Origin of the sequence: Chloroflexus sp. MS-CIW-1, assembly GCF_030444705.1 — a bacterium.
In the GTDB taxonomy this organism is placed as follows: Bacteria; Chloroflexota; Chloroflexia; order Chloroflexales; family Chloroflexaceae; genus Chloroflexus.
The window spans coordinates 3181103-3238773 of the sequence record NZ_JAUBWR010000001.1 but is presented as its reverse complement, the minus strand read 5'-3'; the positions used below and the strand labels follow the sequence as shown (position 1 = coordinate 3238773).

Sequence of the window (57671 nt, the reverse complement as noted above, 5' to 3'; positions counted from 1 at the left end):
ATCGGCAGTCTGAGTTAGACATCACTAGCCTGACCGGTTCGCTCATAAAGATGTGCTATCATAGCTCGGAGGCGATGCAGACGGAGGTGTGTCCCATGAGTGATAAACAGGAACGGCAGGCCGGTGCTACCGATCCACAATCGGGAAGAGGTGCAGTTCGTCAGCGTGAAACACCGCGTACTGAACGTCTGGATGCGACATCAGCTTCTCCGGCGTGGCGACCATCACGGCCCAATCGGGGTATGATTAACCGGAATAATGTGTGGCACGTCGTTCCCCGTTGGCTACAGCAACGGGGCTGGCCGTATGTCATTGCTGCATTTGTGCTCCTGGTATTGATTGTTTTCCTCTTTCTGTGGTACCTGCGCGATGATCGGCGTGAAGTGCCTCTTGGGACACCGACAGATACATCCCTCCAGCCTGGCATCATCATTCCGACCCAATCAACGGATGAAACGAACACTTCCGCTCTATCACCGTCACCAACACCGGCACCGCGTTTCTTTGTGGTCGTTAATACCGGTGGTCAAGGATTGTTCCTGCGACCAGAACCAAATCGGAATAATCAACCGATTACTACTTTACCCGATGGAACCCGACTTGAGCAAATCGGTGAAGATGTTCCCGGCCCTGATTTTGTCTGGCGTCCAGTACGTACTCCTGATGGTCTGGAAGGGTACGTTGCGGTCGATTTTCTTGCGCCGAGTCAATAATTCTACCATTTGTCTCCTGAAGAAAACTTCTGAAGAGGCGGGCCACCTGCCCGCCTACCTCACTCCCTGCCCTATAGCCGAACTGCTATCATCCGGTTATCACGCTTCGTCTTCGCCTGCTACCTGCCGCTCAGCCGCCTTTGCCAGATCGGGTGCAGCAATTGAGAGAAAGAGATCAACCAGGTTTGGATCAAAATGCTTCCCTTTTTGATCGCGAATGTACTGATAGGCCTGCTCGCGACTCCACGCCTTGCGGTAAGGACGATCATTGGTTAGCGCATCCCATACATCGACGAGGGCGAAGATACGGGCGGCCAGCGGGATTTGCTCTCCACGTAACCCACGCGGATAACCGGTTCCATCCCATTTCTCATGATGACAGTAGGGAATATCGATGGCAGACCGCAGATAGGCAATCGGTGAGAGCAGTTCATAGGCGTAGGTGGTATGGCAACGCATAATTTCCCATTCCTCTTCGGTCAATGGGCCTGGTTTGTGTAAAATGGAGTCGGGCACCCCAATCTTGCCAATGTCGTGCAGCATAGCGCCGCGCCACATATTGATCTGTTCTTCTGGCGGAATATTGAGGGCTTGGGCAACAGCCAGAGTGAGTTGGGCGACACGTTGTGAATGTCCTTCAGTCTCTTTATCGCGCAGATCGAGTGCACGTGACCATCCGATCAACGTCTGATCATACGCCTCAGCAACAGCCTGCGCTGCCTGTCGGGCCTGTTCGGTCAGTAAGCGTTCCTGCGCGGCAGCTCGCTCGCGTTCTTCAATAAGGCGTCGATAGCGATTAATACGTTGCATTGTGCGCACACGCAGACGGAGTTCGCTTAATTCAACCGGTTTTGAGAGAAATTCATCGGCGCCTGCTTTGACTCCTTCCAGCCGCGATAATCGATCATCAAGTGCCGTGATCATAATGATAGGTACTTCAGCCGTCAGTGGATCATCACGCAACATTCGACAGACGCTGAACCCATCGAGATCGGGCATCATTACATCGAGGAGGATCAGATCGGGCAATTCTGCGCGTGCAGCAGCGATCCCGCTCAGACCTGATTCTGCGGTGTGCACTACACAACGTTCGCGTTTGAGTAGATCGCTTAGAATGTCGCGCACGTTCGGGTCATCATCGATGACCAACACATGATACGGTTGACCTTGCATAGTCAATGACGCTTTCCGGCTTAACGGTTGTCGGTGCTATGGTGTTTATTCTAGCACGGATACGCTACATAGTTCGGTACAAGCGTTCATATCGGCTCTGTGGCGTGGCGGAATAGCAAGGGTCCCCTGTTCTAACCTGCGCTTGTTATCCTTGCTCCGCGTGTCCTTTGCTATATTAAAGTGTGACCATTACCACAAAAGAACTCCTGCTCCTCAGATGGGGTCATCCTTTTCCTTGCGCTTTGAGGTGTGCTGATAAAATCTTGAGTACCGGATCGGTACGTGCTAGCGATATATGTCCTGCCCCAATCGGTGCGTTGACGGGCAGCATGCGCGAGAATCGCTATAACCCTGGCCGTTGTGCAATCGGCCAGGGAAAGGCACGGCAAGAGTGGCAACAGGCAATCGTCAGCTTGTCAAGTTGGCAGGATGTTTCGGACAATTGCTAGACAGCGACGACCTTTTCGCGTACCAGTTGTTCACTAAACTCCCACAGTCGTCTGGCGAGGGCCGCATCCTGAGCAGCGGCTGATGGTTGGGCTGGTTTTTTGCGTACAAAGTAGACTCCACTGACACCTGCAACTTCTGGTGATGACGCCAGATAGATCGATGTTGAAGCCCCCTGTTCTGGTGAGAGCATGAAAGGTCGGGCAAGTCGGAAGAAAAATGCAAACAGACCACGTGCATCAGCGGCAAAGTTGGTCGCAACTGCACCCGGATGGAGACTATTTGCAGTCACTCCGCTCCCTTGCAACCGCCGTGCCAGTTCGTTGGTGAAGAGGATGTTGCACAACTTCGAGTCGCTGTAGGCCTGGGAGATGTTTGGTCGTTGGGGAGAGGCGATCTGCGGAATCGCAATTTTGCCTGCTACGTGGGCAAAGGAAGAGACGTTGACGATGCGCGCTGGTGCGCTGGCAACAATGCGGTCGAGCAACAGGTTGGTGAGCAAGAACGGTGCCAGATGATTGACGGCGAAGGTCAATTCGTAGCCGTCGGCGCTGGCAAGCGGTTCTGAAACGAAGATGCCAGCATTGTTGACCAGGACATCAATGCGAGGACAACGTTCAAGCAACTCACTGGCTGCCCGACGCACGGAGTTCAGTGAGGCGAAATCAGCCAGTACCAGTTCCGGCGGCGCTCCGGTAGCTTCCTGCGCGATACGCTGACGGGCCGCTTCACCCTTGCTCTGTGAGCGGCAGACCATCATCACTCGTGCTCCCATTTTGGCCAGCTCGCGTGCCGTGACATACCCGATTCCAGAATTGGCGCCGGTCACGATGACGGTTTTTCCTTGCATGATCTGTTCCATAATTGATAGCGGCAGCGACTGTCGTCTTCAAACGACAGCGAAAGCCACGTACTCCTTTCTGCTGCGATGAGATTCTTGACACAAATTGGACGATGTATTTGTTCGCTAAGCTCCCGTGCGCTAACTCCTTACTCACAAGAAAGCCCCGGTGTTTAAGCCGGGACTGTTGCATGTCAGGTGCATTCCTTTTGTACTATACCACAGGAATGACCATCACTTCGTGCGAGTTTGAGCATCTCACTTACTAGCCCGACGCTCGCTCGACGTCCTTTAATCGCGCAATAATTGCCCGTTCTTCCGGTGGACATTCTGTCGCAAACCAGGCATCGAGGATTTCACGGGCTATCTCCGGCGTAGTTGTCCGCAGGCTAAGGGCCAGAACGTTTGCGTCATTCCACTTGCGGGCACCGGCTGCGGTTTGGGCGTCGTGGCATAGCGCAGCACGCACCCCAGGTACTTTGTTAGCAGCAATACTGACACCGGTACCGGTATAGCAGCAAACAATACCCTGGTCGGCCTGTCCGGTAGCAACGGCTTCGCCAACGGCTCGCCCTACGTCAGGCCATGGATCGGCGTTGCCAGCGAGCGGCCCAAACAGGATAAGTTCATGACCACGCTGTTTCAGTTCGGCGATCAAGGCGTCGGTAACGTAGTTCTGTTCATCGCTCCCTACGGCAATCCGCATAGAACCTCCTTGCGTGCCAACCATCATCGATCAAGCTACACCTGTCATGTTTCGGTACTGGTCGATCCGGCTGCGCAAACGAGTTGTCAGGTATGGACTTGCCGGGCTAAGTGTGGTGAGGATCAACTCAGCTTCTGTGCAGTAAGCACTAATCCGCTCTGGCGACCAATGGGCAGGAGGTGGAGTTGACAGGTTGCTGATCCGATCGGCGAGTTTCACCAACCAAACCTCACGGGGTTGCTGTTGAATACGACGCAGACTATCGATCATTCGTTCATCCGATGGGAGTGACGGATCTTTGGTAAGAGCACGAACACCACCAACAATCGCTGGCCCAAAATGAGCTTCCAGCGTTGCCTCATCGATGTTCGTATCTTCAAGCACATCGTGGAGCAGGGCACAGCAAAGGGCTAATGTTGGATCGTACCCTGGTTCGACCATCAATGTGGTTGCAACTTCGAGTGCGACATCGCTCAGATGCACGAGATAAGGCAGCGTACTACCAGGTCGAAGCTGACCATTGTGGGCCTGCGCAGCAAAGAGAAGAGCTTTGTTGACAAGGTCGGATGTCTGCATACCGCTTATGGAGTCGATGGTATTTATCGCTTATCCAGCCGGTTGTGGCTCACGTTCTTTGGTAATATCGCGCAGCGTACTCAGGTCACGAATTCGTTCAGTAAACAAAATGCCGTGTAAGTGATCGACTTCATGTTGGATCGCCCACCCCAACAAATCATCGGCGCGGCGTAACCGGTGATGTTTGCCATTTAAATCCTGAAATTCGACGGTCACCCATGTCTGGCGCGGTACCAATCCATACCAACCTGGTAGACTGAGACACCCTTCGTCGCGCATCACCTCTTCATCGCTCATCTTGACGATCCGCGGGTTGATAAGAACGTATGGTTTTGCCGGAGCTATCTCAACAACACTGCCGTCTGGATGCTCCTCATATTCGGCAGGAAGCTCGATGATACAAAGCTGAATGGGAATACCGATCTGCGGTGCAGCCAGTCCTACGCCGTGCGCAGCGCGCATGGTCTCGAACATGTCAGCTACCAGTTGTTTGAGGTTGCGGTCAGGGAGCTTGACTGGACGGCATTGCATTTTTAGAATCTTGCGATCTTCGGCGTCGTCAATCCGTAAAATTCTTCGAATAGCCATAAACTCGTGTTTCCTTGCCCTTCAGGTGCGTATCAGTTGCTCTTTCTATTGTACGACAGCGGATGGTTTGGGGCAAGGGAGCGCCCATAAAAGAGGAGTGGGGAAAGAGAAAAGAGAGCAGAAGAGTGGGCAGTAGTGGCGAGTTCATCATCCTGCTCCCGCGAGCGGAGTGATGCGCCGACCAATGGATGCCAACCATACACTGCACCCACTTCCACCGTGCTTCTTCTACTCCCCAGGCAACCTCGTGTACCTACCGATGATCCTGCTCGAACATCGTCGCATTTTCATCTTGTCGGGAAAGGTGCTGAATGCAGGTTCAGCTTCACTGCGTGCCCGCTCATCAAAACGCCGATTGCGCAGCAAGATTTCAGCCTACGCAAGCCCCAGCTACGGCAATCTGACCGAATGCCAAGCCACCATCGTTAGGTGGCACTAGCCGTGGGATGAGCACAGTAAAGCCATCGTTGCGTAACAACTCGGTGAGTAGTTCGAGCAGAAGCACATTCTGAAACACTCCCCCACTGAGCGCAACGGTTGTCAGACCATACTCATCACGCGCCCGCCGGCAGGCCAGCCATAAGCCGTAAGCAACCCCCTGATGAACCCGCCCGGCAATGACTGCCGGAGGAACATTCTGCCGCAGATCGTCAACCAGCGCCGATAGCATTGCCAATCCATCAAGAGTAAATGGAGCATTGGCCGTTGCCGACTCGGCGATTGGCATTGGATAAGGGGGGTGTTGCCAATCGGCGATCTGTTCAAGCAATATTGCCAGCTCACCTTCATAACGGGCAACTAGACCGAGTCCCACCAAAACTGCCGCTACATCGAATAATCGTCCCAGACTTGAGGTTAACGGGCTATTTAGTTTTCGTTCAATCATTCGCGCCAAGATATTCCAGGCAGTTCGATCTAATTGTCGCGTTAACGGTATATCCATCTGCCAGAAATCGGGGCCGTACATCTGGAAAAGGGCCGCTGCTGCAACCCGCCACGGCTGACGTACCGCCTGTTCACCGCCCGGTAGGATCAAATGCCGCACATGACCAACTCGCCGATACGTAGCGCAGGTCGCGATCAGTACCTCGCCACCCCACACTGTACCATCGGGTCCGTAGCCACTGCCATCGGCTGCCAGCCCAATAACCGGTCCATCCAATCCGTATTCTGCCAGAACAGCAGCGATATGTGCGTGATGGTGCTGGACGCCAATCTTGCGCTCTATCGGCATTGCTAATGCTGCCTGGGTAGCCAGATAGCCCGGATGCAGATCGTAAGCAACAACCTCTGGAGTTATGCCGAATAATCGTTGAAAATGGACGATCCCTTCGTGGAATGAGCGCAATGTGGGGAGATTCTCCAGATCACCAATATGGTGACTGAGGAAGACCTCACGACCGCGTCCAAGCGCGAACGTGTTTTTGAGATGACCACCGCAAGCAAGGATCGGGCAGGGCAAGGCTGTAGCCAATGTGATCGGTGCCGGTGCGTAGCCCCGTGAGCGACGAATGATGAGCGGCCCACCCGCGGCTATCCGCACCACGCTGTCATCACAGCGGATATGGATGGGTCGGTTGTGACTCAGAAAGGCATCGGCAATCGGTGCCAGTCGGGTGAACGCATCATTGTCCTCGTAAGCGATTGGTTCATCGCTCAGATTACCACTGGTTAACACAATTGCTGCAACCCGCCCTGGCGCGATAATCTCGGCGTATTCGTTAAGTAAGAGATAGTGCAGTGGCGTATAGGGCAACATCACACCCAATGTCTGCATCCCCGGCGCAACTGATGGTGCAACTGGTGCAGTTGGTCGGCGGGGAAGAAGCACAATCGGGCGCGCCGGGCTGGTAAGTAAGGCGTGAGCTACCGGATCGATCTGGCAGAGCTGCTCTGCCACCGTTTCATCACGGACCATCAGTGCCAGTGGGCGCGCCTCACGTTGCTTCCGTTGTCGTAACCGACTCACCGCCGCTTCATCGTCGGCAGCGCAGGCCAGATGGTATCCGCCCAAACCTTTGATTGCCACGATCTGCCCGTGTGCAATTGCCTCTGCCGCAGCAGCGATTGGATCGTCGGTATCACCTGCTGACCACTTAAGGCGAGGGCCGCAAGCCGGGCAAGCGGTTGGTTGGGCATGGAAGCGCCGGTCACGTGGATCGTTGTATTCCGCCTGACACTGTTGACAGAGCGGAAAATTGCGCATCGTGGTATTGATGCGGTCGTAAGGCACATCAAGAACGATTGTGAAGCGGGGGCCACAATTGGTGCAGTTGGTGAAGGCATAACGGTAGCGACGGTCATGCGGATCGGTGATCTCACGCAGACAATCGGCACAGGTGGCTGTGTCCGGTGCAATGAGCGTGCGACGCTGAGGTTGGGCCTGACTAGCGGTAATCACAAACTCCTTGTCGCCAACCAGAGCCATTGGTTCGACCCGCAATTGCTCTATCCGAGCCAAAGGCGGCGCTTCGGTACGTAACGCCTGTACGAATGACTGTAGCGCCTGCTCTTCGCCTTCTACTTCTATCGTGACCCCGCTACTATCGTTACGCACAAAACCGGTTAACCGCCAGCGTTCGGCCAACCCAAACACGAATGGCCGAAAACCAACTCCTTGAACAATCCCGTGGACGCTTACCCGCCAGCGTCGTTGCTGGGGAGGTGCAGTTTCGCCTTTCATGGTGTCTACCTATCAATTGTATGCTGCCAGTGTACTGTAACATATATTCGTTTCCCATGTGCTTCGAATCAGCCTATGCTGAGCCACCGCAGAACGTAATGGTGGATGGGTCGAGGATCACTAGCCGTTGTCAGCATTCCGTTGCCATCGCTTCCCGGTCATCATAACCAGAAGTTGTGAAAATACCACTTGACGTTGTCGATTGATGACCATTATGCTTTGTTCAAGCATGCACATAATTTCTATCAAGACTTCATATTGCCATGAAGCAACAACCGTGTATCCGCTATCGTAACTCAGGCGAGGAGCGCAATGACTAGTAACGGCGCTACAACCACTAGTCGCACTGATCGTTTGCTGAACGCCAGTGCGTTACTCGAACGACTCAACGAACCGCAGACGGCTGCTGCCCTCCATCTCCTGCTCGACAAAGCTGAGCTTCTAGCTTTCTCGGTGAGCGCAGTTGATAGCCTGTTACAACGTGGTGAAACTATCGCCGACAATGTGGCCGCCAGTGTTCACGAGTTGCGCGCCGCTGATGACCATTATACTTTGTTCAAGCATGCACATAATTTCTATCAAGACTTCATATTGCCATGAAGCAACAACCGTGTATCCGCTATCGTAACTCAGGCGAGGAGCGCAATGACTAGTAACGGCGCTACAACCACTAGTCGCACTGATCGTTTGCTGAACGCCAGTGCGTTACTCGAACGACTCAACGAACCGCAGACGGCTGCTGCCCTCCATCTCCTGCTCGACAAAGCTGAGCTTCTAGCTTTCTCGGTGAGCGCAGTTGATAGCCTGTTACAACGTGGTGAAACTATCGCCGACAATGTGGCCGCCAGTGTTCACGAGTTGCGCGCCGCCTTGCCTGAAGATGGTGGTCATCTGACGACGCAGCTTATCCGATTGTCGCGCACGCTTCCCCAACTTACCGATACCGTCGAGCAGTTGGCTGCACTGACAGCACAACCTGCGTTTCAACGTCTTCTGACGACTCTGACCAAACCTGAAGTTCTGGCCGCACTCGAGCGCCTGCTGACTCACAGCGAGTTACTCTCCTTCTTGGTAAGCGCCCTCGATCACCTGTTGGCCCGTGGTGATGAGCTGACCGAAAATATCCGCAGTTCGATTGAAGAGATGCGGAACGTTATGGTAGCCCAGTCGGTGACGCCGACCCAACTTATCGATGCAATGGTTACCTTCTTGCCCTATTTCCCCCGGTTAGTCGCCGTGGCGCCGAACTTTATTGAGGTGATTGAGCGCATCGAACCATTTATTGCGTCCGAAGAATTCGATGCCCTCCTGGATTCGGGCGTGTTCGATCCAGAAACGGTGCGCCTGGTGGGCGAAGCAGGCGATGCCTTCGTTGCCAGTCGCAAAGAGTTACGGCAGTCGCCGAAAGCGGTAGGTGTGTTTGGATTGCTCAAGGCGCTCCGTAACCCCGATGTCCAACGCGCTGCTGCGCTGATTGTCGAATTCGGTCGTCGCTTTGGCCGTTCGCTGAAGTAAGTTCATGCACGAATTATCGATTGCATACAATATCGTCAATATTGCTACCAAAGCAGCTCAGGAAGCCGGTGCTGAACAGATCAGTGCTGTTCATGTACGTATCGGTGCGTTATCTGGTGTAGTTGCCGATGCCTTGCGCTTCAGTTTCGCTATTGCCGCCGAGGGTACCCCACTGGCGAACGCCGAACTGATAATCGAAGAGGTACCAGTCGTAGTTTTTTGTCCTAACTGTCGTACTGAAGTGACATTACCCAATCCGCGACTGTTTCGCTGTCCATCCTGTCATCGTCCTTGTGGGCAGATCGTTCATGGCCGTGAATTGGAACTGGTTGCTCTGGAGACGCTATGAGTTACGAAACAAAACGCTTAATCGAGATACGTCAGGGTGTGTTGAGCAAGAATGATCAGCTCGCTGCCGAGTTACGATCTCGCTTCCACGCTGCGGGTGTGACGGTGATCAATCTGCTTTCTAGTCCTGGCGCAGGTAAGACCAGTCTGCTTGAGGCGACGATGCGGGTGATGCTCGCCGAGTGTCGTGTTGCCGCCCTGGTCGGTGATCTCGCGACTGACAACGATGCCCGACGTTTGGCGCGCAGTGGTGGTCTGGTGCGTCAGATTCAGACCGGTGATATGTGTCATCTAGAAGCCGACATCGTGGCCCGTCATTTGGCCGACTGGGATCTCAGCCAGATCGATCTGTTGTTTATCGAGAATGTCGGTAATCTTGTCTGTCCTGCCGGTTACGACCTCGGTGAGGCGGCACGGGTGGTGTTGTTGTCAACTACCGAGGGTGAAGATAAACCCTTGAAATACCCGGCGACGTTTGCGACTGCTGATGCTGTGTTGTTGACCAAGATGGACCTGGCCGGGCCGGTTGGGTTTGATCGGGCAATGGCTGAGGAGAATATTCGGGCAGTTAACCCATTGGCGCCCATTATTGCTACCTCGGCCCGCAGTGAAGCCGGTTTGCAGGAGTGGATAGCGTGGTTGCGCGAACAGATGCAAGCGCGAGCCAAGGGTTCCAAGACGATTGCATAGCGTAACCGGATAGATAGGCGGCTTGTTGTTTTGATGAGGATGAAGGAGACGCATTCATGGCAACATTGCTCTGGCTACAGGGTGGCGCTTGTAGCGGCAACACGATGTCATTCCTCAATGCCGAGGAACCCAGTGCATGCGATCTGGTGACCGATTTTGGGATTGAGATTTTGTGGCATCCGTCGCTCGGTATGGAGTTGGGTGAGAACGCGAAGCGCATTTTTCACGATTGTGCCAGTGGTGCCCGTCCACTCGACATTTTTGTGTTTGAGGGTACCGTGATCCAGGCGCCAAACGGTACCGGACGCTACAATATGTTTGCCGACCGACCAATGCAAGAGTGGGTCCGCGAACTGGCGGCGCAGGCCAGTATTGTGGTTGCTATCGGTGATTGTGCGTGTTGGGGAGGTATTCCGGCTATGGCTCCCAACCCCAGCCAGTCAACCGGCCTGCAATTCCACAAGCGCGAGTTAGGCGGTTTCCTCGGCCCCAACTGGCGTTCTAAGGCCGGTTTGCCGGTGATTAACATCCCCGGTTGCCCGGCACATCCCGATTGGGTGACGCAGATTCTGGTTGCTGTCGCCAGTGGTCGGGCGGCCGATATTGCGCTCGATGAGTTGCAGCGACCACAGACCTTCTTTACCAGCTTCACCCAGACCGGCTGCACTCGCGTTCAGTTTTTTGAGTACAAGCAATCAACGCTCGAATTCGGTCAGGGCACGCGCACCGGCTGTCTCTTCTACGAATTTGGCTGTCGCGGCCCCATGACTCGTTCACCCTGTAATCGCATTCTCTGGAACCGCCAGTCGTCGAAGACTCGTGCCGGTATGCCGTGCACCGGCTGCACCGAACCCGAGTTTCCGTTCTTCGATCTGGCGCCTGGTACTGTGTTCAAGACGCAGAAGATTAGTGGGGCTATTCCGAAAGAAGTTCCAACCGGTACTGATCCGATCAGTTATATGGCACTGGCCGCAGCAGCCCGTGTAGCGGCACCCAAATGGGCTAAGGAAGATATGTTCGTCGTTTAGCAATGGGAGAAGCTGGCAATGGTTAATATTATCGAAAATCCGGCAACACTTACCGGTCGCGATCTGCGGATTAGCCCCCTTGGTCGCGTTGAGGGCGATCTCGACTTGCGGGTTACCATTCGCGATGGTGTTGTAACGAGTGCGTGGACCGAGGCCTCGATGTTTCGCGGCTTTGAGATTATTCTGAAGGGAAAAGACCCGCAAGCCGGTTTGATCGTGACGCCACGCATTTGTGGTATCTGCGGTGGGAGTCATTTAACCAAAGCGGCTTACGCTCTCGATACCGCCTGGCAAACCGAACTACCGCCAAATGCGACTCTCATTCGCAATATTGCACAGGCTTGTGAAACGTTGCAGAGTATTCCACGCTGGTTCTACGCCCTTTTTGCGATTGATTTGACGAACAAGAAATACGCCCATCTCCCCGAATACGATGAGGCGGTACGCCGTTTTGCTCCTTTCGTCGGCGTCAGCTACGAGCACGGGGTAACACTCTCGAATAAGCCGGTTGAGATTTACGCCATTTTTGGTGGGCAGTGGCCTCACTCGAGTTTTATGATCCCCGGTGGGGTGATGTGTGCACCGACGTTGGCCGATGTTACGCGCGCCATCGCTATTCTTGAGTATTGGAAAGATGAATGGCTCGAGAAGAAGTGGCTTGGCTGTTCGGTCGATCGCTGGCTGCAAAACAAGAGTTGGGCCGACGTGATGGAATGGATGCACGAAAACGAACGCCATTACAACTCAGACTGTGGCTTCTTCCTGCGCTTCGCGTTGGCCGCCGGTCTTGATAAGTATGGCGCTGGCTGGAATAACTATATTGCTACCGGTACCTATTTCCATCCCGAACGGTATGCGCGTCCGACCATTGAAGGGCGTAATGCGGCCCTCATTGCCCGGTCGGGGGTCTATGTTAATGGTCAGTTCTACGATTTCGACCAGGCCAATGTGCGTGAAGATGTGACCCATTCCTTCTATGAGGGTAGCCACGCTCTCCATCCGTTTGAAGGTCGAACCGAACCCATCGATCCGGCTGTGGGGCATCGTCAGGGTAAGTATTCGTGGGCAAAGGCACCGCGCTACCTGATCCCTGGCGTTGGCAGTCATCCGGTCGAGGCTGGTCCGCTGGCCCGTCAGGTGATTGCCGGTCGTCCGGGGGCTGCCGACTGGCAAGATTACGATCCGCTGTTCCTTGATGCAGTAACGACCGTTGGCCCAAGTGTGTTGGTGCGGGTGATGGCTCGCATGCACGAAGCACCCAAATATTACAAACTGGTTCGCAAGTGGCTTGATCAGATCAATCTGCACGAGAAGTTTTACATCAAACCGAAAGAGCTTCCCGAAGGACGTGGTTTCGGTTCAACAGAGGCTGCCCGTGGGAGCCTCTCGGACTGGATCGTGCTCAAAGACGGCAAGATTGAAAATTATCAGGTAGTGACGCCAACGGCCTGGAATATCGGGCCACGTGATGGCCGTGAAGTCAATGGGCCGATGGAGCAGGCGTTTATCGGCGCACCGATTGCCGATCCGAACGATCCGGTTGAACTCGGTCATGTAGCACGGAGCTACGACTCCTGTCTGGTCTGTACTGTTCACGCCTACGACGAAAAGACCGGCAAGGAGTTAGCACAGTTCCGCATTGGGGAAGGCGCGTAGCAGGGGCAAGCGCGCAAGGATGTCTGCACCGGTGTCTGATGGGATCATCGGTGCAGACGGAATGTATCTTGCTTGCCCTGAGCTGGAAATAGACGGTGTATGTCTGAACAGTTGCTCATTGTCGGTTGTGGGAACCTGCTACGCGGCGACGATGCCGTGGGACCGGTGTTGGTGCGGCGATTGCTTGAACTGGGCTTACCGCCCGGTGTTGGCGTCGCCGATGCCGGCACCAGCGGGATGGATGTTGCCTTTCGGATGCGAGGGGTGGAGATGGTGATCCTGGTTGATGCCGCTCGCACCGGTGCTGAAGCCGGAACGATTTACTCTGTACCTGGTTCGATCGTCGAACAATTGCCACCGCTCACCGGGATCAACCTGCATGCGTTTCGTTGGGATCACGCACTGGCGTTTGGGCGCTGGCTGCTCAAAGATGAATACCCACGTTCAATCCAGGTGTATCTGATTGAAGGGGTCAATTTCACAATTGGCGCCCCGCTTAGCCCCCCGGTCGCGGCTCGTATGGAGGACTTGGCCCACCATCTTCACCATAACCCATGGCAACCATATCCAGGCTATGCCAGAGTGGTTGATAACAGTAGTGATCATCATGGAAACGTGGCTGCTTGAGCTGACAGCACAGGGCTATCTTCATCTACCGGCGACGCTGGCCCAACGTTATTTTCCGACCGATCTCCTGGTCGTGTTGCCGCGTGGAGATGAGGTTTGGCTGGTTCCACTCTGTGGTCCAGCAGCCGGAGGCTTACTGCTCAAGCAACGTAATGCACGTGGTGATCGGAGTGTCTTAATTTGGGAAGCATTACCGCCCGATGTAGTGCCCGGTTGGCGGCGGGCAGTGTGGGATGCAACCAATGGCGTTCTGCGCATGACGTTACAGCCAGTTGCCGAGGAAATGGCATGAGCTATCTGACAATTCGTCCGCAACCGTTAGGAATTTTTGCTCTACCGGCCGGTTATCTTGTATTGCCGCCAACTGACGAACCCTGCGCTGCAACTGCGCTAGCTGCTTTGTTGCGCGGGGCAACCCCAACCGAGTGGCCAACTGCATGGCAGTTTTACGCTCATGCCCTGGCGGGTAATCTCTCGGTGGCTCTGGCCGCCTTGCCACCTTTTCCGCAACCGATTGCGGCGTACAATCGGTATGTCTTGACCGGCTCAGCCGATGCTGATCTGCTGCTGTACGTGCTGCTCGATGAGGAGTTGGCCTGTTTGTACGAGATTGCTGCCTTCACAATGGGCCATCGTCACGAGTTGCCATCACTCGCTGCGGCAACCGGTGAAATCCGGGCACTTGGCTTGATCACATACGCCGCTGCTGCTATCGAACGCGATGATCTGTCGGCTGCGGATCACTACTTTGCGGAAGCCATCACTGCGGCTCTGCCTGTTTCACCGCCGCTGGCTGGTCAGATATATATTAACCGGGCCGAGCTGGCTATCCAAACCGGTGGCGAATTGACGGCGATCACGGCGTGGTTGCAAAAAGCACTTGATCTCATTCCCGCCGATGGTCTTGTTGAAGTACGTGCCCGTGCCGCGATGCAATTGGGCCAGATTTTACAAGAGCGTGCCAATGGTCAACGCAGTTTGCTCCAGGCCGTCGTGCGCTGCTATCAAGAGGCGTTGCGTTTCTTCCAGCGAGAGACCCACCCGCTGGAATTTGCGTTTCTACAGAACAACCTGGCTCTGGCATACCTGGCAATGCCGATGACCGAGGCCGGTGATCGTCTACGCGGTGCGATTGCCGTACAGGCATTGCGGGCAGCGCTGAGTGTGTACGATCCACACCAGCATCCGCAGGAATGGATGAGTGTGCGCATGAATCTGGCGAATGCCCTGCAATATGTGCATTCAGCGCACCCTGCCGATCATCTTCTGGAAGCGGTTTCCATCTACGAAGACCTGTTATCACGACGTGACCCGGTAGCCGATCCGGCGGGCTATGCCCGGTTGCTGGCAAACCTGGGGAATGCACTCGCTCACCTTGGTATCTTCGCCGAAGCCCGCGCACGTCTGATGCAGGCTGCCACTCTTTTTGCGCAGATTGGTGATGAGGGAGCCGTGGCAACGATTCACGAACTGCTGGCAAACATCGATCACCATGAAGCAGTGGTGAACAACGCGAGAGATTGAGTTCACGGCTTGGATTGCGTGCGGCACATTCGCGAGTGAATTAGCGTGGGTTATCGAATGCTATGAACATATCTGCCCTGAGTGGTAGCAGAGACAGAGAAACCGTTTGCCAGACCTATGGAACTATACCAACGTCAACAATTTGATCTGCTTATAATGATGGCCGTTGATCGCTTTGTTGAGCGCATCGTCCAACGTTGTGCTGGCGCCGAGACTGCTCTGGCCCGCCTGCGTAGCGATCCGCAAGGTGAAGGGGTCTGGCTTGATCAATTTGTCGCCGCAATGTTTCAGGATTTTCTGCTCGATAATCATGCCGGTGCCTGTTTTGTTTTGCAAGCGGTTGCAGGGCGAACCCTCCCTGCGTTACCTGCCGGCAAAATCGAGGATACGCTACAGATCATGGCACGCCGTGCATTTGCCGACATACTTGTGATGCGCAGTGAAGAAGTGCTGGAGCGTATGATCAGTTACGGTGAATGAGAGAACGAGATAGCTATGACCCAATCGCACACTGTCGCCGATGAACTCGAATCAGTAGCTGCCCGTGTTGATGCAGCGGTAGCCGCCGTAGCCAAACTGAAACCGTCGGCCCAGGCCGTTGCACTTGAGTTGAAACAGGCTATTGAGGCATTTCATAAGCTGGCACTCACTACGATGGTGCGCCATCTGAAGCAAGACCCGCGCGGCAAAGAGTTGTTGCTGGAATTGGTTGCCGATCCGGCGGTGTATGCGCTGCTGATAATGCATGGGATCATGCGCGCCGATCCGCTCACTCGTGCTCGACGTGTGCTCGACAATGCCCGGCCTTATATGCAGTCACACGGTGGTGATGCCGAGTTAGTTGATGTCCGGGACGGTATTGCTTATCTGCGTCTGCATGGATCGTGCAACGGCTGCTCGCTATCGGCGTTTACGTTGCGTAAACACGTTGAAGAGGTGTTGCTACGCGAAGTACCAGAGATCATCCGGCTTGAGGTACTCTCCGATCAACCGGTGCCAGCGATATTACGATCAGATGCGCAGACGCCACCAGATGAGAGCAGAGGCTGGGTGCGTGGCCCGGCAGTGTCGGCTGTGCCGTCTGGGCAGATGATCAGTATTCCGACCGAGCGCGGTAGTGTTCTCATTGTCAATGTTGCCAATCGTCTGAGTGCTTTCCGCAATGCATGCGCCCATCAGGGTCGTCCGCTGGATGGTGGAATGCTCGATCCAGAACATGGCACACTCACCTGTCCGTGGCATGGCTTCTGTTTTGATGTCGCGAGCGGTGAATGCCTGACGGCGCCCCAGGCCCAGCTTGAACCATTTCCGTTGCGTGTCGTGGATGGCTTTATTTGGGTGCGACCACAATGAGCACGTTCCACCCTGTACGCTGGCTTGGTGCGCCAGCACCCGGTGGGCTGGCCCTACCGGCGGCGACGGCTACCCCAACCAATCTCTACGCACCACGCGGTGTGTATCTCGATCACGAACGATTGATCGTGGTAGATACCGGTAATCATCGCGTGTTAATCTGGCATGGTCTACCGGCAACCGATCATCAACCCGCCGATCTGGTACTCGGCCAGCCTGACTTCTATCACGAAGGACCACGGGCAGCCGGTCGTGGCCCAACCAATGGATTTCACGTACCTACCGGCGTAACGGTAGCCGCAGATCGACTATACCTTGCTGATGCCTGGCATCATCGTGTATTATGTTGGCATCGGATACCAGAACGGTCTGACACGCCGCCAGATAGTGTGATCGGTCAGGATTCGCTGTGTGACATCGAGCCAAACCGTGGCGGTGCGGTTGGCCCGACAACGCTCTACTGGCCGTATGGAGTAGCCTGGATCGCGGGGTGGTTTTACATTGCTGATACCGGTAATCGACGGGTCCTGGGATGGCAGGGTCTCCCGGAAGCTCATCAGCCGCCCGATCTGATCCTCGGCCAGGAAGATGGGTTTCAGAATGCTGAGAATCGTGGTGGCCACCTAACTGCTTGCAGCTTTCGCTGGCCGCACGCGATCGCTGGCGATGGCAAAACACTTTATGTCGCCGATGCCGGTAATCATCGTGTGCTGGGCTGGACACCGCCGCCAACCGATGACCGTCCTGCCGATCTGGTCTTGGGGCAGGCTGATATGCAGAGCGCCTTTGAACAACCGCACGTGCCACAGGGTGCGCAGCGCCTGCGTTTCCCTTATGCGGTGACCTGCTCAGCCGACCGATTGCTGGTTGCCGATACCGCAAACAATCGCATCTTGATTTGGCAACCGCTGCCACGGGTTGGTCTGGGTTTGTCGGCTAATGCCGTCTACGGTCAGCCTGATTTTGCCGCGAGCGGTGAAAATCGCTGGCAGGCTGTTGCGCCAGACTCACTCTGCTGGCCTTACGGTTTGTATGCGTTCGCGCAGTGGCTGGCCATTGCCGATTCGGGCAATAATCGTGTGATCGTTGCCCAGTATCGGCCATGATAGCCCGTATCTCACAGCCGAAGCGAAAGTTTTATCCGTCATCTGAAAGGAAAGATTGTATGTGTCTTGGCATACCCGGTCGCATTATTGAAATCTACGACAACGGCCTCACCCGCATGGGCAAGGTTGATTTCAACGGGATCGTCAAAGAGGTCTGTCTCGCTTACCTGCCCGAATTGCAGGTTGGCGATTACACCATTGTTCATGTCGGATTTGCCATCACCCGGCTTGATGAAGAGTCGGCTCGTGAGACGCTTGCCCTCTTCCAATCGCTCGGTGTGCTTGAAGAGGAACTCCAGCCCAACACGGAGGATCGCCATGAAATATCTTGATGAGTTTCGCGATCCCGAACTGGCCCGACGGATGTTCGACCAGATTCGCCGGATCACAACCCGATCCTGGGCGATTATGGAGGTTTGTGGCGGTCAAACCCACTCGATTATTCGCAATGGTATCGATCAACTCCTTCCGCCAGAGATCGAACTTATTCACGGTCCCGGCTGTCCGGTCTGTGTGACGCCACTGGAAATTATCGATAAGGCCTTAGCTATTGCGGCTCGACCTGAAGTCATCTTTTGTTCATTTGGCGATATGTTACGGGTTCCTGGTAGCCGCAAAGACCTCTTTCGCGTGAAGAGCGAAGGTGGTGATGTGCGCGTTGTCTATTCACCACTCGATGCAGTCAAACTTGCTCAGCAGCATCCCGACCGTGAAGTAGTTTTCTTTGCCATCGGCTTCGAGACCACTGCACCGGCCAACGCAATGGCAGTCTATCAGGCAGCCCGCCTCGGTCTCAAGAATTTCTCGATGCTGGTTTCGCACGTTCTGGTTCCTCCGGCCATTAGGGCTATCATGGAATCGCCCTCCAATCGTGTACAGGGTTTTCTAGCTGCCGGTCATGTGTGTAGTGTGATGGGTACTGCCGAGTACCAGCCGTTGGTTGAGAAATACCGCGTCCCGATTGTTGTTACCGGCTTCGAGCCACTCGACGTACTAGAGGGTATCCGACGAGTAATTCTGCAACTTGAACAGGGTAGAGCTGAACTTGAGAATGCGTATGAGCGAGCTGTGCGGCCTGAAGGAAACGTCGCTGCCAAACAGATGTTGGCCGATGTCTTTACCGTTACCGACCGCGCATGGCGCGGCATTGGTGTTATCCCGCGCAGTGGCTGGCGGTTGAGCGACCGTTACGCCGCATTTGATGCCGAGCGGCGGTTTGATGTAAGCAATATTCAGACCACCGAGTCGGTATTGTGTCGAAGCGGTGAGGTGTTGCAGGGACGCTTGAAACCGAATCAATGCCCAGCATTTGGGAAGGAATGCACGCCACGAACCCCGCTGGGGGCAACAATGGTTTCAAGCGAGGGCGCCTGTGCGGCTTACTATCAATACGGTCGCTTTATTCCGACTGCAAGCGTTGGGGTAAGCGGGTAAAATATTGGCGTGGCATCCGCGTGCTATCTGAGGTACATGGGATGCTGGCTCACGACAGGCGAAGAGTACTCTGTACGTTGGGGCACTTGTACCACTGCAAGTGCGTCTGAAAGATGCGCCTCTCGCCGGCGAGTGCAGCTCTTTGGCTCCACCTAATGACGTGATAGTAAGCGGGATGTCATCGGTATAGATCGCTATCCTGTAATATTAATACAAACGCTGGATACCACTATGAATGAACCGCTTGACTTTAGCAATTGGACCTGTCCGACGCCACTGCGTGACTACCCCACCGTTGTGATGGGGCACGGCGCTGGTGGTAAGCTGTCGTCCGAACTGATCAATTATCTCTTTCTGCCAGCTTTTGGCACGCCGCGCAGCCCACTAACCGATGCCGCTGTGACCGAAGTCGGCAACAGCCGAATCGCTATCTCGACTGACAGTTTCGTTGTTCGTCCGTTGTTCTTTCCAGGTGGGAATATTGGTGAACTGGCCGTGAACGGAACGATCAACGACATTGCGATGATGGGAGCACAGCCGATAGCCTTGACTGCCAGCTTTATTCTCGAAGAGGGGATGCCGCTCGACCAACTCGGTATTATTGCTGAGAGCATGGGACGCGCTGCCCGGCAAGCCGGTGTTCACCTGATTGCTGGTGATACGAAAGTGGTAGATCGTGGTCATGGAGATGGTGTCTACATTACTACCACCGGCTTTGGTTTAATCCCAACCGGTATCAACATTGGCCCCGATCAAGCCCGTCCTGGCGATGCCATTATCGTCAGTGGACCAATCGGGTTACACGGTGTAGCGACTCTGAGCGTGCGCGAAGGTATTGAATTTGGCGCACCGGTTGTTTCAGATACTGCTGCCCTCCACGAACTGGTTAGCGTTATGCTTGCCAGCGGCGCACGTATTCATGCGATGCGCGATCCAACACGTGGCGGAGTAGCCGCAGCTCTTAATGAGATTGCCCACGCTGCTGGTATTGGCGTTGAGATTGTTGAACGCGATATTCCGGTACCTCCTGCTGTACAGGCAGCCTGTGAATTGCTCGGTATGGATCCGCTGCACATCGCCAATGAAGGGAAATTGATTGTATTTGTAGAGCGAGCTGATGCTGAGCTGTTACTGACTACAATGCGTCATCATCCGCTAGGCCGTGAGGCATCGTTGATTGGTTACGCAACTGCCGACCATCCCGGAGTTGTTGTTGCTCGTACCGGTATTGGTGGTACTCGTGTCGTTGATACGTTGATCGGAGAACAGCTCCCGCGTATCTGCTAGAGCATCTTCGCAAACCAATGCTCTGCCCCGCGTCACGTGGTGATATTCCTTATCTTCCCTCAGCCTCCTCCTCTCCCTCACGTGGAGAGAAAGGAGAGCTGAGGCTAGATAAAATACCTTGCTTCTACCGGTGTACTGAGGGTAACGAAAACCAGGCTTCAGCGTAGCTGTCCTCCTGCCGCTTGATCGAGCATCCAGATAACTTGCCCCTGGGTTGGTCTGACCAGACGGGTAGGTTGTGCGAGCGGATCACCTGTTTCGGCCAGTGCTGCTGCCACCGCTGCCGCCTTATCGGCGCCGCTCACCACAAACAGCATCAATCGCGCTGTACTGAGGGCTGCCGGTGTCAAGCTCAGACGTAACGAGGGTGGCTTCGGTGCATCGGGTACGACAACTGTCAACGTATTAGCCGTGATGCGCGTCAGCGATGGATGATGCGGAAAGAGTGATGCGGTATGACCGTCTGGACCCATCCCCAACAACGCGACATCGATCTGACCGTCGTGCGCATCCAGTAATGCCCGTACCTGTTGTTGGTAGATCATTGCCGCCTGCTCGGGGTCGCGATAGTAGGTTGGTATTGGGAAGATGTGATCTGACTGTACCGGAACATGATCGAGGAACGTTTGACGGGTAGCGCGATAGTTGTTCTCGACATCATCGAATGGTACATACCGCTCATCGGCAAATACGATGCTCACGACCTGCCAGTCAATCTGTTCACGGAACGGCTGCCCGGCAAGCAACGGATAGAGACGTGTTGCCAGACTACCACCGGAAAGGGCAATCAATGCCCGCCCACGCTCATCGATTGCAGTACGGATGTGCCTGGCTGTTACAGCAGCGGCTGCCCGATAGAGATCATCGGTATGCTCGTATACCTGAATTGATGGTTGGTTCATAGCTGTTCCTCTCTTCCTACCTGGCATCCCCCGCTGGTGAGAGGAAGTGGCGATGTTACTTCTCCCTTGCCGCGTCATCACCAAGAATCACTACGATCTCAGCTTCACTACTGATCCCCACCGGACGACCGACGATTAATTCGGCATTGAGGAATTGGGCTAATCGACGGGCAGTGAAGGGTGTGTTCCCAACCTGATAGACAACCGTGTGCGGATAATTGCCTGGTGGTGCATCGGCGGGTGCAAGAACCGTAAAACCGTTTGTTTCGAGCTGCGCGCTGGTACGACGGGCCAGACCCACCACACCGGTGCCATTGAACACCTGTACATGGGCCTGTTCGTTCGCTTCACTCGGTGGAGTCAGCCAACGGTTAACTATGGCCGCAACATCGCCATCGTTCCAGATCAGGTTGGTACCGTTTGTCTGTACCGCCACACTCCTCGGTTCGATCCGGTAACGGCCAATCAGTGCCGGATCAAGACTCCCCGCCAGTCGTGCCATTGCCAGCAACGAATCGAACCGATCAAACGGCAACGTTGTCAGGATAGCCGGAGTCTCACCGGTTCTGGCGATGGCATCACGCAGGCGTGGCAAAAGCAGGATGCGCTCTACCCAGTTACGTTGCTGAATCTCATGCACGATAGCCTGTACGACTTGTTGCTGCCGTTCGGTGCGCCCAAAATCGTTGTCGGCGTGACGAGTACGGGCATAGATCAACGCCCGTTCGCCATCCATACGCTGCGGGCCAGGTTCAAACTCTACCCGCATCACCCCATAATCGGCAGTCGGGTAGTTTTCATCTACAATACGTCGTGGCACATCGATAGTGATGCCACCAAGCGCATCTATCAGCGCTGCGAAGCCATCAAAATCGATCTGTACCACATAATCGACCCGCATGCCGCGCTGTTCAAGGTTGAGAAAGCGGCTAACTACATCAGCAGCGTAAGCCATGCCTGCCTGTTCTGGACTAACCCCGGACCCATAGAGTTCAGCAGCGTGACGATACCCGTAAGCATAAGCGGCGTTGATTTTGCTCGCCCCAAGTGCAGGTATATCGACTTGCGTGTCGCGTGGAATTGACAGTAAGTTGATCCAGCCTTCCATACCGTCAAACCGCACGAGTAGCAGTGTATCACTGCGTATCCCTTCTTCCGGGCGATCACGGCGTATATCAACGCCTACCACCAGAATGTTGGCGCCCAGCCAGGGCGAGGCAAACGTTGCTCCACGTGGATCACTGACGACAATCTGCTGCGCCAGTTGCCGTACCTGCCAGTAGCTCAGACCAATCACCAGGATGATCAAGCCAACCAATCCTAACAATATCCAGCCGATTGGCCAGCGTCGTCGTTTAGGATTGGCGTGATGGGGCGACGAACGATTCAGGTGGCGCATCACTCGCGTCTCGCCAGTATAAGGAACACCACCAGAGGGTGAGGATATATTTCGCTGTGGTGTAGAGTTTGACATTCGGTTGCTCCTGCAACAACATTGATCGCTGAACCCATTGAATTGTATCATCACGATCATCAGAGGGGAGTATAATGCCTGTGCAACAATTGTCAATACACCTACCTGCTTTGAATAATCAAGGAGCATATCATGGAAGTAGGTCTGATCGGTCTTGGACGTATGGGTGCCAACATGGCGATTCGTTTGCGACGAGGCGGGCACCGGGTGATTGTGTACAACCGCACTGTTGAAAAAGCACGAGCGTTGGCAGCCGAGCACGACATGATTGCCGCTGAAGAGCTGGCCGATCTGGTAGCAATGCTCACTCCACCACGAGTAGTCTGGTTGATGTTGCCAGCCGGTGCGGCTACCGACGAGCATCTGGCCGCTTTGACTCCACTCCTTTCGGTAGGCGACATTGTGATCGATGGCGCCAACAACAACTACAAGGCCAGTATTGCCCACGCTGAACAGTTAACAGCCCAGGGCCTGCGTTTTCTCGATGTCGGCGTGAGCGGAGGCATTTGGGGCTTGCAGGTAGGTTATTGTCTGATGGTCGGTGGTGATGAGGCTACATTCCGTCATGTTGAGCCGCTCTTGCAAACACTTGCGCCACCGGAAGGCTATTTGCTGTGTGGACCTCACGGTGCCGGTCATTTCGTAAAGATGATCCACAACGGGATCGAATATGGGATGATGCAGGCCTACGCCGAAGGCTTCGAGATCCTCCGCCAATCGCGATACGATTTCGATCTGGCGAAAATTAGTCATCTCTGGAATCAAGGGAGTGTTGTACGCTCATGGTTGTTAGAACTGGCCGAACGAGCATTTTCCGCCGATGCTGATTTGTCGAGTATCCGTGGCTACGTTGAAGATAGTGGTGAAGGTCGCTGGACAGTGCAAGAGAGCATTGATCTCAATGTGCCGGCGCCGGTTATTACACTGTCGTTACAGATGCGTTTTCGTTCACGCCAGGAAGATAGTTTCAGTATGAAAGTTCTGGCGGCCCTACGCCAACAATTTGGTGGCCACGCAGTAAAAAAAGTGGAGTGAGTTGACGTGACAATGGCTTTCCTGGACAATCCACTACGCACCGGGTTACGTATGGGCCGTACCCCTGAACCATGCACAATGGTCATCTTCGGCGCCAGCGGTGATTTGACCAGACGCAAGTTGGTACCTGCGCTGTACAATCTGGCCCGTGAACGTCGTTTACCGGCTGGCTTTTCGGTGGTCGGCTTCGCCCGTCGTGATTGGACCGATGACTCTTTTCGCGATCTCCTTCGCGAAGCCGTCGATGCGAACTCTCGCTCAGGGCCGGTTGATCCGGAATTGTGGGCCAGTTTTGCCCAGGGCATTTATTACCATTGGGGCAATTTTGACGATGCTGATGCGTATCGTCGTCTAGTCGAACGACTGGCGGCGATTGATAGAGAGTGTGGTACCGGTGGTAACCGCGTCTTTTATCTGGCAACCCCACCGGAAGCCTACCCAACCATTATTGCCCAATTGGGCGCCCACGGTTTGGCTCGCTCGTCTGGCTGGACGCGCATCATTATTGAAAAGCCATTTGGTCACGATTTGACCAGTGCCCAGGCCCTCAACGCCGAAGTTCTGTCAGTTTTCAATGAAGATCAGGTCTACCGGATCGACCATTATCTCGGCAAAGAGACGGTACAGAATATCTTGATCTTCCGCTTTGCCAACGCCATCTTTGAACCAATCTGGCATCGGAGTCATATCGATCATGTGCAAATTACTGTTGCCGAAACCATAGGTGTTGAAGATCGCGGTGGCTACTACGACACCTCTGGCGCCCTGCGTGATATGATCCAGAATCACCTGATGCAATTGCTGTGTCTGGTGGCAATGGAACCACCATCGGTATACGACGCTGATGCGGTGCGTGATGAAAAGGTGAAGGTCTTACGCGCCATACGTCCAATTGCGCTGCATGATACTGTACGTGGTCAATACGGGCCGGGCAGTGCCAATGGCCGACCGGTGCGCGGTTATCGCGAAGAAAAGGGTGTGTCACCGACGTCGCAGACCGAAACCTATGTGGCGTTGAAACTCTTCATCGACAACTGGCGTTGGGCTGGGGTACCGTTCTACTTACGCAGCGGGAAGCGCTTACCACGGCGGGTTAGCGAAATTGCCATCCAATTTAAGGCTGCCCCGACGATGATTTTCGCCGATACACCACTGAACGACCTTGAGCCGAACGTTCTGGCAATGAAGATACAACCCGATGAAGGGATTTCGCTCAAGTTTAGCTCGAAAGTACCCGGTCAACCGCAGATTCGCCCTGTCACAATGGATTTTCGGTATGGAGCATCGTTTGGGGTCACTTCACCGGAAGCATACGAACGTCTCTTGCTCGATTGCATGCTCGGTGATGGCACCCTCTTTACTCGTCGTGATGAGGTTGAAGCTAGTTGGACATTGTTGACGCCAATCTTGCGGGCATGGGCCGAAGGTCCACCACTGCCGTTTCCAAACTATGAAGCCGGAAGTTGGGGGCCTGTAGAGGCTGATGAGTTTATCGCTCGTGATGGTCGATCCTGGCGGCGATTATGAAATGGTGGAGTAGATATGAGCCAGACGGCAATCGATATTGATGCCATCGAGCGCGAATTACGTCAGATGTGGCAAGAACAGGCCATCCATCCCAACGCTGGTGGTCAGGCAGTTATCCGAGCTTTGACCCTGAACCTGATAGCACGGGCGCCAGACGATGCCTGGGCAGAACAGATTCTCTCAGTTGCCCCAGGGTTGACTGCACAGCATCCCAATCGCACGGTGATAGTGATCGACCGTCCTGGTACAACTGTCGAAGTGCAAGCGCAGGTGCAAGCGCTCTGTACGCTTACCAATGCTGGCCGTACCCAGGTGTGTGGTGAACAAATTACGATCAGTGCGCGAGGGACGCCAGCCGGGCAACTGGCCGGACTGGTATTGCCGTTGTTGGTTCCTGATCTGCCGGTTGTCCTATGGGCGCCCGGTCCTCAACCGTTCGCCCAACCATTGGTACAACGCCTGTATCGGTTGTGTGATCGAGTCATTGTCGATTCAACGACGTTTACCGAACCACTGACAGAACTGGCTGAGCTGGCAACCTTTGAGCAAAAGGCAAAGGGTGCGCCAGCAGTGAGCGATCTGGGGTGGACTCGTCTGACCCCCTGGCGTGAGTTGGTGGCCCAGTTCTTCGACAGCCGTACCTTTTTACCGCACTTGCATCGGATCGATGAGATTGTGATCGAATATGCTGCCGGTACAGTAGTGAATCCGGTTGCTGCTCTCCTCTTTGTCGGCTGGCTGGCCAGTTGTCTGAAATGGGCACCGCTGGAAGAGGCCGTTGGTATCGAAGGTGAGACAATTCGGTTGTACCTGCGTCGGCCTGCGGTCGGCGTTGGGCCGGCAGCTATTCGGCTGGTGAGTGTGGAAATACGACCATCGTTATCTCCGGCCAGAGCAGGTCTGGCGAGCGTTGTGCTACGGGCCATCGATAATCAGCGGGCTGAGTTTGTGGTTGCGCAGACCGACGATGCAGGGCATGCCCGCACACGGGCAACTGTTGCCGATACTCCCCCGATTGAACGAATGGTAAAAGTTGATCCTGTGACGCTAACCGATCTCCTGAGTAGCGAGTTACGGCTCCTGAGCCGTGATCGAACCTTCGCGGCAGCGCTGAACTTGGCCGGTAGCCTGGCCCGGCGTTTAACAAGTTATCACAATGATCCACTATAATGTCGGTCTACGGTCAGTACGGCGTATTGTCTAAAGGTTGAATCAATGTTTCCCTTCACTGAACTTCTACTTAGCCCGATAGGTGTTGGTCTGCTGATCTTGATGCTGCTGTTGGAATGGCTGACGCTGGTGCAGATCAAGTGGCAACCGCTGTTCAGAGCCTTGGGGGATGCAGCGATTGCCAGTACAGTTTCATCGGTCGTCATTGGATTGCTCAGTCAGTTAATACTGTCCCTAGAGAACCCCCTGGTCGTGATCGTGGCAGCGTTTGCGCTAGCTGTACTGGTTGAGGGGTTCGTGTTTATGCTGATTCGCAAACGGAAAGCCTCGGCTTGCTATTTGGCGGCACTCCTGGCCAATACGGTGTCGTTTATCTTCTTCTTGATCTTTTATCTGTCTTTCTTCGCGATGTAATTTGGCGAAACTGTCGGGAAGGTACAGGGTATGATCAGGGGCGGGTACACAACCCGCCCCTTCGGCACTGATGGCTGCCATCCGAAGTCATCGCTTTTTACCGCGTGGCACTGCCGACGGTTGCCGGCCACGTGGTGGTGTGGTAGTGGATGGGAGTTGCCCACTCTCGATGGCAGCCCGAATCCTGGTTGCTTCTTCGGCGACTGTTGAGCGAGTAGACTGGGCTGCTGGTGCCGGTCTGCCTGCTGGTTCTGCGTTCATCAGAGTCGCCAGCTCGTGCTCACGTCCGAGATGGCAATGTTTGAACTTCTTGCCACTACCGCATGGACACGGATCATTACGACCAATCTGAGGTGTCGTCCGTCGCTGTGGCTTACGCGATGTGTCGGTGCTACCATTATCGCTTGTGCGGGCAGTTGCCAGGCGGCGTGCCTGCTCTTCGGCAATCTGGCGCAGATACGCCTCGTATTGGAATGTGGCCGGAATGATATTATAAACAATATCGCGGGCAATATTTTGCTTTAGCTCCTCAAACATACGGAACGATTCACGCTTGAATTCAACCAGCGGATCACGTTGCGCGTATGCTTGCAGCAAAATATTTTGCCGCAGCTCATCCATTGCTGTCAGATAATCAATCCACTGTCGATCAATCGCGCCAAGCATGACCCGTCGTTCAATAGTACGCATCACGTCGGGGGTAACTGCCTTCTCGCGCTCGGCATACGTTGTCTCAAGATGATCAAGCAGGTACTGCTCGATCTCCTCTTTCGTTTTTCCTTTTAGCGTTTCAGCCGTGACCGAGGGTGGTAATGTTGGATTAATACGTCGGTAATCACGTAGCAGATTGGTCAGGTCTTCGTCGTCAAAGCCTTCTACCAGGTGTTCATCGATGCGCTGTTGGATCTCTTCAGCGATCAGATCAAGCACACGCTCACGCATGTCCACTTCATCGAGAATCGCCCTGCGGTCAGCGTAGATGATCTGCCGCTGCTTATTCATCACATCGTCGAATTCGACGGTGTGCTTGCGCACATCGAAGTTATACCCTTCAACGCGGGTTTGTGCGCTCTCGATGGTGCGGTCGAGCAGACCAGCTTGCAGGGGAATGTCGGAGTCGACGAAGCGTTCCATCAAACGCTTAATCCGATCCACTGGTCCGAAACGACGTAGCAGTTCGTCTTCGAGCGAGAGGAAGAAGCGTGACGAACCGGGATCACCTTGCCGACCAGCACGACCGCGCAACTGGTTATCGATCCGGCGGGCTTCGTGTCGTTCGGTGCCGATGACGTGCAGACCACCGAGCCGACGCACCTCTTCACCTTCCGCTTCAGTCTGAGCGCGGGCTTTCTCCCAGGCTGCCCGCTTCTGTTCCGGCGTAGCAGTTTCAAGGGTAAGACCTTCTTTGCGCAGAAACTCTTCAAGCAGGCCATCAGGATTCCCACCGAGCAAGATGTCTGTACCACGCCCGGCCATATTGGTCGCGACGGTGACGGCACCCTTTCGGCCAGCCTGGGCTATGATGGCAGCTTCGCGTTCATGGTGCTTGGCATTGAGCACGTTATGCGGGATGCCGGCCTGTTTCAACATCGCACTGAGGCGCTCGGATGTCTCAACTGACGTGGTACCGATGAGAACCGGACGCCCAAGCTCGTGCATTTCTTGCACTTCACGCAACACCGCTTTGAACTTCGCTTCTTCGGTTGCGTAAATCTGATCGGGCAGGTCTTCGCGAATCATTGGCTTGTGAGTCGGGATGACCACAACCTCAAGATTGTAAATCTTGGCAAACTCCTCGCGCTCAGTATAAGCGGTACCGGTCATACCGGCCAGCTTTTTGTACATACGAAAATAGTTTTGGAAGGTAATGGTGGCCAGCGTGACATTTTCGTTCTTAATAGGCACCCCTTCTTTGGCCTCGATTGCCTGATGGAGGCCATCACTCCAGCGTCGTCCTGGCATTGCCCGCCCGGTGAATTCGTCAATGATCACCACTTCACCGTTTGGGGTAACCATGTAATCGCGATCACGCTGGTAGATAAATTGCGCTTTGAGCGCATTCTCAATATAGTGCATCTTTTCGTAGTGTTCAGGGTCGAACAGACTTTCACCTGCTGGAATACGGAGTAGCCGTTCGAGCTTCTCGATCCCCTTTTCACTCAGGTAGATGCTCTTCGTCCGTTCGTCAATGAAAAAGTCGCCGTCCGGCTCCAAACCCTCTTCTTTCACCTGTTTAGCCGATACCGAAGAACGACGCAACTGGCGCACGAGTTGGGCCATCTGGCGGTACAGATCCGAAGATTTCTGGGCCGGGCCAGAGATAATCAACGGTGTACGTGCTTCGTCGATCAAGATGTTATCTACTTCATCGACAATGGCGTAATGCAATTCGCGCTGCACGAGCTGCGACTTCTCGTAGGCCATATTGTCGCGCAGGTAGTCGAAGCCGAACTCGTTGTTGGTACCGTAGGTGATGTCAGCCAGGTAGGCTTCGCGGCGCGTACATGGCCGCCAGTGAACGAGACGCTGATCTTCAGGATTGGCATTGGGGTCGATATAATCAGGATCGAACAGCGCACTCTGATCATGGGCGATAAACCCCACCGAGAGACCAAGAAAGTGGTAAATTGGCCCCATCCAGCCTGCGCCAACTTTAGCCAGGTAATCGTTTACTGTCACCAGATGGGCCCCTTTCCCTTCCAGCGCATTGAGGTACAGTGGAAGGGTGGCAACCAGTGTTTTACCTTCACCGGTCTTCATCTCGGCGATCTTGCCCTGATGCAAGACAATTCCACCGATCAATTGCACATCATAGTGGCGTAGCCCAATCGTGCGTGCGGCTGCCTCGCGCACGGTTGCAAACGCTTCAGGCAAAATATCATCAAGCGTCTCACCATCGGCCAGACGTTTGCGAAACTCATCAGTCTTGGCGCGCAATTCAGCATCGCTGAGTGCCGCAAATGCTGGCGCGAGCCGATTGATCTCATCAATAATTGGTTGCAACCGGCGCAGCTCCTTTTCGTTGCTGTCGCCGAGCAGACGCCGGAGAAAATTCAGCATATCAACACCTCACGACAGGCAGTAAGGCTGCCTGGTACGAAACACGACAAGCGCTTGCCCGCAAGGGCCAGCGATAGATATTCACTTCATTATAGCATTGCTGCCGATTTCGGTGATGACCTGTTCAAATACCTCGACCACTCGTGGATCGAAATGGCGCCCGGCTTGTTCGCGAATGTAAGCAAGTGCCCGTTCCTGTGACCAGGCTGCCCGATAGGGACGATCACTCGTTAAGGCATCGTAGACATCGACCACTGCAAAGATACGGGCAGCGAGTGGAATTTCTTCACCGCGTATCCCACGTGGATAACCAGTACCATCCCATTTTTCGTGATGGCACCATGGAATGTCGAGAGCAGGAGCGAGGAACGTAATCGGTCGTAAAAATTCGACCGCCAGCGTGGGATGAGTCCGCATAATCGCCCATTCTTGCTCATCGAGCGGGCCAGGTTTAAGCAGGATCGCATCGGGAATCCCCATTTTGCCAATGTCGTGCAAGAGCGCACCGCGACGGATATGCACTAGTTCTTCTTCGCTAAAGCCCATACGGGCTGCGATGCGTATCGTCAACTCGGTTACGCGCCGCGAATGTCCTTCTGTCTCACGGTCACGCAGGTCAAGCGCACGCGACCAGCCTTCAATTGTCTCGTCGTAAGCCGCACGCAACTCGGCGTTAGCCGCACGAAGCTGCTCGAACAGATCGGTACGATGCAGGGCATTTGCCGCTAGTTCGGCAATGTCGCTGAGCAGTTTCATTTCAAATTCGCTTAGGGGGGTTGCGCGTGTAAAAAGCAGTGCACCGATCTGGCGGTTGGCAGCATTCAGGGGAACACCAAGTACAACTTTCGTCGATGTTCCAAAAATATCGGTAAGTTCTATTGGCGCATCGGTTCGACTGAGCCGTTCGGTCACCACTGCGAGCAGGGCAGGTTGTTGTTCGAGACTGGCCAGACAGTCGAGCGCCAGATCGATCTGGAGTATTGATTCGGTTGAACGGAGCAGCGCAATACTCTCGGCCTGCATGACCTCGCGCACTTGTCCAAGCAAAATTGGCGTGAGTTCTGACCATAATTGAGCCGGACGTAATGAGGCGCCAATAGTAGCGATGATTGCCCGCCGTTGTTCACGGGCAACTTGATCGGAAATATCTTGTTTAATAGCAATGAAACGATAAATCTGCCCATGCTCATCGGCAACGGGCGTAATGGTCATCTCTTCGTGGTAGAGGCTGCCATCTTTCCGCCGATTGATGATCCGCCCTCGCCACGGTTTACCCGACAAAATCTGCTCCCAGAGTTCAGTGTAGAATGCTCGATCGTGCTTGCCAGAGCGCAGAATCCGCGTCGAGCGGCCAATCACTTCGCTGACCTCATAGCCGGTAAGTGTCGTGAATGCTGGATTGGCCCACTCGATAATACCATTCCGATCGGTGATGACGATCGTGTTGGCTGCATCGTTGAGGGCTTGCGCCTGCAACTGGAGACGGCGGTGTTGCTGATAGAGTTGAGTACGGTAGTGCGCATTTTCTATGGCAATTGCCAGTTGTCCGAGGAACCCTTCACGTTTGATGATATAATCGGCTACCCCCAGCCGCAGCGCTTGAAGTGGAAACTCTTCATTGCCGGGCTGAGCCATCACAATGATCGGCTGACTGAGTTGGCGAAACTGGAGTAGTTCCTTGACCAGATCGAGCATTGCTAGCGTAGGTTGGGTGCAATTAATCAGCACAACATCACCAACCTGGTGACCGCGATCAAGTTCGTGGCGAAGCGCGTTCCAGCCACGGATATGCTTACAGTGGATATGGGGTGCCGTGCGTTGCAGGTATTGAATAGTTGTTTCAGTATCGGTCGGTGAAAATTCAATTACCGTTACCTGAATAGCCATACTCCGTCGCGCCTGTTGCGAATGGAAACGTAGGCATGCCTGTTCAATAATTGCACCAATGCGGTCAAGATAATCATCACGCTTGATTACATAATCATCGGCGCCAGCCTTAAGGGCACTAATAACCATATGATCGCCACCGCCGCCGGTCAAAATGACGACGGCAAGCGGTAAGTTTTGCGACCGGATCAGAGCTAGTAGATCAAGTCCATCGCCGTCACGCAAGTGCAGGTCGAGTACGACCCCTTCGTATGGAACATCGGCAGGTGATAATCCCTGCACATGTTCGTATGCTGCGTGATATGAAGAGATATGATTGATAGTCGCTGCGGGATTAAACTGTTGCATTGTACGCCGAAAGAGATCGGCGTCGAATGGATTGTCTTCAATCAGTAGGAGGCGAAGAGGATGCGTTGGCATTTGGTATCTCCAGATAAAAGGTTGCCCCAACACCGGGACTGCTTTCCGCCCATACTCGCCCACCCATGCGCTCTACCGCTTTGCGTACAATTGCCAGCCCAATACCTGTGCCAGGGTAGGCTTCCTGTGGATGTAAACGCTGAAAAATAGTAAAAATGCGGTCATGATCACGCATGTCAAAGCCGATACCGTTGTCTTTCACCCACAATCGTACCGCGTTATGCTGAATATCACAGCCTATCGTCAGTCGTGGTTGAGGAACATGCACGCTGAACTTGAGCGCGTTGTCGATCAGATTACGTAGTGCAATGGTTAAGCCGGTTGCATCGACATATAGGCGAGAACAGCGCAAGTCGCGCTCGACAACAACACCACGATCGATAATTTGCTCGGTGTATGGGGCAAGAATTTCCTGAAGTATGTTGTCAAGATCGATAACGGTATAGTGAAGTGGTTTACGCTCAATGTGGGTGTATGCCAACAGATCATCGATCAACTGATTCATCTGCTTGATCGCGGCTCGAATGTTCTGTACGCACTGGCGGCCATCTTCATCGAGATGGCTGGCGTGAAAACGGAATAATAGTTGACTGTATCCATCAATCACCCGCAGCGGAGCTTTCAAGTCGTGTGAGACGATAGAGGTGAATGTTTCGAGTTCCTGGTTAAGTTCACTCAACTCTTGATTGGCTGTCTGCAAGGGTGCTATGTGTTCAGCAATACGCCGTTCGAGCGAGGCATTAAGTTCCTGGAGTTCCGCATTTGCGGCGCGGAGTTTGTCGTTGATCATCTGATTATGCGTGAGCGTTCGCCAGCGCTCAATGCCTAGCCAGATTGCCATAATGGCAACGAAAACCCATCCCTTAAGCGTCTGCCAGTTTGTCAGGTCTTCGGCGTTAGTCGCAATCACACGTAACAGGCGATCAGAAACGATGATCCAGCCCCCAGCGATCAGAACATACCAGATAGCTAACCGAATAGCACTGGGGATTGGATCGGCACTACGCCAGAAATACCGGATCGATGCAAGCGACATAGCTTTATCCCGCCATGAGTTGTCATGTGCGAACATCTGGAGGAGTCATCAAACGGGGATGTGCTCTTACCGGAATTACTTTGTTTATCATAGCACACTCCTATAACCAATGCTAGATGATAAGCCAATGCGGTAAGTAGCAATGGTGTCGGTGCCGGTGCTGCAAGGTGTGTCTGGCGCCCTCGCTTTCCCCTGCGTCCTTCCTCTTCTATCAGAGCTGCGCATGGGTGAGGTAGGCTCTCTCCCCTCTTTTTTTCTTGCCACCGCGCAGTAGCGACGGGTTCCACTCTATCATCCCTTCCTTGCGGAAGTGCTACGTCAGTCAATCCCTTTCTATTACCAACTGCTCGACTCAAGTCAGCGGCCCGCGTTTTTGGGAAAACGGTGTGCAGGTCGGGAATTGCTGTGAGAGAAAGGGGCACAGGCAGTACAATACGGAAGAATGGTTCGTTTGGTACGCAGAGTATGATCAAAAACCTGGGCTTTTGATGAGGCTCGACTATAGCATCGTCAGAATGGTGAGAGAAATGTTGGCGGGCAACTGGTATCCTCACCTTCCCCCCAGACCCTTTTCTCTTCCGCACGAGGCGAGGAGGGGGAACCTCACGCAATGGTCGCACAGGTACGGTACGTGCCCAATGAGAAAGCCGGGTTGTTGATCAGGCTCTCAGAGTATCCGATTGCGTAACACTCAATCATAGAGACTCTATCTGGTTCGTCAAATGAGCAAATATGGCATAAGATGTTGGTGTAACGTGTTTATGGTGGCCGAAGAAAGGCGGCCTTCCGGGCCTGTTGTAAAACGGGTTCGGTAAACCAGACAATATGGCAAAAGCAGGAGTGCTTTACGTTGGTACCGATAATGGCCTTTATGTGTTTAGTGATCCGGGTGGCGTAGGACGCTGGCGGTTGTTGCCTGATGTTTCCCTTCCTGGTGAGCAAATCATTGGTCTGGTCGCAGCCGACTCGCTGAGTCTGGTTGCCGCCACGAAGCAGGCCTTTTGGCGGAGTGATGATGGGGGGCGGCAGTGGCGTGAAGCCGATGCTGAAGATCGCTTACTCTTTAATTTCCTGAATAGTAATCAAATTCCTGTCGCCACAGTTCAGGGGATGGGTGTCTGGCGTCAGACTGAACCTCCCCTGGCCGATTGCTCACTGTTAGCCGTGCTCTCTGGGAAGCAAGAGGTGCTTTTAGCCGCGAATGCTGATGGAACACGTCTGCTGCGGAGTGATGATGGTGGAAAAAACTGGCAACAGGTGTCGGTAAGCTGGGATGGTCGGTTGAGTGCATTTGCTCCAAGTAGTTACCATATTGACGTTGTTTGGCTCGGAACCGATACCGGCCAGATCTGGCGTAGCGATGACCGTGGTCGCTCGTGGCAATTGGTGGGGAATGTTCCGCACGCCGTGCGCTGCCTGGCAGCGGCACGAGTGGCGTAAGCACGTACCTAAATAATCGGGATGGTACAGTGCTTTCCCTTCTCGGATAGCACAGAGAAACCAGGAAAAAGAGGCAGGAATGAATGAGAAGCTGACTTCCCAACCCGCTTGCAGTGCGTGCGAAGGCGTGCAGCTTCTCGTTCTGACGGCCCTCTCGATGACGATCCGGTTGGCTCGCTGATGATGTCTGCCACCGAAGTGGTGTGCTGGGAACCAAACTCGTCTTACGTTTCCCCTTCCTCTCCGCCAGGACGAGAGGAAGGGGATTGGGAAGAAGGCGAGGGATTCGCCGCGTTCTGCATCACGCGAACGAGTGGCCCACCCACCCAGGATCGAAGGAGACCCGACGCTGAAATTGCTGAAAAGGTCACGGGTGCTGTCTAATACCCATAAAAGTCGGTGTACCCTTCCCGGTCGAGTCGGGCAATCATTTGCGCAAGGCGAGTCGCGCTGCGAGGTAGTTTCCCAACACAAAGGGTTTGTAATCTGCTGAGGGCGTGACGAAACCGCGGTGTATCATCGCCGCGCAGACGCGGTAAGAAACGTTGCAAGAGCTGAAGATCGAGTGCCTCCAGAGTCGTCATGTCACTTGCTTGCGTTATGAACACGAGTGTCTCGCGCAATGCCCGGTAACCCGCTGGTCGCCCTGCTTCGCGAAAGAGAGTCTGTACCTCGCTCAAAATGTTCCATATCTGCTCATCTTCGATCTGGTACATTACACGCAGTGCCTGTACGTCAACCGAACCTAGCTCAATCAGATTAGCCCGGTCGAGAACTTTATCGCTCAGGGTGAAGGTACTTTCGTCGACGTTAACAGTGCCGATTAGACGCAAATTGATCGGTAACCGCAACGGATTATGCACGATTCCGCCGCCAGCCAGTGGTGTTTCGGTGAGTGGTGTACCCAGATCGATCAATCCCTCGGCCGTCTCCATCGCCGATAGTATCGGTGCCAGATAATATTCTGGTCGCGCCAGATTCATCTCGTCGAGACAGACAATATAGGTCTGATTGGGATCAGCCGCTGCCTTCAACACATGACGCAAAAATGGCGTTGGTTGGTATAGCCCGGTCAGGGTGTTGTAATAACCAAGCAGATCGCGGGCACTGTGCCAGTCAGGTTGAACTGCTACTAGGAGGTAGAACGGGTTGGGCTGACCTTCATCAACTCCTGCTAAGGCGTCGGCGTAGAGGCGGGTCAACCAGGTCTTACCACTGCCACTCGGCCCCGCCAGGATGACCAGTGGCCGCACCTGAACGGCGAGATGAAAAGATTGCAAGATATGGTCGTCAATGACCATACCACGCCGACGAACGATCGTTGCGATCTGAGCGACCGATGGCGCGCCGGTAACGTAGCGTTCTGGCGTTTCGCGTAACGTATGGGAAGACACCAGATCGATTTCGGCCTGCTCCATGAGCGCCTCATTTAGCGGGAGAAGGGTACAAATATCTTCGATCACCTGCTCTGCCGACGGCAGACGATCCCAAGAGTACACAAAACCGGCCCAAAGGTACTGCGCACGACGACTGAGATAGTGGTCGATCCAGCGCATTCCTGGTACCGGCAACCGCCGACCGGCAAAACGGGCCTGACCTTCACGCTCAATCCGATCAATCAACGCTTCCCATACCGGTCGTGCGGTACGCCAGAGGTGAGCTAGTTGTGGGCGGCGTACCCCCCACAGTTGCAGTCCAACCGCAAGAGTGCGTTCAAGGCCACTCACGGTAACCATAACACCAGCGCCACGTGGTGGCCGATCGAAGGCAAACCAGTAGTCTGCAATCGGATCGCGACGACCACTCCCACGGTCAATTGCCCGTCGTGACTTAAAACTCAATTCGTAGAGCGGCCATTGTCGTGGTAAAAGCAGGGCCGCCCGTTCGGCTGCCTGCTGGGCCAGTGCCAGCATCTCTGGATGCAACAGCCGTTGTATGGCATGCCAGCGCTCGCTCACGCCAGGTTGTAGCAATGCCTGGAGTGCAAGAGATGAAAATGGCATCAGGCAATGGGTGGACGTAAATAGAGCTGCGGATCAAGCCCTGGCTCGTCTGGGTCGGCAGGGAAGGCGGTGTAGAGCCGCGGTAGCATCTCGTGCAGCTCATCGGCTATCGCAGTTGTCGCTTCTTCAACCAGATCGAGTTCTAAGCGAAGGATTGGGAATTGGCGCGTGACGGTTAATTGGGTTAGCATCGGCTCCTGATCAACACCGTAACGCATCACAGCGTTGATAGCGAGGTTGTTGTCAATGTCGAATTGATCGGCAAACAGATCAATGACCTTTTCGGTCTGAAATGACAGTTCGGCTGCCGCTTGCTCGGCCTGACTTAATGGTAGATAGTAGGTTAGCTCAAACCCTAACAGGTGTTCTTGCTGTAATTCCCGACGGCGAGCAACGAGTTGATTGAGCATATCGATCATCGGTTGCCCATGCAGCGAGACAACTGTTAGCTCAGCCGGCCATTGCAAACTGATGACCGCCCGCAAGGGAGGCCGTGTCCAGTTACCGTGTTTGTCAACGTTTGGGGCCAAACAAGTGACATACAGGCTTCGCCCCATTGTGTGTACATCGACCAATTCTTGCGTGTGCACAATGTTGATCTGCTGCTGTTCGAGAGCTTCAATGAGCAGTGAAATCAGTTGCTCGTAGGTGAGCATAGTGATGTCCTTAAGAGCAGACGATGATACCTGTGTGGATTATACCATTGTCCGCGCCGATGAGGAACGTCTTACTCTGGTATAATATCATTTGCGGTGCAAATCGATACCTGGAATCGGTGATGGCAGCTCAATCTCTCTACCGGAAATGGCGTTCACAGACCTTTGCCGAGCTGGTCGGGCAAGAGCACGTGGTGCAAACGCTGCGTAACGCGATTGCTGAAGACCGGGTTGGTCACGCATATCTGTTCACCGGTCCGCGTGGTGTCGGTAAGACGACAATGGCCCGTCTGTTGGCCAAAGCGGTGAATTGTCTCCATCCTGATCGGTCAGCTCGCCCGTGTGGTGTCTGTGAATTATGTGTTGCGATTGCTGAGGGTCGGGCTGTTGATGTGATCGAGATGGATGCCGCCTCGCACACCAGTGTTGAAGATGCCCGCGAGATTATCGAGCGCGTGCAGTTTCGTCCGAGCGTGGCGCGTATGAAGGTCTACATCATTGATGAGACCCATATGCTCTCGACGGCGGCATTCAATGCGCTGCTCAAGACACTGGAAGAACCGCCCGATCACGCGCTCTTTATTCTGGCAACCACAGAGGTTCACAAAGTACCGGCAACCATCTTGTCGCGTTGCCAGCGCTTCACCTTTGTCCGACATAGTGTTGCGGCAATGGCGGCACATCTCCGCCGGATCGCTGCCGCCGAAGGTATCACTCTTGCCGAAGGTGTTCCAGAGGCAATTGCTCGCGCTGCCACCGGTAGTATGCGTGATGCGCTCGGTATTCTCGAGCAACTGGCGTCGTTTGTCGAAGGCCCGATCACGTTGCAACAGGTGCAAAGCCTGCTCGGTATGACGGCGGCGGCTGAGATTGATGCCCTGGTCACTGCACTCCTCAGCGCCGACGTGACGGCCGCGTTACGGGCAGTCTATGCCGTGGTACAGCAGGGGGCCGACGTGCGTCAGTTTACCCGTGATCTGGTGGAGCGACTGCGGGCAGTGATGTTGTTGAAGGCCACAAACGATCGCACGCTCCTCGATGTGGGTGATGACGAGGTCGCGCAACTGAGCCGGTGGGCGGCCCAGGCCGATATGGCGACATTGGTTCATTGGATGAAACTGTTCAGTCAGCTCGATGCTCAGTTGCGAACAACGCCCTACGGTCAGTTGCCGCTCGAGGTTGCTGTGGTTGAAGCACTGCTTACCCCGGTACCCGCTGCTCAATCAACAGTACCGCCTTCATTCGTCACCCGGGCAAACCCGCAACCGGTACGCCCGCCGGTAACTCGCGAAGCCGGAATAGCAGTCTCTGCGGCGTCAACTCCAGAAGTGCATTCACCGGCGAAATCTACATTGCCGCCAGAAAATCTTGAACCACCACATGGATCGGTCTCTTCATTAGCAGATTCACCATCGCTTGAGTCGGCTATACCACCAGCAGAAAGTACGTCACTCTCGGCAGTGCCGCTTGCTGCCGATCCACCACCACCGCTCCCCGCCGCCTGGGCAGCAAGCCGACAGGCCCGATCACCAGCCGATCCTACCGTCGCTCGTGCTGCTGATGCAGATATGTCAGTGCTCGAGCAAGTCGAGGCTACTTGGGAAGAGATCAAACGTGATGTTCGCCCGAGAAGTCCGACGGTTCAGGCGCTCTTGAATAGCGCCCGCCCTTACGATGTTGAGGGAAACACGATCGTATTGTTAGTGACCTCCTCCTTTCACAAACAGCGCCTGGAAGAACCAAAGAACCGCTCGATCATCGAGGAGGTCTTGCGTCGTCGTTTGGGTAAACCATATGCCGTGCGTTGTACGATAGAAGAAAAGTCGGTAGAACCAACTGATCTACGCAGTAAAATCCGTGAAGCGCGCAAAGATGAGTTCGTGCGGGCCGCACTCAACATCTTCGATGCCCACATTGTCGATATCGAACCACTAGAACCAGAATAAACAGGACACTTGCTCATTCCATTGCCAGGTTAGGATCGCTCAGCAGATTTGGGCAGCGATACGTTTGCTGGCATTGGAATAAGTAATCCGTGTGGGCATCTGGGAGCGTGATCTGATGAGCCGCAATGTGTGGCTGGAACCTATTGTTTGACGCCTCAGTACACTATCGCCCCCGAACCCTACCGCTTGCGAGAGAACCCGCTCCTGAATGCGGTGAAAGGCATGATCGACAAGAAAAGGGGGCTGGCATGACAACTGGAACGGTAAGATCACCTCTTCACACTCTGCGAAGAAGTCAGGAACTTGCCGCTCTGAACACGCTGCTTCTCTCGTTCCGCTCCCATCTCTCCCTCCTCTGCCGGTCGATGTTTCTGTCAATCGAGTGCAAAAACAGAGGGACTACCAACCTGGCGACCCCTCTGTACTCAGCCACTTGCCAGACTTGTCCTGCTACGATACAACATCGTAGTATGGATCAAGACACAAACAGCCCGCCTGGTTGCGGGCTGCTTGAACATCATTCCCGGTCTGGCTGAGCGAGCAATGGCTACACGAGATTGAGCAGCTCGTTCGCCGTGCGCCGCATATCGAGGAAGACCAGACCCAGCTTGGCCCGACTCTGTGCCAGCGCTGTCAATACCGCTTCTTCACCGATAGCCATCAGGATAACGTAACCGTCTTCTCCTCGCACAAAGACCTGATCAAGTTGCCCGCGCTTCAACTCGCTGGCGATACGCTCACCAAGCGAAAGCATAGCCGCGCTCATTGCCGAAACCCGATCTTCTTCGACATCTGCCGGCAGCGCCGAAGCCATGATGAGGCCGTCGACGCTAACTACGGCGGAGGCCTCAATATCGGGTGTGTTCATCGATAGGGCCTTCAGATGCCGCACCATCTCTTCGGTTCTGCTTGCCATTCATATCCTCCTTAGAGGCCGTCAGCCAGTTCGGGACAAGAACGAAATAGTGTGGGCCTTGACACCAATTACCAATTAGTGCAGAACTAACATCTCGACGGCCTACACGTCGCTTATTCTACTACATCTTCTCACGAACGGCAACTAGGTTCGCCAACTTTTTTGCACTTTAACCGTTCACCTATGTCTGAGCTTTGTGATTATTGTAAGAGGTTTTGGTCAGTTGGTCAACTCTGTCGGCAGGTGCGTTCTGTTACCTCGTCAATCATAGAGTTCCGGCCCTGTCCTGCACAGTGCGACCTAGAGTCTGCGTTCCCAGTGAAACCCCACAGGGTGGCTATCGCTGTCAGCAGGTGTCTGATGTTTGTCGGCATCGCCCCGTAGGACCTTTGAGTCATTGCATACACGCTAAAGCTGAAAGCTCTGAAAAGCCTTGGCGGCGAACATTGTAATGTTTTGAAAGCTGAGAATAGCGGCGCGGAACGAAACCCACGCTGCTAAAAGCCTGATCAAAAACCTCGATGTCTCATTGGGCACGTACCGCATACCCATGCAACTATTTCATGAGGATCCCCCCTTCCTCGCCCCGTGTGAGAGCGGAAGGGGGGCAGGGGAGATGGTGGGGGTACCAGTTCCCCGCCAACGTTCCCCGAACCATTCTGGCGATGCCATATAGAGCCTCGTTCCATTACGACGGATGAACCTCGACGATGGATGCAATGCGACTCACGAGGAGGGGTGAGGTACCGACTCACCCCTACCGGTATCCACGACGATGGTCACGGAGCGCCGATCCGACATCTCATGTTGCAGCAGCAGCTTGGTCGGGGTGCAGCGCTTCTGAGTTGCATCCGTTACATCGTGAGACGGGTATTCGGATAGGCACTAAAGTTATGCTTTGGCCGTTCTCCTGCCGTTAGGGTGGCATTATTCGGCTGCGGAGGATTTCATCAGCCATGGTGACTGCCTGTTCGGGGGTTAGTAAACCACGCACTGCGCTGAGTTGCATGTCGGCCAGCGTATGCCAAACCAGTTCGTTGGCAATCCGGTCAGCAGGCATAGGCAGCCCCCGTTGGGCTTGTAGTCGAAATGCACGGGCAGCAGCCAGTTGTACACTATCGACCAGGTCAGTATCATTGAGCGACAGCGCGAGCTGGGTTGGCTGGCGACCGGCCATTAATAATGCCCGCTGGCTATCCACGTTGATCATAAAGCGAATAAACGCCTGTGCAGCCGTCTGTTCAGCCGGATTGTTCAGGCGCACATTGAGTGCAATGACATCGGCCTGAACATACGGTTGCGGCACTCCCTCTTCATCACTCACCGCCGGGAGTGGGGTTACACCAAGCTGATCGTTCCAGATCGCACGATATTCAGCCTGGGCGTGGGCCCAATCAATCGTCATGATGGCTTCACGTGCCTGTAATGCCCGATCAACTAACACGCCATCAAGGGTCGCCAACAATTGCTCATCGTGATAGAGCTGACTCAACCAGGTTAACCAGCGCTCAGTGCCTTCACGTCCGCTGCTTCCGAGTACTACTGTTCCCTGTTCATCAAACACCCGCCCACCGAAGGCGTAAAGATATCCGATCGTCCGATCAAGCGAGAGGTTGTAGGCTAATCCCCACACCGGTGGATCGCGCTCACGATCGGTCAAAGCCCTGGCTGTTAACAGCAGCTCTTCGATACTGGACGGTGGTTGTAAAATATTTGCCCGATTGTAGTAGAGTGCTAGGGTGTCAAAGGTAATTGGTACGCCAAACAACACTGATCGACCGTCAATCGAAATACTGGCAGCGCCGACTGCTGTAGGCAAGAGACTATTCAATTCGCTCCCAGAGAGCATATCATCGAGCGAACGCAAGACACCATGTTGTGCCAATGCGCCGAGTGTATGGCTCTGAATAAGTACCAGGTGCGGCCCGCCACCTTCCCCAACAGCAGTCGTCACATCAGATGGTAAACTTACGGCCGGTCTGCTCTGGAGTACCACCTGCAATTCAGGATAGGCCTGATTAAACTGATCAACCAGCGTTTGTAAAACACGAGCCTCGGCTGCTGGCCACGCATGCCACAAACGGAGCACCACACGCCCGGTTGTTGGCGCAGGAGCGGGGGTAACCCTCACACAAGCAGTCTGCGTCAGCAACCAGAGGAACAACAGACAATAGAGCCAAAACCGCTGGTGCACAATGTCCTCGCTGTATTGATCGGGCCTCTTTATTATAGCAGGATGCATCTGCGCACGTTATTCATAACCGCTTGAAGCTCACCGGGCAACGTGTTTGCTGCCCGACAGTGACTGCCCTCACCCCCGGCCCCGCTCCCGCGCTGCGGGCGAGGGGGGAACTGGTTCGTGAGATCGCCCCTGGCTCATCCCCCCCTTCCGCTCTCACAGCGTGGGCGAGGAAGGGGGCTGGGGGGAAGGTGAGGGCGCTGCCCTCACCTCCGGCCCCGCTCCCGCGCTGCGGGCGAGGGGGAGCTGGTTCGTGAGATCGCCCCTGTCTCATCTCCCCCTTCCGCTCTCACAGCGTGGGCGAGGAAGGGGGCTGGGGGGAAGGTGAGGGCGCTGCCCTCACCCCGGCCCCGCTCCCGCGCTGCGGGCGAGGGGGGAACTGGTTCGTGAGATCGCCCCTGGCTCATCCCCCCTTCCGCTCCCGCGCTGCGGGCGAGGGGGGAACTGGTTCGTGAGATCGCCCCTGGCTCATCTCCCCCTTCCTCTCCCACAGCGTGGGAGAGGAAGGGGGCTGGGGGGAAGGTGAGGGGGTCTCGTCGCAGAAATGCTGGCGGTGTCCGCCACCGTTCCCCACACCAGGTTGTTGATTCGGCGCTTCGTTGCTTGCCCTCAAGTCAACGCCCCTGTTGAGCGCCTGATCAAAACCACAAGTTTCTGAATCACATTGTTAGACACTCCACACCGTTGTTGAACCGTAGCAAATGGACGCCAATGCTGACAACTCTGAAAACCCTATTCCATCTCAAGACCGATTGACAGATTCGTCTAAAGCGCATACGCTTAAGGTTCAAGTCAGTACGAAAGTGGCGAAACAAGGGCCGTCGTGTTAGTCTGAACCTGCTCCGGTAGGTATAACTGTGTACCAAACGGTAGCCGGTTCTTACCTTACCTCCTTCAGTTCCCTTTCACGCTTACGTCAGGAGAAGAAGGCATGATGGAGACAACTACTTCCTTCGCCACGACAATCAAGGAGGAGGAATGACAATGCGCGTCGGGCTTGATTTCGGCACCACAAATTCGAGTGCTGCGGTGTACGATGGTCATCGCTTGCATCTGATCAATCTTGACCCGATAAACCTTCAGCCGACTATTCTCCGCTCGACGCTCTTCATTACCCGCGAGGGCGTACCTTTTATCGGACGTGAGGCAATCAATCGCTTCACCGAGGGAAACGTCGGGCGTGAGATTGAATATGTCTGGCGGTATATTGGTGATGCTGAATTGACCTTTGCCGAAAGTGGTACGGTAACGCAGGCGCTGTATGTAAAGGTAGATGCAAATGCCCCAGGACGCTTGTTTCAGTCATTGAAAAGTTACCTCCGTGACCGTAGTTTCCAGAAGACTAACGTCTTCGGTGTCTACTACTCACTGGAAGAGCTGATTGCGCTGGTCTTGCGTATGATTGTTGAACGGATCGAGCAGCAACTCGGCGCCCCGATCAGCCACCTGGTGATAGGGCGACCGGTGCACTACGCGACGGATCCGGCAAGTGATGCGCTGGCGTTTGAACGTATGCAGGCTGCGTGTCGGCTGGCCGGTCTGCGATCATTTAGCTTTCTCGAAGAGCCTACTGCGGCAGCACTCTCCTATGTCTCTACCAATCGCCGACCTCAACGGGTACTGGTATTCGATTTCGGTGGTGGTACGCTCGACATTACCATCATGGAGCTTGATGAGCGGGGGCGACCATCGTTTTTAGCAACGGATGGTGTACCGGTAGGCGGCGACCTGCTCGACCGTCGAATTGTTATGGGCCGCCTCTTGCGGCACTTCGGCGAGGGGGCTACACTCGGCCCGCGTCGTTTACCGTTCCCAAGCCATGTCCTAGAGCATCTCAGCGAATGGCAGACGATTATCGATCTAACCCAGCCCAAATATCTGGCGATTATCGATGAAGCAGTCGCGATTGGTGATCGTCCCCACGAACTGAAGGCTCTGCGCACCCTGGTTCGTAAGAATTATGGTTTACCAATGTATGAAGCGGTCGAGCGTACTAAAGTGGCGTTATCTCAGGCTGATCGCGCCACCTTCATCCTTGACATGGGTGAGCAGACGGTACGCGATGAGATACCACGTTGGGATTTCGAGCGACTGATTGGCCCTGATGTACGGGCAGTCGAACGTTGTATCGATCGGGCGCTGGCAACAGCCGGCTTGCGACCCGAGCAAATCGATGTCGTGCTCCGTACCGGTGGTAGTTCCCGCGTTCCGCGCTTCATCCGTATGTTGAGCGAAAAGTTCGGCGCCGAGAAATTGCAGGAGATAGATGTGTTTACCAGCGTCGCGGCTGGTCTGGCAATACAGGCGTATCAATCGTAATAGTGTAGTGTTCTCTTTGCTGGGAGCGCGGGCCTCTGGCCCGCATCTTGGAGCTTGTGAGCCAGCCTTTTGCCAGAACATCATTTGGCTCGGCTTGCCAAACTGTCTGTACTGGTGCGCTGATCCGGTTTGCAACCGGTTCTACCCATTTTCCTCGCGAGGCAAGGGCCGCAGTTACAGATTAGTTTCAACCATCGGCTACAATACGCCCAAATCAAACATAACTGTAATGGAGGCTACCCTGTAAGGATGGTTTAGGATTATTCTACAGCCTGTTTGGAATTGGGGTGATCGTCGCAGGCATCCTGGCGAGCTGGTTGTTCTACGAATATTCTAAACCAGGCAGCAAAGATCCTCTTGCGCTTCACCCTGCGCCTAAATACAATCATCCTTCACCGGCACCGCCGGTATCTCCATCAGCAGTATACCAGTTTCAATGGCCTTTCAGCGACATGAGCTTTGACGATTTCCTTCAGCATTTCCTTCAGCAGCCAGCTTCGTTCCCCACTTTCCAGGACACACTGGAAGACAATCTCAACTGACGTCTTTGGAGTTTAGGGATCGGTGATGGGACGACCATTCTGATTCAAGCAGTAAACATTGACGTTGCCTCTCGTACCCATATCGTCACCTTTTCACCTGAAGGCCAACGCCTGCTTAAGCTAGGCCAACTTAGAATAATGGGCAATGGGAGACTTCCGGCACTGGTTGATTCAACCGGCAAAATTGTCGAAATGGGGCAGATCAGTAAAGATCTGAGACTGGTTGCCACATCGCTGGTGACACTGGTGGTGAGTGTTGCCCATTTTATTTCGACCGGCGATCTGGTCAAGAGAATTAAGAACATTGACAAGAAAATAGACTGGCTTGTTGCTATGCGCCGGATCGATCAGTTAGCCAAATATGAGCGAATCTTCGTTGCTGCACGTGAACTCTGTATGCGGCCCATTGGCGAGCGCGAACAGATGGAGTTACGTCGGATGCGCTATGAACTGCGCGAGCTACGTGCCATTCTGCGCCGTGAGTGGGAGACGGCGATTAATCAGCTAGAGGTAAAACCATCGTGGTTTGACATGCTTCGTAGTAATAAGCAACAGCGCCTGGAGCAGGAACTGCACAAAATGCTGCCCTACCCCGTTCTGATCGACTTAGGTTGGCGGTTAGAATTGGTTTTGGCGATGGCAAGCAAAACTGAAGTCGAGTTTGCGGCCTCGCTTATTGATGAGCTGAAACAGGTAGCAAAGGTTTTACACCTAATCGAGGAAAAAGGTAAGCCGATCAAGTTGGAATACAGTCTGCTGGAGCCGTATCGATCACTGCTGGCCGCCCTACAACGATCTGGCGCATAGCTATCGTTCATTGCCGGTGTCATAGCGTTATCTGGGCCGGATAAACTCTTCTTCCGCGAAGCCCATCCCACCAGGGCTTCGCGTTTGTTTTCTATCAACATACAACGTAACGCCAGCGCGTATAATAGGCGCGTAATCATCACGATGGAGCGCCTATGGGATTCCAACAACAACTCGCTGAAGCAATTGCCGTGCTAGAGGCCTGTACCACACTCGCGCCGGCAATCGACCAGATCACTGCCTGCACCACCGAGGCACTGCTGGCCGGACACACGCTGTATACCGCCGGAAATGGTGGCAGTGCGGCCGATGCCATGCATTTGGCGGAAGAACTGGTTGGTCGTTACCGGTACAATCGGCGTCCACTGCCTGCTATTTGCCTCAACGCTGATGTCGGAGCACTTACATGCATTGCCAACGACTTTGGTTACGAGGAAATCTTTGCCCGTCAACTTGCCGCTCTGGGCAAGCCTGGTGATGTACTGATTGTTTTCAGCACCAGTGGTCAGTCGCCGAATATCATCAATGCCTTGAGTACGGCGCGGGCCAGAGGCATGATCAACATTGCCTTACTGGGTAAAGATGGTGGCATGGCCCGGAATCTGGCCGATCATGCTCTGATCGTACCGAGTAACAACACTGCACGCATTCAGGAAGTTCACACGCTCATCCTGCACGCGATTTGCGAGCAGGTTGAACAACGTCTCGCCAGTTCACTTGAACCACATGTTGAGAGGGAGGTATGAACCGCATTCTCGTCACCGAAAAGATCGCTGCTGAAGGCCTTGATGTGCTACGCCAGGCCGGTACGGTTGATGTCCGGCTTGATCTCGACAAACCGACACTGTTATCGGTGATCGGTGAATACGATGCACTGGTTGTTCGTTCGGCAACCAAAGTGACTGCTGAAGTTATTGCTGCTGGCGAGCGGTTGCGTGTGATCGGGCGGGCCGGTACCGGCGTCGATAATATTGACGTAGAAGCGGCCACCCGGCGCGGCATTATCGTTGTCAATGCACCGGCCTCGAATAACGTGGCCGTTGCCGAGCTAACGATTGGCTTGCTCCTGTGTCTGGCCCGTCGCATTCCGCAGGCCCATGCCTCAGTGCAGAGTGGGCGCTGGGCGCGCAACGAATTTGTGGGTTGGGAAGTACGTGGCAAGACGCTCGGTCTGGTTGGTTTAGGCCGGATCGGATCAGAGGTGGCACGACGAGCACGGGCAATGGAAATGGAAGTGCTGGCGTATGATCCGGTCGTCTCTTTTGATCGGGCCGAACAGTTGGGTGTGGCGCTGGTGACGCTCGATGAGTTAGTTCAGCGCAGCGATGTTATTTCACTGCATGTACCGCTGATCGAAAGTACACGCAATATGTTCGATCACCATCGGATCATGCAGATGAAACGTGGTGCATACCTGATCAACGCCAGTCGCGGAGGGATTGTTGATGAAGCAGCGCTGGTCGAGGCTCTAAACAGTGGTCATCTTGCCGGTGCTGCCCTCGATGTGTATGCTCAGGAACCACCTCCAGCGGATAGTCCGCTGCTCGGCCATCCGAAGGTTATAACCGTTCCCCACATTGGTGCTTCGACCGCTGAAGCGCAACTGAGCGCCGGTACCGAGATGGCCGAAGGCGTCGTGACCGCGCTTAGCGGTGGCACGCCACGCTACGCGGTTAATGCACCTTTCGTTGCGCCTGAAGCATGGAATATTCTCCAGCCTTACCTCAATCTGGGTCGTCTACTCGGCACACTGGTTATGCAACTGGTACAAGAGCCGGTACGTAGTTACGATCTTGAATTGGGCGGTGAGCTAGCCGACATGGATACACAACCGGTACGGCTGGCTGTGTTACAGGGTTTGCTGGCGGCCAGCAGTGTTGAGCGTATTACTCCGGTGAATGCACCGATTATTGCTCGTGAGCGTGGCGTTCGGATGACCGAACGAGTGACTCCCGAAGCTGAAAATTACGCCGGCCTGATCACGTTACATGTTCAGACCGGTGAACGTACCCGTACATTTAGTGGCACCGTCTTGCGTGGTGAACCGCATATTGTCCAGATGGACGGTTACTTCGTCGATTTTGTGCCGCAGGGGTCTTTGTTGATAACCTATCACCACGACCAACCAGGCATGATCGGTAAGGTCGGCCAGTTGCTCGGCGCGGCAGATGTAAATATTTCGGGAATGTACGTCGGACGACGTGCCCCACGTGAGCGAGCAGTAATGGTGTTGACCCTTGATGAACCTGCTCCACCACACGTGATGGAACAGGTCGCAGCGATCCCCGGTATCCAGGCAGCGTTCAGTGTACAACTGTAAAAGAAAATAATATCAGGTGGGGGCGGGTTATTTTCGCCCCCACGCCGTCGCTTGACACCCATCTCGTTTATTCGGGGGAACGACATCGTTCGGGGGCGGATTGTTTCCACCCCCAATTGAAAATTGATCTTAAGCCACACCTTCGGCTTCGGCCGGTGACTTGACGGGCTGAGCGAGCAACTGACGATCAATTCGGAACATCGTAATAATACCTAACACCTGCACGGCGGCCAGCATTGCTAGTGCAACGAAGTAGATCGGCGAGAACTTCTCGATCAGGCCATTCTGCACCAGCCCAACGTGCAGGAAGAACATCCCGAACACGAATAACCCAACCGCCGGACAAATCAAGCCGTAGGTATTGGGGTTACGGGCCGAACCATTGAGATAGGTGCGGAAGTAGCCCACCCGTTGCAGAACCGACCAACCAAACAGACCGGCTAGCAGTTGCAGGCTAAAGAAGATGGCCGTGATTACGAGGCGGTGTGGTGCGTCAATGTGCAGCTCAAACCCGTTGTGCAGCCCATGGCTGATACGCAACACCGCAATACCGATCAGGGTCAGCAAGGGGATTGGTAGCCACAGACTCGCTCCTGCCTCAGTTGCCAGTCCGCTGGTCAGCATGGCGCGCACACCCAGCACCAGCATAATGAGCGCAATGACCACCGCTGAGGTGATAAAGAAGATTGCACCGAGGATCGAGAGACCAATCGTCAATTTCACGGTGCTCATCGCCGCCGGTGCTGCCAGACCGACGCCGACCATAGCGAAGGCGAAGGCAGCCAGCATTTGTGTCAGGTTGTTGTTACGCGCACAATCGAAATGTCCGTTGCTGATGGCTCGTCCGAAAATATCGGCAAAGGTGCGCAATGCCAGCACTCCCACGGCAAAGAATGCGGCCATCGCAAACGGGAAGAGATATTCAACCACGTTCCAGAGACCAGGCACAAAGACCGCACCGCTCACAAACAACACATTGATAGTCATTGCGAGTGTGAGCGGCAGCGCCATCAATGAAACCGCTCCGTTCGTTTCACGCAACTGCACGTAGGCACTGCTGCGGCGGAAACGAGAAAACTCTTGCAAGTTCCAGATCAGCGATTGGAGATGGCGCAACGCAAAGATCGCAACGCCAGCCAGCGCGACCAGCAAGAGGATTTGCCCGATCAGATCCGATTTTGCCCACAGTGCTGCAATGCTGTCGAAAGTGACGATGGGGGTCTTCGGGTGCGGAACGAGGAAGTTGAGCCAGATGAAGAAGGTAACAGCCATTCCGCCATTACCAAGCGCTGCCAGAAAGTAGGTTGGCGTGTACCGTTCGCCAAGTGTGCGCAATCCCGTAAGACGACCGAACGACAGACTCATGGGCGTGTAACCTCCTTTTGCCAATATTATTTTGACCGTTTGCCCATAAGATGCAAAATCTTAGACGGAGGTTACACCTCAAGTAGCGGCAGAACGCATTAAGTGTACACCGCGCCCGTAGGGGCGGGTTCCCCGCTTGTGAGAGGACGATGGTGGGCTGAACTGAGTGATGTACGTCCTACGCCACGTCAATTGGACGCAGATCGGATCGCCACAGTCAATTTCAATCGTTCCCAGTGCATTGCCCGCATTAACCGTGGCAACGCCATGGATCGTATTGACCCCCTCGCTGGGATCAGCGGCGTCGCCCCCGCCACCATCCGAGGCACGGTGCCGTATGATCAGCGTGATCTGCTACTTCATCCCGACGCGAAGGTACCGCGTGTACGGTATGACCTTCATACATTCGGGTTTTTGATCGAGTTCTACCGTCTTGACGCTGCCAGTGATCGCCGTCCCCGCATTGGCGGTTGTACCACCGGCGCTGTGACCATCCACAATAGCGCGGTCATCGTTATTGCCGAGAGTAAACACCACAGACATGTCGCCCCAATCACAAACGGCTCAAGGAAGGTGAGATACAGCGAGAAAAACGTTCCTCCCACCACCATGATCACTAACGTTTGGCGAGCAAGCCGTATGCTGCCAACACGGTCGATAATCCAGGCGCCGAGGATCGCTAGGTAGCCTATCACACCCAATACGCCAACCGGAATCCCCACAATACGGGCGTAGGGACTCTGGTGTACCAGATTACAATCACCAATAGGACCACATACCGCACTCTGCTGACGTGTTTCGATGAAGGCCAGGTAACCGGCTAACACCAGACCAACGACAGCGAGAATTGGAATGAAGCGAACGCTGGTTACTGGTAAGGTCTGGTCAAACGGCCAGCGTAGACGACGGATTGCGATAAAGGTAACAATGACCATACCGGTCAGCACGAACAGAGCGACCGTATTCGCCAGCGGATCGCGACTAAACGGTGCTGTAGCGGGTTGCGTTGGCACTGTTGCATGATCGTCGAACGATGCAGTCAGTGCCTCTAAACCAGGAATAGCTGGCTACCCGTTCCCACCGGCTGCGAGTGTATCCTCGACTAAAGTGGGTAAGTACCTGGGGATTTCTACGCTGCCAACCAGATGGGTTTGACCGAAGAAGAGGGCTGGCACACCCTGACGATGAGCGGGTACCTGAAACACCTTCATTGCCGTTTCGTACAGGGCTAATCCGTCGGGCGTTGAAACATCGATGGTCAAGATTTGCAGCCGATCTGCGTAGCGTGTCTGTAATGGGGGCAATACCTCGGTTAGAACGACATGACAATGTGGGCATGTCGGTGAATAAAACAGAACGGCGTGTGCTATCGCATCTTGGGCGCGTACTGGTACGAGCAGGATTCCGAATAGCAATGCTAGACCAATGAGCGTCAAGCATAGGCGTTGCAGAGTCATAACAACCTCACTTTCGTTGACCTCTCATCCATCGTATCGGCTGTAATGACCGCTGCGTAGCGCAAAATCACTACCGATCAGCAAGAATTGCACAACCTAGAGCTTATCCGAGTACTCGTCGTCATGTCACAACGGATGAATCTGGGCGATAATCAGCGTGATACCGATGGAGCTGCATGGTTGGGCAAGACGACGCCTTCTCCCTACGAGTGAAGCTTAACAGGCGGATGCAGCGTCGCTGCGCTCCGCTTGTACTCGATATTGCTGAAGGGGCGGTTCACGAACCGCTCCTCCTTCGCGGATATTTGGGATAGGCTCTCACCCAAGCGCTGTATAGATTGCGCCGCGAGCTGTCAGTTGACTGCGGAACAGGATTGGTCGCTCAGTCTGCCATTCGAGAGAGTTCGGTTTCATCGTTACCAGAGTTGCCCGCAACGAGCGAAGCTCAGTCGGTGTTGCGTTCGTGCGAGCACGGGCGAGGGTGATATGCGGCGTAAAGGGGCGTGGATCCACGGCTAACCCTATCGACTCGATGACTCGACCGACGGTCCGGTGTAAGGATGCCAATCCATCCAGGTCACCATCAAGGCCGGCCCAGACAACGCGCAACGAGCCGTTCGTTGGAAAACAACCCACCTGATTGAGGCGCAAGCGTAATGGCGACACCGTGATCGCATGCAGACCGGCCAGGAGTGGAGCGACAAACCGTTCTGGAGTTTCACCGAGAAAATGGAGGGTTAAATGCATGCCTGCCGGATCACTCCAGCGCACTGCCCGATTGTGAGCATGTAAGCGCCTTTGAATATTATGCAATTCTTGACGCACAATTTGCGGTAGATCGAGCGCGATAAATAGTCGCAGCGTTGGCTCAGTAGCAAGCGAGGGTTGGTTCATACAGCAATATTCCATTCTTACCCGTATTGCCGATACACACCATCGTTGCGCGCTTCCACTTCATCGCAGCTCACGCACGCCACGTACCAGATCAAGCAATATCTGCCGATTCCCACCTTTTAGATCCCAAACCCACAGCGCCGTTGAGGAACGCTGGTTCTGCGTCTCAGGTCCACGTGGGCCAGGATCGGCACCGGCCACTGCGGCGTAGAACAATTGCTGGTTGCGCACAATTGTCGATCCGATTCCACCCAGGCTCTGGCCGGTTGCCAGCAATTCGCTGCGCTGGAGACCGCGCCAGCGGTAGAGCTGATAATCCTGTACCAGATCACTGGCGCATAGTGTAGTGAGGTATAGCAAGCGTCCTTCCGCATCCCATCCTAACGGACGGCTCCAGAAAGGCCCTTCGCGTATCGGTTGGGGCGGTACTACTTCTGGTGTTGCCGTCGGTAGTGCAGTCGCAGTAGGCGTTGCTGTCGGCAGTTGCGGGGTAACGGTACCGGTTGGTGTCACGGTCGGCGTTGGTGTCGGTGTCGCCGTTGGACGTGCAGTAGGTGTTGGTGTAGGCGGCGGTAACACAACGCGCTGGGTGCCGATCCGCTCAACGAGCTGACCGGCGCTATCGAGGATTAATAGATCGGCGCCGGGATCATCGGCGCGCAAGGCTTCTACTGCCGCATACTCACCACCAGGACTGGCCAGCAATGTTCCAAACCCTCGATACCGCACGACTAATCGCTCATCGGTCAGAAGCGTGGCTCCCACATCGAGTACCTTACCGTCAGATAACCGCAAGAAAAGCGAACTTCGCCCATCTGGGGCTTCTGCACGGTACAACAAGCGGTTCCCACTTAACCACTGTGGCGCAAAGCGACTCCATTCATCGAGCACCGTCTCGAGCCGGGTTGGTTCACCGCCACTTACCGGAACCGTATAAATCATCCACTGCGTTGGCAGCGCACCGGTTTCATCAACTGCAAACGCAATCGTTGCCCCATCAGGACTGAAAACCGGATCGGCGCAACTTACCCCTACCTGGGCCAATGGTTGTGCTTCGCCGCCGGCGAGCGGTAGCAACCAGAGCGTCGAGGGCACAGCCAGCGCTGCATCGGACGGATCGAGACCTGCTTCAGATCGACAGAATGCCAGATAATCACCATTTGGACTGACCGCGAGGTGGGTTTCGGTTTCAGCCGAATCGGTCAGATTAACGGCCCCCGCCAGGCGGCGCGTCATCCCCTCACCAACCACTGTCGTATTGGCATCGAGTTTCCAGACATCACCATCGAACAAAAAGAACATTGGTTCTATATTTGCCGGAGAGCTGCCGGACGGCACTCGCAACGTATCACTCGCCACGCCGAACGTTGATGTGCGTGCTACGGCAATCGACAGGCGATTATCGGTCAATGTAACCCTGAACGGAACCGGTTCGGCAAGCGGGATTAAGATCGTTGCCCCTACGTCTGCCTGCGCATCGGTCAGTACAATCGCCTGTGAGATGGTACGGGTTGTGGTAAATGTAAGTGTCTGGGCTGGTAACGAAGCGGTAAACCGATCGTCACGCAACCAGCCGGACAGGTCAATGCGCACTACATACGGTGTCGTGAGTGTAGTTGAAGTCGATACTATTTGGACATCAGCCAGCGTTAGACAGCTCACCGTTGCGCTCAGTGGCGCCGAACCGGGGCTTAATTCAAAGAACAAATCAAGTTGCTCGAATGCCGGATTTCCCACTGTCCGCAGCTCTTGCAGGGAGGCTGAAAAGCGACCGGTCGGCGCACCGACAGTTTGGGTACAGTAGCTAAACCCGGCCAGAGCCGGATTCGGTGTCGGCGTAGGAGGTAAGGGAGTAGCCGTTGCCGTCGCAGTCGCGGTGGCAGTTGGCGATGGCCCAAACGTTGGCGTTGCTGTTGCGGTCGCTGTCGCCGTTGCAGTAGCCGTCGCTGTTGGGGTTGCCGATGGTGTACCGGCGATAATCGTCTGAATATTCGCGATCTGCTCGTCTTCACCAACTGGAACGAACGTACATCCTGCCAGCAAGACGCCCAAGAGAATCACGCTCAAAAAAGCACGTTCAAAACGGAAACGCCTCACAAACGTCTCCTCGTGCTCCACCCGACTAGTAACCGGATGGAGCGCTGAACCGATCCGGCAAGAGATGTTTCATCATTCATTTGGCAGCATAACTTTGATCCAACCCCGTCGAAGTGCATAGACAACCGCCTGCGTGCGATCGTTCACTGCCAGTTTCCGCAAAATCGACGAGATGTGGTTTTTGACCGTCTGATTGCTGATGTCCAATCGAGCGGCTATCTCGCGATTCGTGCACCCGCTTGCCACCAGCTCGAGTACTTCAAGTTCACGTGTCGATAATGGCGAAAAGACGGCCTGGATTTCATCATCACCAACCATCTGCCGAAATGCTTCCAACACGGTTGCCGCCACTTCCGGCGAAGAGAGCACCAGATCGTTGATCGGATACTCTCCGCGCCGTACTTGCTGTAGCGTCTCAAGCAGATCGACAAACTCCACGTTTGGTGGTACGCACGCCGAAACGCCGGCCCGAATCGCTTTTACCACTGATGCACCATCATTCACCGGGCCAAACAATACTACTGCGACATGAGGATGACTACGCTTAATCACCCGTGCTACTTCAAGCCCATTCACACCTGGCAGATCAATATCCATCAGTACCAGATCAGGGTCAGCCTGATCGACCAACTGGATCGCTTGCTGACCGTTGCTGGCTTCGCCAACCACCGTGAATTCGGGTCTTGCTGATAGCGAAAGGCGCAAACCATCTCGGAACAACGAGACTGCATGCACAATAATCAGCGTAGTCACACTCACAGTCCACTCCTGATACAGGTATACCGCGATACCGTTACCTTACCGCATACTCATCGGCATGACGATATGGATGTAGCCATCGTGACCAACCGGTTTGAATACCGCCGGACTCTGCGCACTTTGCATTTCAAAAGCAATCTGATTCGAGCGTACCGCAGCAATTGCATCGGCCAGAAATTTGACGTTCAGCGCAATTGCGCCACCTTCACCGGTGACACTCCCATCGAGTTCGCTGGTATTATCGCCCAATTCAGCGGCATTCGCGCTAAGCACTACTCGTCCTGGCCCCACCTCATTACTTGGCTCGATCTTCAGCTTAACAACGTTCTGGCTACTACTGGCGAAGAAGGATGCCAGCTTAACCGCTTTTGCCAACTCACCACTGTCGAGTACCATTCGGGTCAGATACTGCTGAGGAATAATCCGCTCGAAATCTGGGAACCTTCCTTCAATTAAACGGGAGACAACCTCAACATTTTCTGTATGGAAGAGGACGTGGCTACCGCCCGGTGTGTAGACCATTGCCACGTCTGCGTCTGTGTCCCCGATAATACGGGCCAACTCGTTCAACGTGCGCGCTGGAATCAGACAATCGACCGCATGTGACGCCGGGGCGGCCAACTGTATGGTTCGCATTGCCAACCGAAATCCATCGGCTGCAACCAGAGTCAACGTTTGATCACGGGTACGCACGAGCACACCGGTCAAAATCGGACGCGATTCGTCGGAAGCAGCAGCAAAAGCGACCTGCTCAATCGCCTCGCGCCATAGCTCTGCGGATAACGATACTAATGGTGCACGTGAGCTAACCGTCGGCAGGGTCGGAAACTCGTCGGCATCAACCCCTTTAATGTTACTTACAAACCGACCACACTCGACGCGCAAGGTTTGCGTTTTCTGATCAAGACTTAACGAGACAGCTTCGTTGGGCAGACCGCCGACTACATCGGTCAGTAGTTTAGCCGGGACGGCAACTGCGCCATCACGGGTAACCTGAGCATGAATCCATCGATTGATCCCTACTTCCAGGTTGGTAGCAGTCAATTTCAGCCGGCCTTCATCTGTGGCGAGCAGGACATTCGCCAACACCGGCAATGTGCTCTTAGTGGCAACGGCATGGCCTACTGCGGCGAGACCACGCTTCAAATCTTCCTGCATACATACGAGCTTCATCGTCGCTCCTCAAAGAGACAACCTCAATCGCGGCATACCAATGCCGCACCTGATCCGGGTGAAGCGCATTATAGCATATCGCGCCAGGCAGTGACAGCAACGGCAGCGATCCTTAGCAGTGTTCACCGTCCTGCACCTGGTCGTTTGTGATGACGAGGGGCAAGCAGGCAGAGCGGGTTATCAACGCGCCTTTCGCCCCCTTCCGCGCTCTTTTCCTGGTCAGTCGTAGAGATAGTTTCCCATTTTTCTGCGGCTCACAGAACAGGCCCGTGCAGATAATGTGCATTTTATTAACAAAGACCTTGACTTTTGGCAAAGGTGTGGTACCGTTCATAAGGGAAGAGTTTTTAAACTGAGATAATTGATAACGCGATGGTTAACAGAAAGAAAGGATTAGGTTGTGGTTGTCGCTACTCGTCGCTTTGAATTTTCGGCTGCTCATCGCTACTGGCGAGATGATTGGAGCGCCGAAGAAAACGAGCGTGTCTTTGGGCCGTACACTAGCCCGTATGGTCACGGGCACAATTATACACTCGATGTCAGTATTACCGGTGAACTAGATGAACGCACCGGGATGGTTATGAATATGACCGAATTGAAGGCGATTGTCAACGACGTCCTTGAGGAGTTTGATCATAAACACCTCAATTTTGACACGCCTTACTTTCGGGATCAGATACCAACGACCGAAAATCTGGTGCGGGTGCTCTGGCGACTGATCGCAGCGCGTTTGCCAGCTCATGCTCGCCTGGTACATTTACGTCTCTACGAGCAGCCCGATTTGTGGGCCGATTATGACGGCACAGGTGAGACACAATTTAGCCGTTTGTATACCTTCGCGTCAGCACATCGCCTCCACGCACCCACACTCAGCGATGACGAAAACCGCCTTATTTACGGTAAGTGTAACAATCCCAACGGCCATGGCCACAACTATACCCTGGAGGTGACAGTGCAAGGGCCGATTGATCCGGCAACCGGCATGCTGGTTGATCTCGAATGGCTTGACCGAACCGTCCATTCGGTGATCGATCAACTGCACCTGCGTCATCTTGATCGTGAAATTTCGGCCTTTGCTGACCGGCCATCAACTGCCGAAAATATTATTGTCTATCTCTGGAACGAGCTGGCGCCTTTGCTTGAAGGTCGTCTTGCCCTTCTCCGCTTGTGGGAAACGCGCAAGAATATCTTTAGCTATGCTGGGCCGTCTCCTGTTCAAGCCTGATTTCAAGTGGTCTTTCGCCCGCTCATGCGCACATTGCGCAGTTCGTATGTGTAATGGAGAGTATCTGGTATGTCTAGCAACGGTAACGGTTATCATCCCACCCCTGATATTGATGAGGAACACTACGAAAGTCTGATCGTTCCTGGTCGTGGTAAACTGGAGGGAATGTCATTTGCTTCCGATCCCCGCATCGAAGAGGCAGTCCGTACTATTCTTACGGCCATCGGCGAGGTGCCGGATCGTGAGGGGTTACAGAAGACTCCTTCGCGGGTTGCCAAAATGTACGCTGAGCT

Annotated in this window: 50 protein-coding genes (1 of these 50 cut by a window edge); 28 read left to right on the top strand and 22 right to left on the bottom strand. The window is 54.5% G+C overall.

All coding sequences use genetic code 11. The features are described 5' to 3' along the window. The first annotated feature begins 95 nt into the window (after nucleotides 1-95). Entirely contained in the window at nucleotides 96-713 is a 618-nt protein-coding gene (locus QTO31_RS12855; protein WP_301429396.1) for an SH3 domain-containing protein, read from the top strand. 99 nt (nucleotides 714-812) lie between these two features. Here QTO31_RS12855 and QTO31_RS12850 read toward each other — a convergent pair whose 3' ends face one another. The 6 genes from QTO31_RS12850 to hypF form a co-directional block, all read right to left on the bottom strand. Beyond that, nucleotides 813-1886 carry an HD-GYP domain-containing protein gene (locus QTO31_RS12850; RefSeq protein ID WP_301429394.1) on the bottom strand — a complete coding sequence of 358 codons (1074 nt, stop codon included), beginning with the start codon at nucleotides 1884-1886 and terminating at the stop codon, nucleotides 813-815. A gap of 445 nt (nucleotides 1887-2331) precedes the next feature. Continuing rightward, a complete protein-coding gene (locus QTO31_RS12845) occupies nucleotides 2332-3183 on the bottom strand; it encodes an SDR family oxidoreductase (RefSeq protein ID WP_301429393.1) in 852 nt (283 codons plus the stop codon). 256 nt (nucleotides 3184-3439) lie between these two features. Next, on the bottom strand, nucleotides 3440-3880 hold the full coding sequence (locus QTO31_RS12840) for an RpiB/LacA/LacB family sugar-phosphate isomerase (protein ID WP_301429391.1): 441 nt from the start codon (nucleotides 3878-3880) through the stop codon (nucleotides 3440-3442). A gap of 30 nt (nucleotides 3881-3910) precedes the next feature. Further along, nucleotides 3911-4456, bottom strand: coding sequence for an HD domain-containing protein (locus QTO31_RS12835; RefSeq protein ID WP_301429390.1), 546 nt, complete (start codon nucleotides 4454-4456; stop codon nucleotides 3911-3913). Nucleotides 4457-4486: 30 nt separating this feature from the next. After that, nucleotides 4487-5044, bottom strand: coding sequence for a peptide deformylase (gene def, locus QTO31_RS12830; RefSeq protein WP_301429388.1), 558 nt, complete (start codon nucleotides 5042-5044; stop codon nucleotides 4487-4489). Between the two features lie 370 nt (nucleotides 5045-5414). Then, on the bottom strand, nucleotides 5415-7727 hold the full coding sequence (gene hypF / locus QTO31_RS12825) for a carbamoyltransferase HypF (RefSeq protein WP_301429387.1): 2313 nt from the start codon (nucleotides 7725-7727) through the stop codon (nucleotides 5415-5417). Nucleotides 7728-8039: 312 nt separating this feature from the next. Between hypF and QTO31_RS12820 the strand changes: the two genes are divergently transcribed. From QTO31_RS12820 to hypE, 15 genes are all read left to right on the top strand, one after another. After that, complete coding sequence (locus tag QTO31_RS12820) at nucleotides 8040-8327, top strand: hypothetical protein (RefSeq protein ID WP_301429386.1); 288 nt, start codon at nucleotides 8040-8042, stop codon at nucleotides 8325-8327. Between the two features lie 45 nt (nucleotides 8328-8372). Beyond that, entirely contained in the window at nucleotides 8373-9242 is an 870-nt protein-coding gene (locus QTO31_RS12815; protein WP_301429384.1) for a DUF1641 domain-containing protein, read from the top strand. Nucleotides 9243-9246: 4 nt separating this feature from the next. After that, nucleotides 9247-9591: a hydrogenase maturation nickel metallochaperone HypA gene (hypA, locus tag QTO31_RS12810; RefSeq protein WP_301429382.1), complete on the top strand. Its 345-nt coding sequence runs from the start codon at nucleotides 9247-9249 to the stop codon at nucleotides 9589-9591. Beyond that, nucleotides 9588-10280 carry a hydrogenase nickel incorporation protein HypB gene (gene hypB, locus QTO31_RS12805; protein ID WP_301429380.1) on the top strand — a complete coding sequence of 231 codons (693 nt, stop codon included), beginning with the start codon at nucleotides 9588-9590 and terminating at the stop codon, nucleotides 10278-10280. Before hypA ends, hypB begins: the two co-directional genes overlap by 4 nt. A gap of 56 nt (nucleotides 10281-10336) precedes the next feature. After that, on the top strand, nucleotides 10337-11308 hold the full coding sequence (locus tag QTO31_RS12800) for a hydrogenase (protein ID WP_298819030.1): 972 nt from the start codon (nucleotides 10337-10339) through the stop codon (nucleotides 11306-11308). A gap of 18 nt (nucleotides 11309-11326) precedes the next feature. Beyond that, nucleotides 11327-12964, top strand: a complete 1638-nt coding sequence (locus tag QTO31_RS12795; protein ID WP_301429379.1) for a nickel-dependent hydrogenase large subunit — start codon at nucleotides 11327-11329, stop codon at nucleotides 12962-12964. 99 nt (nucleotides 12965-13063) lie between these two features. Continuing rightward, nucleotides 13064-13591, top strand: coding sequence for a hydrogenase maturation protease (locus tag QTO31_RS12790; protein WP_031457893.1), 528 nt, complete (start codon nucleotides 13064-13066; stop codon nucleotides 13589-13591). Continuing rightward, nucleotides 13572-13883 carry a hydrogenase maturation protease gene (locus QTO31_RS12785; protein ID WP_301429378.1) on the top strand — a complete coding sequence of 104 codons (312 nt, stop codon included), beginning with the start codon at nucleotides 13572-13574 and terminating at the stop codon, nucleotides 13881-13883. Before QTO31_RS12790 ends, QTO31_RS12785 begins: the two co-directional genes overlap by 20 nt. Further along, complete coding sequence (locus QTO31_RS12780; protein WP_031457891.1) at nucleotides 13880-15115, top strand: hypothetical protein; 1236 nt, start codon at nucleotides 13880-13882, stop codon at nucleotides 15113-15115. Before QTO31_RS12785 ends, QTO31_RS12780 begins: the two co-directional genes overlap by 4 nt. Before the next feature lie 117 nt (nucleotides 15116-15232). Further along, nucleotides 15233-15595: a hypothetical protein gene (locus QTO31_RS12775; RefSeq protein ID WP_031457890.1), complete on the top strand. Its 363-nt coding sequence runs from the start codon at nucleotides 15233-15235 to the stop codon at nucleotides 15593-15595. 15 nt (nucleotides 15596-15610) lie between these two features. Next, nucleotides 15611-16468 (top strand): NifU family protein, encoded by an 858-nt coding sequence (locus QTO31_RS12770; protein ID WP_301429376.1) that lies wholly within the window; start codon nucleotides 15611-15613, stop codon nucleotides 16466-16468. Continuing rightward, the gene (locus QTO31_RS12765) at nucleotides 16465-17574 is read left to right on the top strand and encodes an NHL repeat-containing protein (RefSeq protein ID WP_301429375.1); all 1110 of its coding nucleotides are present in this window, start codon (nucleotides 16465-16467) and stop codon (nucleotides 17572-17574) included. The genes QTO31_RS12770 and QTO31_RS12765 overlap by 4 nt, the downstream gene beginning before the upstream one ends. 59 nt (nucleotides 17575-17633) lie before the next feature. Continuing rightward, entirely contained in the window at nucleotides 17634-17906 is a 273-nt protein-coding gene (locus QTO31_RS12760; protein ID WP_301429373.1) for a HypC/HybG/HupF family hydrogenase formation chaperone, read from the top strand. Then, nucleotides 17893-19008: a hydrogenase formation protein HypD gene (gene hypD / locus QTO31_RS12755; protein WP_301429372.1), complete on the top strand. Its 1116-nt coding sequence runs from the start codon at nucleotides 17893-17895 to the stop codon at nucleotides 19006-19008. Before QTO31_RS12760 ends, hypD begins: the two co-directional genes overlap by 14 nt. Before the next feature lie 231 nt (nucleotides 19009-19239). Beyond that, nucleotides 19240-20295, top strand: coding sequence for a hydrogenase expression/formation protein HypE (hypE, locus tag QTO31_RS12750; protein WP_301429371.1), 1056 nt, complete (start codon nucleotides 19240-19242; stop codon nucleotides 20293-20295). 158 nt (nucleotides 20296-20453) lie between these two features. Here the strand turns inward: hypE and pgl are convergent, their stop codons facing one another. Further along, entirely contained in the window at nucleotides 20454-21197 is a 744-nt protein-coding gene (gene pgl / locus QTO31_RS12745) for a 6-phosphogluconolactonase (protein WP_031457884.1), read from the bottom strand. A 55-nt stretch (nucleotides 21198-21252) separates the two neighbouring features. Continuing rightward, nucleotides 21253-22671: an LCP family protein gene (locus QTO31_RS12740; protein WP_301429370.1), complete on the bottom strand. Its 1419-nt coding sequence runs from the start codon at nucleotides 22669-22671 to the stop codon at nucleotides 21253-21255. 132 nt (nucleotides 22672-22803) lie between these two features. Here QTO31_RS12740 and gnd point away from each other — a divergent pair, with 132 nt between their 5' ends. The 4 genes from gnd to QTO31_RS12720 are packed head-to-tail and all read left to right on the top strand — an operon-like array spanning nucleotide 22804 to nucleotide 26817. Further along, nucleotides 22804-23706, top strand: a complete 903-nt coding sequence (gene gnd, locus QTO31_RS12735; RefSeq protein ID WP_031457882.1) for a phosphogluconate dehydrogenase (NAD(+)-dependent, decarboxylating) — start codon at nucleotides 22804-22806, stop codon at nucleotides 23704-23706. A gap of 12 nt (nucleotides 23707-23718) precedes the next feature. After that, complete coding sequence (zwf, locus tag QTO31_RS12730) at nucleotides 23719-25233, top strand: glucose-6-phosphate dehydrogenase (protein WP_301429459.1); 1515 nt, start codon at nucleotides 23719-23721, stop codon at nucleotides 25231-25233. Nucleotides 25234-25248: 15 nt separating this feature from the next. Then, on the top strand, nucleotides 25249-26403 hold the full coding sequence (locus QTO31_RS12725; RefSeq protein ID WP_301429369.1) for a glucose-6-phosphate dehydrogenase assembly protein OpcA: 1155 nt from the start codon (nucleotides 25249-25251) through the stop codon (nucleotides 26401-26403). Between the two features lie 45 nt (nucleotides 26404-26448). Further along, on the top strand, nucleotides 26449-26817 hold the full coding sequence (locus QTO31_RS12720) for a hypothetical protein (RefSeq protein ID WP_031457879.1): 369 nt from the start codon (nucleotides 26449-26451) through the stop codon (nucleotides 26815-26817). A gap of 87 nt (nucleotides 26818-26904) precedes the next feature. Here QTO31_RS12720 and secA read toward each other — a convergent pair whose 3' ends face one another. The 3 genes from secA to QTO31_RS12705 all read right to left on the bottom strand — a co-directional run bounded on the left by secA (nucleotide 26905) and on the right by QTO31_RS12705 (nucleotide 33220). Further along, nucleotides 26905-29877 (bottom strand): preprotein translocase subunit SecA, encoded by a 2973-nt coding sequence (gene secA, locus QTO31_RS12715; RefSeq protein ID WP_301429368.1) that lies wholly within the window; start codon nucleotides 29875-29877, stop codon nucleotides 26905-26907. Between the two features lie 81 nt (nucleotides 29878-29958). Then, on the bottom strand, nucleotides 29959-32184 hold the full coding sequence (locus tag QTO31_RS12710) for an HD domain-containing phosphohydrolase (protein WP_301429367.1): 2226 nt from the start codon (nucleotides 32182-32184) through the stop codon (nucleotides 29959-29961). Further along, complete coding sequence (locus QTO31_RS12705) at nucleotides 32150-33220, bottom strand: sensor histidine kinase (RefSeq protein WP_301429366.1); 1071 nt, start codon at nucleotides 33218-33220, stop codon at nucleotides 32150-32152. Before QTO31_RS12705 ends, QTO31_RS12710 begins: the two co-directional genes overlap by 35 nt. A gap of 825 nt (nucleotides 33221-34045) precedes the next feature. Between QTO31_RS12705 and QTO31_RS12700 the strand changes: the two genes are divergently transcribed. After that, complete coding sequence (locus QTO31_RS12700) at nucleotides 34046-34660, top strand: hypothetical protein (protein WP_031457875.1); 615 nt, start codon at nucleotides 34046-34048, stop codon at nucleotides 34658-34660. A gap of 380 nt (nucleotides 34661-35040) precedes the next feature. On the opposite strand, the gene QTO31_RS12695 is transcribed toward QTO31_RS12700, so the two are convergent. Then, on the bottom strand, nucleotides 35041-36663 hold the full coding sequence (locus QTO31_RS12695) for an McrB family protein (protein WP_301429364.1): 1623 nt from the start codon (nucleotides 36661-36663) through the stop codon (nucleotides 35041-35043). Further along, entirely contained in the window at nucleotides 36663-37319 is a 657-nt protein-coding gene (locus QTO31_RS12690) for a hypothetical protein (RefSeq protein WP_301429362.1), read from the bottom strand. Before QTO31_RS12690 ends, QTO31_RS12695 begins: the two co-directional genes overlap by 1 nt. A gap of 122 nt (nucleotides 37320-37441) precedes the next feature. Between QTO31_RS12690 and dnaX the strand changes: the two genes are divergently transcribed. Then, nucleotides 37442-39265 carry a DNA polymerase III subunit gamma/tau gene (gene dnaX, locus QTO31_RS12685; RefSeq protein WP_301429360.1) on the top strand — a complete coding sequence of 608 codons (1824 nt, stop codon included), beginning with the start codon at nucleotides 37442-37444 and terminating at the stop codon, nucleotides 39263-39265. Between the two features lie 547 nt (nucleotides 39266-39812). Here dnaX and QTO31_RS12680 read toward each other — a convergent pair. Together QTO31_RS12680 and QTO31_RS12675 are read right to left on the bottom strand one after the other, a co-directional pair. Further along, entirely contained in the window at nucleotides 39813-40181 is a 369-nt protein-coding gene (locus QTO31_RS12680) for a roadblock/LC7 domain-containing protein (protein WP_028460285.1), read from the bottom strand. Nucleotides 40182-41097: 916 nt separating this feature from the next. Continuing rightward, entirely contained in the window at nucleotides 41098-42375 is a 1278-nt protein-coding gene (locus QTO31_RS12675) for an extracellular solute-binding protein (RefSeq protein ID WP_301429359.1), read from the bottom strand. A gap of 1023 nt (nucleotides 42376-43398) precedes the next feature. Here QTO31_RS12675 and QTO31_RS12670 point away from each other — a divergent pair. From QTO31_RS12670 to serA, 4 genes are all read left to right on the top strand, one after another. Continuing rightward, the gene (locus tag QTO31_RS12670) at nucleotides 43399-44739 is read left to right on the top strand and encodes an Hsp70 family protein (protein ID WP_301429357.1); all 1341 of its coding nucleotides are present in this window, start codon (nucleotides 43399-43401) and stop codon (nucleotides 44737-44739) included. A gap of 680 nt (nucleotides 44740-45419) precedes the next feature. Further along, a complete protein-coding gene (locus QTO31_RS12665; protein ID WP_031461284.1) occupies nucleotides 45420-46088 on the top strand; it encodes a hypothetical protein in 669 nt (222 codons plus the stop codon). A 155-nt stretch (nucleotides 46089-46243) separates the two neighbouring features. After that, nucleotides 46244-46834, top strand: coding sequence for an SIS domain-containing protein (locus tag QTO31_RS12660; protein WP_031461283.1), 591 nt, complete (start codon nucleotides 46244-46246; stop codon nucleotides 46832-46834). Next, a complete protein-coding gene (gene serA / locus QTO31_RS12655) occupies nucleotides 46831-48408 on the top strand; it encodes a phosphoglycerate dehydrogenase (protein WP_301429354.1) in 1578 nt (525 codons plus the stop codon). Before QTO31_RS12660 ends, serA begins: the two co-directional genes overlap by 4 nt. 129 nt (nucleotides 48409-48537) lie before the next feature. On the opposite strand, the gene QTO31_RS12650 is transcribed toward serA, so the two are convergent. The 7 genes from QTO31_RS12650 to dnaN all read right to left on the bottom strand — a co-directional run bounded on the left by QTO31_RS12650 (nucleotide 48538) and on the right by dnaN (nucleotide 56153). Then, the gene (locus tag QTO31_RS12650; RefSeq protein ID WP_301429353.1) at nucleotides 48538-49773 is read right to left on the bottom strand and encodes a TsoY family (seleno)protein; all 1236 of its coding nucleotides are present in this window, start codon (nucleotides 49771-49773) and stop codon (nucleotides 48538-48540) included. 425 nt (nucleotides 49774-50198) lie between these two features. Then, nucleotides 50199-50786: a vitamin K epoxide reductase family protein gene (locus QTO31_RS12645; RefSeq protein WP_301429352.1), complete on the bottom strand. Its 588-nt coding sequence runs from the start codon at nucleotides 50784-50786 to the stop codon at nucleotides 50199-50201. A gap of 54 nt (nucleotides 50787-50840) precedes the next feature. Next, entirely contained in the window at nucleotides 50841-51230 is a 390-nt protein-coding gene (locus tag QTO31_RS12640) for a hypothetical protein (protein ID WP_301429351.1), read from the bottom strand. A 318-nt stretch (nucleotides 51231-51548) separates the two neighbouring features. Next, a complete protein-coding gene (gene thpR / locus QTO31_RS12635) occupies nucleotides 51549-52124 on the bottom strand; it encodes an RNA 2',3'-cyclic phosphodiesterase (RefSeq protein WP_031461372.1) in 576 nt (191 codons plus the stop codon). A 60-nt stretch (nucleotides 52125-52184) separates the two neighbouring features. Beyond that, entirely contained in the window at nucleotides 52185-54221 is a 2037-nt protein-coding gene (locus QTO31_RS12630; RefSeq protein WP_301429350.1) for a TolB family protein, read from the bottom strand. Between the two features lie 72 nt (nucleotides 54222-54293). Beyond that, nucleotides 54294-54980 (bottom strand): LuxR C-terminal-related transcriptional regulator, encoded by a 687-nt coding sequence (locus QTO31_RS12625; RefSeq protein ID WP_031459153.1) that lies wholly within the window; start codon nucleotides 54978-54980, stop codon nucleotides 54294-54296. Between the two features lie 39 nt (nucleotides 54981-55019). Further along, complete coding sequence (dnaN, locus tag QTO31_RS12620; protein ID WP_031459154.1) at nucleotides 55020-56153, bottom strand: DNA polymerase III subunit beta; 1134 nt, start codon at nucleotides 56151-56153, stop codon at nucleotides 55020-55022. Between the two features lie 400 nt (nucleotides 56154-56553). Between dnaN and QTO31_RS12615 the strand changes: the two genes are divergently transcribed. Both QTO31_RS12615 and folE read left to right on the top strand, forming a co-directional pair. After that, nucleotides 56554-57378 carry a 6-carboxytetrahydropterin synthase gene (locus QTO31_RS12615; RefSeq protein ID WP_301429346.1) on the top strand — a complete coding sequence of 275 codons (825 nt, stop codon included), beginning with the start codon at nucleotides 56554-56556 and terminating at the stop codon, nucleotides 57376-57378. Between the two features lie 69 nt (nucleotides 57379-57447). Then, on the top strand, nucleotides 57448-57671 hold the start of the coding sequence (gene folE / locus QTO31_RS12610; protein WP_031459156.1) for a GTP cyclohydrolase I FolE. Its footprint extends 457 nt past the window's final position; only the first 224 of its 681 coding nucleotides appear in the window; the start codon lies at nucleotides 57448-57450; its stop codon lies beyond the right edge, outside the window.

What these genes read in the sequence shown, in the direction of transcription:
- QTO31_RS12855 (WP_301429396.1), top strand. Translation starts at nt 96, where the DNA reads ATGAGTGATAAACAGGAACGGCAGGCCGGTGCTACCGATCCACAATCG.
- QTO31_RS12850 (WP_301429394.1), bottom strand. Translation starts at nt 1,886, where the DNA reads ATGCAAGGTCAACCGTATCATGTGTTGGTCATCGATGATGACCCGAAC.
- QTO31_RS12845 (WP_301429393.1), bottom strand. Translation starts at nt 3,183, where the DNA reads ATGCAAGGAAAAACCGTCATCGTGACCGGCGCCAATTCTGGAATCGGG.
- QTO31_RS12840 (WP_301429391.1), bottom strand. Translation starts at nt 3,880, where the DNA reads ATGCGGATTGCCGTAGGGAGCGATGAACAGAACTACGTTACCGACGCC.
- QTO31_RS12835 (WP_301429390.1), bottom strand. Translation starts at nt 4,456, where the DNA reads ATGCAGACATCCGACCTTGTCAACAAAGCTCTTCTCTTTGCTGCGCAG.
- def (WP_301429388.1), bottom strand. Translation starts at nt 5,044, where the DNA reads ATGGCTATTCGAAGAATTTTACGGATTGACGACGCCGAAGATCGCAAG.
- hypF (WP_301429387.1), bottom strand. Translation starts at nt 7,727, where the DNA reads ATGAAAGGCGAAACTGCACCTCCCCAGCAACGACGCTGGCGGGTAAGC.
- QTO31_RS12820 (WP_301429386.1), top strand. Translation starts at nt 8,040, where the DNA reads ATGACTAGTAACGGCGCTACAACCACTAGTCGCACTGATCGTTTGCTG.
- QTO31_RS12815 (WP_301429384.1), top strand. Translation starts at nt 8,373, where the DNA reads ATGACTAGTAACGGCGCTACAACCACTAGTCGCACTGATCGTTTGCTG.
- hypA (WP_301429382.1), top strand. Translation starts at nt 9,247, where the DNA reads ATGCACGAATTATCGATTGCATACAATATCGTCAATATTGCTACCAAA.
- hypB (WP_301429380.1), top strand. Translation starts at nt 9,588, where the DNA reads ATGAGTTACGAAACAAAACGCTTAATCGAGATACGTCAGGGTGTGTTG.
- QTO31_RS12800 (WP_298819030.1), top strand. Translation starts at nt 10,337, where the DNA reads ATGGCAACATTGCTCTGGCTACAGGGTGGCGCTTGTAGCGGCAACACG.
- QTO31_RS12795 (WP_301429379.1), top strand. Translation starts at nt 11,327, where the DNA reads ATGGTTAATATTATCGAAAATCCGGCAACACTTACCGGTCGCGATCTG.
- QTO31_RS12790 (WP_031457893.1), top strand. Translation starts at nt 13,064, where the DNA reads ATGTCTGAACAGTTGCTCATTGTCGGTTGTGGGAACCTGCTACGCGGC.
- QTO31_RS12785 (WP_301429378.1), top strand. Translation starts at nt 13,572, where the DNA reads ATGGAAACGTGGCTGCTTGAGCTGACAGCACAGGGCTATCTTCATCTA.
- QTO31_RS12780 (WP_031457891.1), top strand. Translation starts at nt 13,880, where the DNA reads ATGAGCTATCTGACAATTCGTCCGCAACCGTTAGGAATTTTTGCTCTA.
- QTO31_RS12775 (WP_031457890.1), top strand. Translation starts at nt 15,233, where the DNA reads ATGGAACTATACCAACGTCAACAATTTGATCTGCTTATAATGATGGCC.
- QTO31_RS12770 (WP_301429376.1), top strand. Translation starts at nt 15,611, where the DNA reads ATGACCCAATCGCACACTGTCGCCGATGAACTCGAATCAGTAGCTGCC.
- QTO31_RS12765 (WP_301429375.1), top strand. Translation starts at nt 16,465, where the DNA reads ATGAGCACGTTCCACCCTGTACGCTGGCTTGGTGCGCCAGCACCCGGT.
- QTO31_RS12760 (WP_301429373.1), top strand. Translation starts at nt 17,634, where the DNA reads ATGTGTCTTGGCATACCCGGTCGCATTATTGAAATCTACGACAACGGC.
- hypD (WP_301429372.1), top strand. Translation starts at nt 17,893, where the DNA reads ATGAAATATCTTGATGAGTTTCGCGATCCCGAACTGGCCCGACGGATG.
- hypE (WP_301429371.1), top strand. Translation starts at nt 19,240, where the DNA reads ATGAATGAACCGCTTGACTTTAGCAATTGGACCTGTCCGACGCCACTG.
- pgl (WP_031457884.1), bottom strand. Translation starts at nt 21,197, where the DNA reads ATGAACCAACCATCAATTCAGGTATACGAGCATACCGATGATCTCTAT.
- QTO31_RS12740 (WP_301429370.1), bottom strand. Translation starts at nt 22,671, where the DNA reads ATGTCAAACTCTACACCACAGCGAAATATATCCTCACCCTCTGGTGGT.
- gnd (WP_031457882.1), top strand. Translation starts at nt 22,804, where the DNA reads ATGGAAGTAGGTCTGATCGGTCTTGGACGTATGGGTGCCAACATGGCG.
- zwf (WP_301429459.1), top strand. Translation starts at nt 23,719, where the DNA reads ATGGCTTTCCTGGACAATCCACTACGCACCGGGTTACGTATGGGCCGT.
- QTO31_RS12725 (WP_301429369.1), top strand. Translation starts at nt 25,249, where the DNA reads ATGAGCCAGACGGCAATCGATATTGATGCCATCGAGCGCGAATTACGT.
- QTO31_RS12720 (WP_031457879.1), top strand. Translation starts at nt 26,449, where the DNA reads ATGTTTCCCTTCACTGAACTTCTACTTAGCCCGATAGGTGTTGGTCTG.
- secA (WP_301429368.1), bottom strand. Translation starts at nt 29,877, where the DNA reads ATGCTGAATTTTCTCCGGCGTCTGCTCGGCGACAGCAACGAAAAGGAG.
- QTO31_RS12710 (WP_301429367.1), bottom strand. Translation starts at nt 32,184, where the DNA reads ATGCCAACGCATCCTCTTCGCCTCCTACTGATTGAAGACAATCCATTC.
- QTO31_RS12705 (WP_301429366.1), bottom strand. Translation starts at nt 33,220, where the DNA reads ATGTCGCTTGCATCGATCCGGTATTTCTGGCGTAGTGCCGATCCAATC.
- QTO31_RS12700 (WP_031457875.1), top strand. Translation starts at nt 34,046, where the DNA reads ATGGCAAAAGCAGGAGTGCTTTACGTTGGTACCGATAATGGCCTTTAT.
- QTO31_RS12695 (WP_301429364.1), bottom strand. Translation starts at nt 36,663, where the DNA reads ATGCCATTTTCATCTCTTGCACTCCAGGCATTGCTACAACCTGGCGTG.
- QTO31_RS12690 (WP_301429362.1), bottom strand. Translation starts at nt 37,319, where the DNA reads ATGCTCACCTACGAGCAACTGATTTCACTGCTCATTGAAGCTCTCGAA.
- dnaX (WP_301429360.1), top strand. Translation starts at nt 37,442, where the DNA reads ATGGCAGCTCAATCTCTCTACCGGAAATGGCGTTCACAGACCTTTGCC.
- QTO31_RS12680 (WP_028460285.1), bottom strand. Translation starts at nt 40,181, where the DNA reads ATGGCAAGCAGAACCGAAGAGATGGTGCGGCATCTGAAGGCCCTATCG.
- QTO31_RS12670 (WP_301429357.1), top strand. Translation starts at nt 43,399, where the DNA reads ATGACAATGCGCGTCGGGCTTGATTTCGGCACCACAAATTCGAGTGCT.
- QTO31_RS12665 (WP_031461284.1), top strand. Translation starts at nt 45,420, where the DNA reads ATGGGCAATGGGAGACTTCCGGCACTGGTTGATTCAACCGGCAAAATT.
- QTO31_RS12660 (WP_031461283.1), top strand. Translation starts at nt 46,244, where the DNA reads ATGGGATTCCAACAACAACTCGCTGAAGCAATTGCCGTGCTAGAGGCC.
- serA (WP_301429354.1), top strand. Translation starts at nt 46,831, where the DNA reads ATGAACCGCATTCTCGTCACCGAAAAGATCGCTGCTGAAGGCCTTGAT.
- QTO31_RS12650 (WP_301429353.1), bottom strand. Translation starts at nt 49,773, where the DNA reads ATGAGTCTGTCGTTCGGTCGTCTTACGGGATTGCGCACACTTGGCGAA.
- QTO31_RS12640 (WP_301429351.1), bottom strand. Translation starts at nt 51,230, where the DNA reads ATGACTCTGCAACGCCTATGCTTGACGCTCATTGGTCTAGCATTGCTA.
- thpR (WP_031461372.1), bottom strand. Translation starts at nt 52,124, where the DNA reads ATGAACCAACCCTCGCTTGCTACTGAGCCAACGCTGCGACTATTTATC.
- dnaN (WP_031459154.1), bottom strand. Translation starts at nt 56,153, where the DNA reads ATGAAGCTCGTATGTATGCAGGAAGATTTGAAGCGTGGTCTCGCCGCA.